Source organism: Sphingomonas kyeonggiensis (genome assembly GCF_014196745.1).
In the GTDB taxonomy this organism is placed as follows: domain Bacteria; phylum Pseudomonadota; class Alphaproteobacteria; order Sphingomonadales; family Sphingomonadaceae; genus Sphingomonas; species Sphingomonas kyeonggiensis.
Genome location: NZ_JACIEH010000001.1, coordinates 1,578,724 through 1,636,394, shown reverse-complemented (window position 1 = coordinate 1,636,394; position 57,671 = coordinate 1,578,724). Strand labels below are relative to the sequence as shown.

Sequence of the window (57,671 nt, the reverse complement as noted above, 5' to 3'; positions counted from 1 at the left end):
GTTGCCGGCTGCTGCGCTTCGAGGCGCTGAGCGACGGTGACGTGACGGAGGTCCTGCACGCGCAACTGCCCGACGCCAGCGGGAGCGAGATCGCCGCGCTGGTCAAGGCGGGCGAGGGCTCGCCGGGGCGGGCGCTGAGCTTTGCCGGGCTCGATATCGCCACGATCGAGGCGGAGATGGCAGTGCTGGCCGATACCGGCGACCCCTCCAACATGGTCCGGGCGCGCCTGGCCAAGCTGCTCGGCACCAAGGCCGCGCAGCCGCGCTACGAGGCGTTCCTCGAACGCGCGCCGAGCTTCATCGCCGAGCGGGCCAGGACGATGTCGGGCGACGGGCTGCGCACCGCGCTCGATGCCTATGCCGCGGCGCGCGAACTGGCCGGGGCGGCGGTGGGCCTGTCGCTCGATGCCTCGGCGACGGTGTTCGAGATGAGCGGTATCCTCGCGCGGCTGGGACGCGCTTAACGCGGTCTTAGCCATCCGCGGTTATTCCGGCCCCGAAACAGGGGATATCTTTCATGACCGCGATAACCGGCATTACCGGCACTGGCGCCAGCTCGGCTACACAGGCTGCTGCGACCAACGGCGCCAGCGACCTGAACTTCGACGCGATCCTGGAGGCCTTCAAGAAGGCCGCCAGCGAAACGCCCGAGCAACGCGCCCGCGACGCAGTGCTCAAGAAGCACAATCTCTCCGAGGACGATTACAAGAAGTTGCCGCCCAAGGAGAAGGAAGCGATCGACAAGGAGATCACCGAGGCGGTGCGCAAGGTCCATGAGCGCAAGACCGGCGTGGCAATGCCGGACTCGCCGCTGCCGACCGAGAAGCTGTTCGGCTGATCGCCAGCCTCAAATCGTCATCCCGGTAACCCCGGACCTGATCCGGGGGTGCCGGGTGACGGTTATGGCTAAGGTTACCCACCACCCCAGCCCAGAAGCTCGTCGGGATCGGGCGTGTCCTCCATGAAGAGCGGTTTGCTCGGCTTCTTGCTCTTCTTCTCGATGATCCGGTCATAGGCGGCATCGCCCTTGCCGCTTTTGTTGAGCTTCATCTCGCGGGTGATGTAGTCGCCGGTCAGCAGGTTCCAGCTGATCTCCAAACCGTCATGCGCATAGGTGCGGCTGTAGAGCGTCGCATCCAGCCCGATCAGCCGCATGCGGGGCTTGCGGCCCGGAACCAGGCGATAGCGATAGACGGTGTTCACGGCCGTGGTGCCGCCGACCAGGTCGGTGATCTTCAGCACGCCCTTGGCGATGCTCACATCGGCGGCGCCGAGCGGATAGCTGTCGAGCTTGAGCAGTCCGACCGGGGCCAGGTCGATATCGAACTCGCCCTTGGTGAGCAGCATCGCCTTCACGGTGCGGGTTTCCTCGCCGCGCCCGATCAGCACAGTGTCGGCCTCACCATCTCCGTTCAGGTCGCCATCGGTGCGGCTTTCGACTTCTTCGCCCTTTTCGAGCCAGGCCTTGATGGAGTCGTCGCTGATCGGTGAGGCGTGCTGCGCTATCGCCGGGCTGGCGATCAGCAATGCCGCGATTGCCCAGATCCGCATGGGTTGGTCTCCCCCAAATCGTCATCCCGGCGAAAGCAGGGATCTCGTGCCATGGCGCGTCTCCGCCGCCTGCCATCTCGGCTTTCGTCGGGATGACGGAAGGTAACATGCCTTCACTGTCGTGCATATTGCCACGCAGGCGTTGCCGCTGTGGCGCCCAGCCTCTAGATGCGCCGAATGGCCGACCCCTTCTACATCACCACCGCGATCCACTATCCCAATGGCCGCCCGCATATCGGGCACGCCTATGAGATGATCGCCGCCGACGCGATCGCCCGCTTCCAGCGCCAGCAGGGCCGCGACGTCTTCTTCCAGACCGGCACCGACGAGCATGGCCTCAAGATGGTCAAGACGGCGCGCGACCGCGACATGACCGCGCGCGAGCTGGCGGACGAGATGTCGAGCTATTTCAGTGAAATGGCTGATAAACTTGATATCTCGTGCGATCGCTTCATCCGCACGTCGGAGGCCGATCACTACAAGGCCAGCCAGGCGATCTGGCAGGCGATGGCCGATGCCGGCGACCTGTATCTCGATCGCTACGAGGGCTGGTATTCGGTGCGCGACGAAGCCTTTTACGAAGAGAAGGAGCTGGTCGAAGGCGAGGGGGGCGAGAAGCTCTCCCCCCAGGGTACCCCGGTCGAATGGACCGCCGAGGAGACCTGGTTCTTCAAGCTCTCCAAGTACGAAAAACCGCTGCTCGATTTCTACGCGGCGAACCCGGACTTCATCCGTCCGGAATCGCGCCGCAACGAGATCCTGCGTTTCGTCGAGGGCGGGCTCGCCGACCTCTCGGTCTCGCGCACCAGCTTCGACTGGGGCGTGCCGGTGCCGGGTTCGCCCGGCCACGTGATGTATGTCTGGGTCGATGCGCTGACCAACTACCTGACCGGCGCGGGCTATCCCGACGACCAGGAGCGGCTGGCGCGCTACTGGCCGGCGGATATCCATCTGATCGGCAAGGACATCGTCCGCTTCCACACCGTCTATTGGCCGGCCTTCCTGATGTCGGCGAAGATTGCGCTGCCGAAGCAGGTCTTCGGCCACGGCTTCCTGCTCAATCGTGGGGAGAAGATGTCCAAGTCGGTCGGCAACGTCGTCGATCCGATGGCGCTGGCCGATTATTACGGCGTCGACGCGCTGCGCTATTTCCTGCTGCGCGACGTGAGCTTCGGCAATGATGGGACGTTCAGCGACGAGGCGATTGTCACCCGGGCGAATGCAGATCTGTCGAACAGCTTCGGCAACCTCGCCCAGCGCACGCTCGCCTTCATCGCCAAGAATTGCGAAGGCAAGGTCGAGACCGGCCGGGTCGAGGACGCCGACGGCGTGCTCATCGCCGAGGTAGAGAACGCCTGTGGCGGGTTCATCCGCGCGTTCGAGGACCTGTCGCTCAGCCAGGGCGTCGAGCTGTGGATGGCCGGCGTGTTCGCCTGCAACGCCTATATCGATGCCCAGGCGCCCTGGGGTCTGCGCAAGACCGATCCCGAGCGGATGCATGCCGTGCTGAACACGCTGCTTCGCGCGATCCGGCGTCTTGCCGTCACCATTGCGCCGGTGGTGCCGGGTTCGGCCGAGAAGCTGCTCGCCCAGCTCGGGCCGCAGGGCGATGCGGACTTCCGTATCGCGCCGCCGACCCCCATCTTCCCCCGGCTGGAGCTCAAGGAAGAAGCGTGAACCTCGCCGACAGTCATTGCCACCTGATCTACAAGGGCCTGGGCGAGCAGCAGCCCGAGGTGCTGGCGCGTGCCCGCGAGGCCGGCGTGGTCGCGATGCTCAACATCTCGACGCGCGAGCGCGAATGGGACGAGGTTATCGCGGTCGCCGAGCGCGAGCCCGATGTCTGGGCTTCGGTCGGCATCCATCCGCACGAGGCGGACGAGCATCCCGATATCGGGGCGGCAAAGCTGATCGAGAAGGCGCGACACCCGCGCGTCGTCGGGATCGGCGAGACCGGGCTCGATTATTATTACGATCATAGCGACCGCGACCGCCAGCGGGCGAGCTTCCGCGCGCACATCGCCGCATGCCGCGAGACGCAGCTGCCGCTGATCGTCCATACCCGCGATGCCGAGGCGGATACCGCCGAGATCCTGCGCGACGAGATGGGGAAGGGGGCCTTCCCCGGCGTGATCCACTGCTTCACCGCGAGCCGGGAGTTCTCGGAGATCGCGCTGGAGCTGGGCTTCTACATCTCGATCTCGGGCATCGTGACCTTCAAGAATGCCAAGGACCTGCAGGACACCGCGGCACAGCTGCCGCTGGATCGCCTGCTGATCGAGACCGACGCGCCCTTCCTCGCGCCGGTGCCGCATCGGGGCAAGACGGGCGAGCCGGCGTTCGTGGCGGATACCTGCCGCTTCCTGGCCCAGCTGCGCGGCGAGGACCCCGACGCGCTCGCCGAGGCGACCCGGGCGAACTTCCACAAGCTGTTCGCCAAGACTCTGGCATGAAGCTGCGGATCCTCGGCTCCGGGACTTCCTCCGGCGTGCCGCGGATCGGGAATGACTGGGGCACCTGCGATCCCGCCGAGCCCCGGAACCGCCGTACCCGCGCCTCGGCGCTGGTCTGGACGGACACCACGCGCATCCTGATCGACACCAGCCCGGATTTCCGGGAACAGGCGCTGGCGGCGGGCATCACCGACGTCGACGCGGTGATCTGGACGCATGACCATGCCGATCACTGCCACGGCATCGACGACCTCCGGCAGATCATGCACGCGCGGGCAGGGGAGCCGGTGCGCGGCCTGGCCCGGCCTTTCACCCTCGAGCAGCTCGACCGGCGCTTCGGCTATGTCTTCAAGGGCAGCAAGCTCTATCGGCCGACCGTGGCGATCGAGCCGCTGCCCGATGCAATCATGATCGGCGATATCCATATCCGTGTCGTGGATCAGCCGCACGGGGGGATAACCTCCGCGGGGCTGCGCTTCGAAAACAACGCAAAATCCATAGCTTATGCTATAGATTTCAATGAGATGGCGCAGAATATGCGTAACTTGTATCAGGATTTGGATCTCTGGGTGGTCGATTGCCTGCGGCGCACCCCGCATCCCACCCACGCGCATCTCGACGCGGTGCTAGGCTGGGTACGGGATCTCGCGCCGCGGCGTGCGCTGCTCGCGCATATGGACAATTCGATGGACTATGCGACCCTCATCGCCACGCTGCCCGCCGGAGTCGAGCCGGGTTATGACGGCATGGAGGTCGCGCTGTGAGCGATGATCGCATCATTCAGCTGCTGCTGTTGCTCGGCGCGCTGATGCTCGCGTTCCGGGCCCTGTCGGCACACCGCGTCACGCTGCGTGGTCTCGTCCAGATTCTCCTGCTCTGGGGCATTGTCGGCGTGACGATGGTCATCGTGATGTACCACCGCCAGGAACTGGGCGGGCTGCTGGCGCGCGCGTCCGAGAAGCTCGGCTATGAGCAGCAGGTCGTCCAGGGCGACACGGTGCGCATCAAGATGAGCCCGGACGGGCATTTCTGGGCCCGCGTGCAGATCAACGGCGTCGAGCGACGCATGCTGGTCGATAGCGGCGCGACGGTCACGGCCATCTCGCGCGACACCGCCGAGGCGGCCAACGTCAAGCCGACCCTGGCGCCGCCGGTGCTGATCGAGACGGCCAATGGCACGGTCCAGGCCCAGCAGGCGCGGGCGGACGATCTGGATATCGGGCCGCTATCGACGCACGACCTGCCGCTGGTGGTGAGCGACAGCTTTGGCGACCTCGACGTGCTGGGGATGAATTTCCTATCGCGACTCAAGTCGTGGCGCGTCGAGGATCGCACGCTCATCCTCGAGCCGAGCAAGGGGAGCGAGGCGAGGGTGATGATCCCGCGTTCGCGCGACGAGAATGGAAGCGATTGAGGCTCAGTCGTCCAGTACAACGTTGTCAGCGTGGCGCGGCTCGAATCCCCGCGCGCGGCGCTCATACTCATGCGCCATGCCCATATGCGCCCGGAAGCTCGCCATGCCCTTCGCCCGCATTGCGGCACCACGTGCTTCATCGGCACGTTGCGCGTAATATTTGCTCTCCGTCATGGCAGTTCCCGTAATCATCGGTGGTTGAGGTAAGCGGTCCGCCTGATCCCGGCACTCCGTAAAACCGCGTAGTCAGGGATGGACCGAGTGCTTTGCGAGCCAGAATCCTGGGGATAACGAAACCAATATCGAAGCATCAGCCTGCGCGTCAGCGCGCGCAGTACGTTTGAGCCTGACGCCCACAGACAGGGCCGCATTGCCGCTGGCAGATCGCCGGAAAGGAATAGCGATCCCGCCTAGAAGGCGAGGCTGAGCACCATTCTTGCCGTTCTTCCGAACTCGGGTCTGGCAAAGAAATAGCGCGAGCCCGTCCCCCCCGTATCGAAAGCTCCCAAGCGCGGATTCCCTTCGGTCAGCCCCAACGTATTCGTCAGGTTGGTGATATGGAGGGCAAGCGTAGAATGTCCGGTGAGCTTCGCATTCGCGTTGACGTTGATCAGCGAGAAGGCCGGCAGACGCTGGGTGTTGGCGATATCCGCAAAGCGCTCCGAGTGATGCACCAGCTCCATGTCCAGGCGCAACCGGCCGGCAAATAGCTTGAGGCTTGGGGTGGCGCTGAGCGAGAGGCGCGGGACCCGGATCAGCCGATTGCCGGTCGCGTCGCGAGAGACAGGTTGTCCGCTGACCAGCTCGGTGTAGCTGAAGTTGCGGTAGCGCGGATCCTGCAGCGTTGCCTGCATGTCCAGGGCCAAGGGCCCGGCAAGCTCGACATGACCGGCCAGTTCCAGCCCAAGCGTTGCGGTATCGGCGATCGAGGTGCGGTTGAGATAGGCGTTGGTTTGCGGATCGAAGCGATAATCGGTGAAGGGCAGGCGCTTGAACCGGGTGCGGAAGGCCACGGCCGAGAGATTCCAGCTTCGATGGTGCAGGATCAGGCCGGCTTCGGCCATGACGATCGGGACGATGGCTTCGTCGGTCCGGTTGGGGGTGCTGGTGAATTCGGTGGCGCTGGGCAGGCGGGCGATGCGGGTCAAGCGCGCAAAGAGGCCGGCGTGGCGCGAGGGCGTGAAGTTGACGCCGGCCGTGCCGCTCCATCCCGAAAAACGGCGACGAATGGGCGTGAACGTGCCGGTGCCGGTGAGGACGGCATTGTCGGCCAGCGTCGCGCTGTCGCCCAGATCGATTGGTGCTGCGGGCTCCATACGACCGCCGATGCCGACATGCTCCCAGCGCATGCCGAGATCGACCCGCCAGTGCGGGGCGATCTTCCATTCGTCCGCCAGATAGAAGGCGAGGTTGGACGAACGCAGCACCGCATTGTCAAACAGCGAGCCATAGCGGGTGAAGCCATTGTCGGTCAGCGCGCCGATCTGGTTGCCGTTGCCGTCCAGTGCGATCACGTCCAGCCGCCGGGCCTGGCCGCGGATATCGAGCAGCACCGTGCCCATCGCCCGATCGAAATCGAGCCGGGCGTCGTCATGAGTGGCGCCCGCTGCGAATTCGTGATGGCCCCAGCGATCGAAGCTGTGGGTCAGGCGCGCGTCGATCACGAACTCGCGCATCGGCATCGCGACCGAAAGCAGATTGGCGCTGGCGACCAGGCCGTTGCCGTTGCTTGCCGGCTGGAAAGCTTCGCCGCCATCGGCATAGCGTATTCGCACCACGGCCAGGGCGGGATAGGCAGCTGCCAGCTGGCTGCGGACGCTGGCGAGATAGTCGTCGCCGCCCATCGGCCGGCCGACCGGGAACAGGCCGTTGCGCAGCGTGCTGCCAGTGCGGAGCCTGGCCTTCACTTCCAGCGCGGTAGCGGCATCGAAGGCGTATCTTCCGGACAGGGTGTAGAAGGTGATCCGGCTGCGCGTGCCCTGCGACAGGTCGAACAGGCGAGGGCCGCTGGGGGTCTCGAACGCGACCGCGACATTGTCCGGGCCGGCGAGCGTGTTGCGCAGCGGATCGAAGCCGGGAATGCCGCGCACCGTGCCGCGATCGTCGAGGCGCAGGGGGACGGGCAGATAGAGGACCACGCGGTCGTCGAGCCGTTTGACATTGAACGACAGGCGAGCACGGCCATCGTCATAGTCGATGCCGGCGCGGATCTGGCCGCCGCGATCGCCGGTATAGCCCGGATCGCGCAGGCCGTCGGCCCGGCGATAAAGGCCGCCCAGCGACACGCCGAGCTCCGGCGTGAGCCGTATCCCGGCGAAGCCGTCGATCCGCGCATAGCCGAAGCTGCCGCTGGTGGCCGACAGCGTGTAGCCCGGGTCTGCAAGCCCGGTGCGGGTAACGAAGTTGATACTGCCGCCCGGCGCATTGGGGGTGAAGATCGCGGACGGGCCGCCGCGTACCGCCTCGACGCGTGCCACCGTGGCGTCGAGGCGGTGGATCTGATCGGTGTTCAGATAGCCGAGACCCCCATCATATTGGATCGGCAGGCCGTCTTCCAGCAATGCGACCGACGAATAGCCGTCGGTGGGGATGCCGCGCGAGCGGACATTGTTGCTTGCCTCGCCGCCGGTCGATTCGACCCAGAAGCCTGGAATCTGCTTGAACAGATCGGCAGTGGAAAGCGGACCGCGCCGGGCGAGCGCATCGGCATCGATCCGGGTGACCGCATAGCTGAGCTCGGTATCGGCAAGCGGCGTGCTGGCGGCGCGGCCGGTTACCACGATCTCCTCCGCGACCGGGGCCTCGGGCGCAGCCGGCGGCGCTGCAGGCTTGCGCTGGGCGGGCGGCCTGGGGGCGGGAGCCGGCTTGGCTTTGCGGACCGGTGCTGCACGCAGGGTGACGGTGCGCTCGCCGAACCGCGCGACTTCCAGGCCGCTGCCATGCAGCAGCCGGTCCAGCGCCGCGCGCACCGGCATCTCGCCGCGCAGCGCGGCACTGCGGCGGGCGGCGGCGACGGGATAGGGATAGAGCAGCTGGACGTTCGCCTGCCGCGCGAAGCTGTCGAGCGCGGTCGCCAGGTTCTGGGCCGGGATGTCGAAACGGGCCGCGCGCTGGGCCGCTGCCGGAAGTGCCCACAGCATTGCGACGCCGCCCATCGAGGCGATGGCGGGGTGGGCGATGCGCAGGATGGCAGAGGCCCGGATCGGACGCATGGCGTCCCCATGCCGCCGCTGCGCGACAGCTTCATGTCAGGATCGGATCAGCGCTTTCGGCGGAACAGCAGGATGCGATTCCCGTCGCGCCGGGAGTCGATGTCGAACCCGTCGCGCAGGGACTGCAGGAAGCTGTCGGGATCGTCGATCAGGAATTCGCCGCCCAGTTGCGTGCGCGCCAGATCGGCCTGGGCCAGCACGATCTTCTCCGGCAGATAGCGGTTGAACTCGCCGATCGCGCGGTCGAGCGTCATGCCGCTGAACAGGATCCGGCCATTCTGCCAGGCGGTGGCGGCATGTAACGCTTCCGGTCCCAGCGCTCCGATGCGGGCAATGCCGCCCTGCACGGTCAGCACGTTGCCGGCGGAGAGCGGGCCGACGCGGGTGACGCCGTTTCCTTCCATCGCGAGCAACTGGCCGCCCTGATCGGACAAGCGCATATCGAAGCGGCCGTTGCCGAGCATGGCCTCGATCGGATCGCTGTAGATGCGCAGCGGCTTGTCCGCAGGCTGGATGCGAAGGGCGACCTCGCCGCGTTCCACCCAGAATTCGCGGGTCTCGGCGAAGCGCCATGCCACACGTGTATCAGTGTTGAGCGTGGCGTGGCTGCCATCGGGCAGGCGGAGCGTGCGCCGCTCGCCGACCGCGGTCGCGGCCATGGCGCGCTTCGGCCATGCCAGGAACGCACCGGCGCCGCCGACGCCCAGCGCCGCGACAACGGCGCTGGCGGCAAAAGCCCGGCGCGACCAGCGTTGCGGGACGGGTTCGGGCTCCGGCTCTGGTTGTACGGTTTCTTCGAGCAGCACGGGCAGGCGCGGATCGGCGGTGCGGCGCCAGGTGGCGGCAGCTTGGGCAAAGGCGGAAGCATGGCGCGGGTCCGCGTCGCGCCAGGTATGGAATGCCTGTTCGTCGGCAGTACCGCAGTCGAGCGCCACCAGCCAGGCGATGGCCTGGTCCCTCAGTTCCGTTCCTGCCGTTCCCCGCACTCCCATCGAACCGCTTGCTCCGTCCTCGCCTCTGTTTCCCCCGGCGGGGTGCGCTTGTGCATCAATAGGCGAAGCGCCTTGATCAGATGTGTCTCCACCGTGGAGACGGAAATATTCATTCTTTCCGCTACTTGGGCAGGCGGCAAGCCCTCAATTCTTCGCAGGACCATCGCCTCGCGCATGCGCGGCGGCATTTCCTGCAGCATCTTCACGACATGGTTCAACTCCGAACGGTCCATGGCGACGATATCGGGCGTGGGCTCCTGATCGGCGATCTCGAGCGAATGGAGCATCGCGCCATGATCGAGCCGCACCACGTCCGCGCGGCGGAAACGCTCTATCGCCAGGTTGCGGACGATGCGCAGCGTGAAGGCGTGGGGATGGGCGATGCCCGCCCAGTTCTCCAGCGCGAACAGGCGCGCATAGGCTTCCTGGACCAGCTCCTCCGCCTCTTCCGGGTTGCGGACCAGACGCAGGGCATAGCGGCGGGTCTGCTGATCATGGGCAAAGACATGATCGGCAAACCAGGTATCGATGTCGCGCAGCCAGGCCATGTTCCTCGCCCCATCGGATTGATCGAACCCCGCGCGGGCTAGGCGCGGCATGTGACAGAGGATTGACAATCGGCCCGCTACGACCGGCGGAATTTTTTTCGCGTTGCGATAGCGGAAAGCGGCGTGCCGCCCGTCTGCCCGGCGAAGCACAACCGAAAGCCTCTCACCGGCCGCACCCGCGTGCCGGGACGGTCTGCCGCACCCTGCGGCCGGCTGTCGCGGGCGGCTGTCCACTAAGGGGAATATCATGAAGTCGCTGCTGATGACGTCGTCGCTGCTCGCCATGCTGTGCGCCGCGGCCAGCCCGGTCTGGGCGCAGGACAACCAGGCCCCGGCAAAGACCGAGACTGCCGATGATGGCAACGACATCATCGTCACCGGCCGCGCCGGCGCGGGTGAGCGTCGCAAGAGCGAGATGAGCTATTCGGTCACCCGGATCGACGAGCAGGCGCTCCGCATGCAGGCACCGACGAGCGTCACCGAGGCGCTGAAGTCGGTCCCCGGCTTCTGGGTGGAGGCATCGGGCGGCGAAGCAAGCGGCAACGTCCGCGCGCGCGGCGTGCCGGTGGACGGCTATGGTTCGATCCAGCTGCTCGAGGACGGTATCCCCGTGCAGCATGATCCGGCGCTGGGCTATCTCAATGCCGACCAGGTGTTCCGCATCGACGAGACGATCGAGCGGATCGAAGTGGTGCGCGGCGGCCCGGCTTCGCTCTTCTATTCGAACGCGCCGGCGGGCGCGGTGAACTTCATCCCGCGCCAGGTTGGGGACCATGCCGAAGGGCTGGTGAAGGTGATGCTGGGCGCCGACAGTCTGTACCGCACCGATTTCTGGGTTGGCGCGCCCGTGGGCGACTGGAAGGTCGCGCTGGGCGGCTTCTACCGTTCCGAGGGCGGCGTGCGCGATCCGGGCTTCACGGCCAATCGCGGCGGCCAGCTGCGCGCGACGATCTCGCGCGAATGGGAGCGCGCCAAGGTGTCGCTGGACGTGAAGCGCGTGGACGACATCGTCGCCTTCTACACCGGCATCCCGATGCGCACCTATGCGGATGGGAAGATCCGCGCGGTGCCGGGTTTCGACGGGCACAAGGGCACGGTCGCCGGGCCGGAGACCGAGCGCGTCAAGATGGTGATGGGCGATGGCAGCATCTATGATTTCGACAACAGCGTCGGCACCCAGGTGAAGCGCACCCAGATCACCGGCAAGTTCGAGTTCGAGCCGTGGGACGGCTGGAAGATCGCCAACACCACGCGCTACAATGACAGCTGGACGCAGCGTAACGGCGTCTATCCGAACACGCTGCAGAGCGCATCGAGCCTGCTGACCAGCCAGGCGGCGCTGCTCGCCCAGGCGCCGGGTGCAACCGCGCTGCAGTTCCGCTACGTCACGTCACCGAACCAGGTGTTCGACACCGCGAACCAGAACGGCAACGGCCTGGTCATCGTCGGCGGCCTGCGCGGGCTGACCCTGCCGGTGAAGGAGTTCATGAGCGACACCCGCATCTCGCGCCAGTTCGAGATGGGCGGCACCCACGACCTGACCTTCGGCTATTATTTCGCCAATATCGACGAGGATTTCAGCCGCTACTCCTCGACCGCGCTGCTCGACGTGCAGGACAATGCGCGGCTGCTGAACCTCGTCGCGGTCGATGGCGCGGGCAGGGTGCTGAAGACGTTCACCGACAACGGCATCTACAAATATGGCTATGAATGGGAAGATGCGCGCGGCTCGCAGACCACCCATGCGCTCTATCTAGCCGATGAATGGCAGATCACGCCGAACCTGCGGATCGACGGCGGCCTGCGCTGGGAAACGATGCGTGCACGCGGCACGGTGGGGTTGAAGAAGACCGTCAGCCTGGGGACGCCGGCGACATCGTCGATCAGCACCGGCAGCGGCGTCTATGCCAATTACGACAGCAACTTCAATCGCGCGACCTGGACGCTGGGCGTGGATTATCAGTTCAATCGCCATGCCGGCCTGTTCGCCCGCTACACCTCGGCCAACCGCCTGCCGAGCCTGGGCAACTTCGTCACCAGCCCCACCGCCAAGCCGATCATCCAGACGATGGACCTGGGCGAAGTCGGCCTGAAATATGCCAGCCCGCTGCTCGATATCTATGCGACCGGCTTCTGGACCAAGTACAACAATGTCGGCTTCACCAACTATCGCTTCGACCTGAACGGCCCGGCGGTGAGCGAGGCGCGCTATGCCGACACCCAGACCTTCGGCCTGGAGCTGGAAGGCACGCTGCGCCCGGCGCGCTGGTTCGACCTGTCGGCCACCGCGACGCTGCAGGATCCGAAGTACAAGGGGCTCACCTATGTCGATGCGACCGGCAAGAGCTTCGACTTCGACGGCAACCGCCTGATCCGCATCCCGACGATGAGCGTGCGCTTCGTGCCGGGCATCAACCTGTTCGACGGGCGCTTCCGCCTGCAGGGCTCGTGGGAATATGAAGGCAAGCGCTATGTCGATACCGCCAATTCGGTGCGCCTGCCGGCCTATGCCACGGTCAATCTCAGCGCCCGGTTCGACGTGTCTAAGGGGCTGTCGCTCTATGGCTATGTCGACAATCTCAACAACTCGCTGGGCCTGACCGAGGGCAATCCGCGCGCGGGCGAGCTGATGAACGGGGACGCCGGTGCCAACACCTTCATCGCGCGTCCGTTGATCGGACGGAATTTCCGCGCCGCGCTGATGTATCGGTTCTGACGATGCGCACGCCGCTCGCCGCCTTTCTCGCCGCGTCGCTCCTCCTGGCCGCGCCTGCCCTTGCGCAGGCCGGTCCTGAGGAGGCGCCGTGGCAGGTGCTCAAGGGAGAACTCACCCGCGAGCATTTCGAGAAATACACCGAAGTGCCCTTTGACCTGCCCGAAGGCGTCAAGCGGATCACCATCCGTTTCAGCTATGCCGGCAAGGAGCAGAAATCGGTGATCGATCTGGCGCTGCGCGATCCGCAGCGTTTTCGCGGGGCGAGCGGCGGTACGCGCAACCGGCTGACGCTCAGCACCGAAGAGGCGACTCCCGGCTATCTGCCGGGGCCGCTGCCCGCCGGACGCTGGGCGCTGATCCTGGGGGTGCCCAATATACGTCCCGGCGCGCGGGCGCCCTTCGAAGCGCAGATCTTCCTCGAGCGCGCAGCGCAGGTGACCGAGTTCGCCGACACGCCGATCGTCGCCAAGGCCGGATGGTATCGCGGCGACCTGCACATGCACAGCGGCGACAGCGACGGGAGGTGCAAGGCGCAATCGGGCGTGAGCATCCCGTGCCCGGTCTATCGCACGGTCGAGGCGGCGGCGTCGCGCGGGCTCGATTTCATGGCGCTCACCGATCACAACACCACCGCGCATTACAATGCGATGCGCGAGCTGCAGGGCGCGTTCGACCGGATGCTGCTGGTGCCGGGCCGGGAGATCACCACCTTCTGGGGCCATAGCAACGTGTTCGGCCCCACCGACTTCCTCGACTACCGCATGACCGGTCCGAACTGGGACCAGGCGCGCAAATGGATCGATGCGGTGCATGCCGAGGGCGGTATCGTCTCGATCAACCATCCCGGCGCGCCTTCTGGCGAGATGTGCATGGGATGTGGCTGGCGGGTCGACGGGCTGCCGGATGGCGCGATCGATGCGGTGGAAGTCGTCAACGGCGGCACGATGCGTGAGACTCGTGCGGCGGACAGCGCGCTGCAGGGCTTCGCCTATTGGACCAGCCAGTTGAACGCCGGGCGGCATGTCACCGCGATCGGCGGCAGCGACAGCCATGAGGCGGACCGCCCGGCGAACGAACCGGGTGCGGTCGGCAGCCCGACCACGGTGATCTACATGCCGGAGCTGTCCGTGCGGGGAATGCTGGCCGGCATCCGATCCGGCCGGGTGTTCATCGATGTCGAGGGTGTGAAGGGCCGGTTCCTCGAATTGTCCGCCCTTGCCGGGGATCGGCGGGCAGTGATGGGTGAGACTCTGCCGGTACGACGGGGGACGTCGGTCCGCTTCACCGTCGATGTCCAAGGCGTGACGAACGGGACTGTCCAGCTGGTGATCGACGGCAAGGCGGAACCCGCGTATCGCGCAGCCATCGAGGCGGACCGAGCGCCGGTGCTTGCACCATGGCGGGGAGACGGGCGGGCGCACTGGGTTCGCGCCGAAGTGCGCGATGGCACAGGGCGGCTACTGCTGATCGGTAACCCCGTGTATTTCGTTCAGGCAGAATAGCCCGGCCCGCCAAGTGCCTATTTTGCGAGAATTGCAACGGTGCGAGGGGCCGTCGTGACTGGGCGGGGGAGATGGGACTGGTCGCCGGACGGCTTTGTGGGAATCTTCCGCCTACACTCCCATGAATGGCCCACGCTTAACATAATGTATATTATCAATCTGTCAGATTGTAAGTCCTCATGCGAAAGGGGCACGTTTTCCACAACTGAAATGGGACTCGCCTCTTTTCCTGCCGTCTGCACGGGCGGCCCGGCAATGGAGGCTTGCCATGAGTTCGAATTCTCCCGTCGATATCGAGATCGATGAAGAGTCATATGAAATCAAAGCAATAAAGGCTTATCTCACAAAAGAGATTTCGATCTCGGATCTTCGAACGTCGCTTGGTCTCAAACGCACTCAAACATACCGGCTGGTCGATCGATACAGGGAGCACGGGCCGGCTGGCCTCGACTCCAAGAAACTCGGAAATCGAAATGGCGCATATCCGGACTCGGAACGCGCAAAGGTTATCGAGATCGTGCGGGAATTCTACGCTGATTTCGGCCCCACGCTCGCGGCTGAAAAGCTTGAACAAGATCATAAGATTTTGATCGGTGCTGAAACGCTACGTAGATGGATGAAGGAGGATGGTCTTTGGGTTGATCGAGCTGGCCGGAAGCCGCGCGTCTTTTCGCCCCGCCCCCCACGCGACCGAGTAGGCGAACTCGTTCAGGTCGATGGATCCTACCATCGCTGGTTCGAAAAGCGCGGCGACGAATGCTGCCTGCTCGTCTTTATCGACGATGCCACAAGCGAGCTGAAGCTCCTGCGTTTCGTGGAACACGAAACCTCTTACAATTATATGGCATGTCTTAGATCGTACATTGAGAGTTTCGGTTGTCCCCTCGCCCTCTTTTCTGATCGGCACAGCATTTTCCGTGCAACCAACCCAACTGCGAATGGTGAGCGGGAGCCAACGCAGTTCGCACGATCATGTGGCCGGTTGGGTATCAAAGTTATCTGCGCCAAGACACCGCAAGCCAAAGGAAGGGTCGAACGGGCTAACCGGACCCTACAAGACCGGCTCGTAAAGGAACTGAGGCTGCGGAACATTTCAACGATGGATGCCGCAAATCGCTATCTCGAAGAGTACCGCATCGAGCACAATCAAAAGTTTGCCCGCGCCCCGGTCGATCCCGAGGATGCGCATCAGCCGAAACCAAATGAGAGCTTGGATAGCCTTCTCACCTATACGGTACTCCGAAAGGTTTTTCAGGATCTCTCCCTTTCTTTCAACAAGACCAAAATCATACTTGAGGATAGCTCGTTGAGCCGGCGCGCCATCGGGAAACAGGTGACTGTTGCGTTGGACCTCTGGGGGAGGCTGGAGATTCTTTTCGAGGAACACCCCCTTCCCCATCGCGTGTTCGACAAGCTTCGGCGCGTCGGGGACGCATCTGCGCCTGTTGTGGAACATAAGCGCCTTGGGGCCGCACTCAACTTGGCGAACGCGATCTGTGACGCAGAGCCGCATCATTTCAAGCGGAACAACCATGTCCTCGCTGGCTTTCGGAATCACTTCCGCGACCCCACCGACCCTGAAAGTCGGGAATTGCAAAATGCCCCTCCGGAAATACGGAGGCAGCACAATGGTCGCCCACGAGCTCCGCTCGGAAATCATCCGATCGTAATTCTCGAGGGGCGCCTGGAAAAACCGCAGGAACCAACGAGTCTAACCACAACGGGAGTTGCCGAGGCCGTCGCCAGCGATGCCCCAGACACCTCGCAGACGCCGGTACTTCCTCCAAACTTCGCCCTTCCCCCTTCGCGAGCGGAGTTCGGTGAGATCACCGTGGATCTTGTGGCGCAAACGATCCAGCGGCGTGGGGAGGCAATTCATCTGGCCCCGATCGAATTCCGTCTCCTGTTAGTGCTCATCCGGGGGCATGGCAGAGTTCTTAGTCATCGGGAACTGTTGATGGAGGTCTGGGGTCCCGATTATTTGGAACGGTCACACTACATCTATATCTACATGGGACGGCTTCGCAGGAAACTCGAAGACGATCCCTCAGTCCCCTGCCATCTTCTGACCGCCTCCCCTGTCGGCTACCAGCTCATGGGGCTTACGATGTTGGAATCGGATATCCTTGGATTATCCGACGGATTCCGACGTGCGAGGCGAGAATGGTCGACCAGGTCGATATCAATACGCGAGGTCTTACCACCTATCTAAGAAGGCCGCTCATCGATCTCGAGCCCGACCGCAGGGCCGGCGTCACCGGCAGCGAATATGTCGAGCTGTTCTAGCGTACTGCCGCGGCCTGTTCGCATTGAAGGGGCAGCTATTGGGCCGGTTTCGGACGGGCAGCTTTCGGAAAGCAATGACCACTAACTGAAATTGGTCCCGACGGAGAAGTGGTTACCAAAGCTGGCACCGTCAGCAGTCAGTCACCCGGGCCCTTGCGCGACCGTTGCCTCTGGCGAGAACCTTTGGCTAGATCGGCGCCAACCACTCGTCTGCAGCGAGAGCAAGCGAGAAGTTAATCACGGCGGCTAAGCTCGCATCACTCTGTGTGAAATCGAGCGGCGATAGGGTGGGAGCCGACCACGAGATGAGGTGACCAGACCTGCGGGGCCGCCCGGCATCGCGGCTCACACGCCGTAACGCTTGTTGCCGCCGCTCGTGATGCAGTATCGGCCTCCGCGCGGACCGACGCACACGCTGCCGCTTCCGCAGGGGCATGTCCCTCCGGACGACGGGCTGCGCGGACGGCTCGCCCTGGTGGCTGTGGAGCGGAATGACCGGGTCGCGCTGGAGGCGGCGCGGCGCGCGGAGCTGGAGGCGAACGGCAGCGCCGACGGCCCTGCCACCAAGCGCGATGACACCCAGCACGTGCGCGGCGTGGCCGTGCGCACCTTGGTCCAGCCGCTGCGCGTCTGCAGCGCGTCGACCTGGGAGTGCGCCGCCAGCCGCTCGACCACCGCGGCCTTCGTCGATGGCGTCGCGCGGCAGATCGCGGCCGATCCACCGATCTGCGCGGCGGACGCCGTCCCCGCCCACGCCATCATGGTCAGCGCTAGCGCCGCAGCCAGCATCGTCCTCATTGCACCCTCCCCCGTTTATTCCCTGATCCTACGGGGTTGGCGGGGTCGCGCAAGGCCGGGCGAGATTGACGGCGGGCGGCAGACCGATAGTCTGCGGGGACGAGTCACAGGTGGAGGATTCGCGGCGAACGGGGGGGATGAGGCGTGCACGACGGTGACCATCGGCCGCGCTGGGTGCGCGACCTCACGCGCTTCCTTCCGCTCAAGAGCCAGTTCGTCCTCACCGGCAACGTCCGCGACCTCCAGATCCGCCAGATCGCCGGCAAGGCGGTGGCGGCGCCGCTCGGCGACGTGCTGGCGGCCACGCTCGCCGACGCCGGCTACGCCGAGGCGGTGCGCTACGATCCGGTCGGCGGCTTCTCGGTCATGCCGCGTCCCGACGGGAGCGAGCCCGACGCCGACGCCGTGCTGACCCGGATCGGCCTCGCGCCCTCGGATGGACGCGCGCCGGGCGGTGGCGACCTGCTCGCCGCGACGCTCGAGCGCCTCGTCGCCCTCGACGGGCCGCCCGTGGCGCTGATCGCCGACTTCGCCTCACGGCTGATCGTGCGCAGCGACGCGCTGTCGCCGCCCGAGCAGGCGCTGTTCACGCGCGCGCTCGTGCTGAGCCAGCGCGCCGAGGCGCGGCCCGTCGGCCCCGACCGCGCGCCGCGCTTCAACACGGTGGTGTGGGTGGTCGAGAAGGAGGGCGACCTTCCCGACTGGCTGACCATCGACAACCCGCGCATCCGCCATGTGCCGATCGCCCCGCCCGACCGCGCGGCCAGGCTGGCGGTCGCGGGTTCTCTGATCCGCGGCATCCCCGGCGTGAGGGAGGCCTCAGCCGACGAGATCGCCGCGGCCGAGCGCGAGCTCGTCGACGCGACCGAGGGCATGCTCCTCGTCGACCTGAACGCCGTCGCGCAGCTGGCCAGGGCCGAGGGCGTCGGGATCGCCGACGTCGGCGAGGCGGTCCGACGCTACAAGGTCGGCGTGACGGACGACGCGTGGCGGGCGATCGAGCGCGACCGCATAATAGACGGGGCCGCCGCCATCGGTCGCCGGGTGGTCGGACAGGACCATGCGGTCGTGCACATGCTTGACATCGTCAAGCGTGCCGCGACCGGGATCGGCGGCGGTGGTCGCGGCGGCCGTCCCCGCGGGATCGCCTTCCTCGCGGGTCCCACGGGCGTGGGGAAGACCGAGCTCGCAAAGACCGTCACCGAGCTGCTGTTCGGCGACGAGAGCGCCTACATCCGCTTCGACATGTCCGAGTTCAGCGCCGAGCACGCCGACCAGCGGCTGATCGGCGCGCCGCCCGGCTACGTCGGCTACGACGTCGGCGGCGAACTGACCAACGCGGTGCGCGAGCGCCCCTTCAGCGTCGTGCTGTTCGACGAGATCGAGAAGGCGCACCCGCGCATCCTCGACAAGTTCCTGCAGATCCTGGACGACGGCGTGCTGACCTCGGGGCGGGGCGACCGCGTCTACTTCTCGGAGGCGCTGATCATCTTCACTTCCAACCTAGGCATCTACTCGACCGCCCCCGACGGCGGCCGCGTCGCCAACGTGACGCCCGACCAGCCGTTCGAGGAGGTCCGCTCGCGCGTCCGCGCCGAGATCGCCAACCACTTCAAGCTGGTGCTGAACCGCCCCGAGATCCTCAACCGCTTCGGCGAGAACGTCATTGTGTTCGACTTCATCCGCCCGGCGGTCGCGGAGGAGATCTTCGCGTCCATGGTCCGCTCCGTGCTCGCCGACGCCGCCGCGTCGGGACACCGGGTCGATCTGTCGCCAGAGGCGTCGGAGACGCTGCGCCACCTGTGCACCGCCGACCTGTCCAACGGGGGCCGCGGCATCCGCAACCAGATCGAGGCGCACCTGATCAACCCGCTCGCGCGCGCGCTGTTCGACCGCGGCGGCGAGGGGCCCGTGACGGTGGTCGCGGTCGAGCCCGGCACGGTCACCACCGTCGTCCTGGGGGACGCCGCGTGAGGGTCGCGGTGTCGCGCGTCCACTTCCCGGTGACGACGCTGGGCCCCGGAAGGCGCCTCGGCGTCTGGCTGCAGGGGTGCTCGATCCGCTGTCCCGGCTGCGTCTCGGTCGACACGTGGGACGCGCGGGTCGGCGGTGTCGCCATCGACCAGCTGCTCGCTGAGCTTGAGCGGCACGCCGGCGGGGCGGATGGGCTGACCGTGTCGGGGGGCGAACCCTTCGACCAGCCCGACGCGCTGGCCGCGCTGCTGCGCCGCTGGCGGGATTCGTCGGACCGCTCGACCCTGGTGTTCACGGGCCACGAGCTGGAGGACGTGGCGCCCTGGCTGGAGCGCAATCCGGATCTGGTGGACGCACTGATGACGGGGCCGTTCCGCTCCGACCTGCCGCAGACGCTTGCGCTGCGCGGCAGCGACAACCAGCGGCTCCACGCGCTGACGCCGCTGGGGACCGCGGTGCTGGCGTTCGACAGGCCGGCCGGCGCCGGCGACCGCCGGCTCGACGTAATGTTCGACGAGGACGGGGATGCGTGGATGGCGGGGATCCCGGCGCGTGGCGACGTCGGCCGCCTGCGTCGGTCGCTCGCCGCGGCCGGGCACCGCGCCTCGACGTCCGCCGAGCCGGGGGGGGCAGCCGCATGATGAGATTCTGCCTGAACTGCCGGACCGAGCGCCCGCTTGACGAGATGTTCTGCGAGGGCGACCTCGACGGCCGCCTGTGCGACTGGCCGCTCTCATCCATCCCGATCCGTCCCGAGGGCTGGCGACCGCCCGTCGCGGCCGGCCCGGCGACGGCCCCTCCCGCCCCCGCCGCGCCGGTGTGCGTGAACGGGCACGAGGTGGCCGAGGGCGATCTGCTCTGCGCCACGTGCGGCGGCGACATCGCGGACGGGGCGGCGTCCGCCGGCGCGGTGACGGCCACGGCGTCGGACGGAGAGGTGCCGGACGAGCCTGCCGCTGCGGAGACCACTGTCGCCGGCTGGCGGCTGCTGCGCCGCCTGGCGACGACCAGCGTGGTGCGCGAGCGCTACGAGACCGTGCGCAACGCCGATGGCCGCGAGGCCGTACTGACCCTCTACTCGAACGGAAGCGAGCCCGACCCCGAGGTCTACGACGCGCTGAGAACGCTCGACCGCGACCACGTGCCGGAGATCTTCGAGACAGGTCGGTGGGAGGACCGCGCTTACGAGGTGTCCGAGGACCTGCGCGGCGGCACGCTCGCCGACCTCGGCCTGCTCCCCGACGACACGGCGACCCTGTCCGCGATCCTGCGCGAGGTCGGCGGCGCACTCGCGGTCTTCGCCGAGTGCGGACTGCGCCACCGCGACCTGCGGCCCGGCGCGATCATGGTCCGCGCGCGCGAGCCGCTCGACCTGGTGGTGACGGGATTCGGCTCGGCCCGCCTGTCGGACTACGACCTCGACGTCGTCTCGCCGCTGGAGATCACTCGCTACACCGCGCCCGAGGCCGTCGCCGGCGGCGTCGCCGCCGCCAGCGACTGGTGGAGCCTGGGCATGCTGATCCTCGAGCAGGTCACGCGCGGCACCTGCTTCGGCGGCGCCGACGACCAGTCCTTCCTGATCAGCGTGCTCACCAACGGCGCGCCGGTCCCGGACGGTCTGCCGCCGGCGGTGGACGCCCTGCTTCGCGGCCTCCTGGCCCTCGACCGCCGCGAGCGCTGGGGGTGGCCGGAGGTCCGGCGCTGGCTGGATGGCGACATCCCCAACGCGCCGTCGTCCCCCCGGCAGACCGACGAGACCGGTGGCGGGCGCCCGATCACGCTGGGCGGCGTCCGTCACCGGACGACGGAGCGCTTCGCGCTCGCCGCCGCCGAGTCCGCCAACTGGGACGAGGCGCGCGGGCTGCTGCTGCGCGGCGAGCTCGCCACCTGGATGGAGGAGGCCGGACACCATCCCGAGCTGCGCGCGGAGCTCCGCGCGGTAGCGACGCTCGACGGCGCCTCGGAGGACCTGCGCCTCGCGCTCTCGCTGAAGGCGCTCAACCCGTCGATGCCGCTGGTCGTGCGCGGCGAAATTGTGACCCCCGGCTGGCTGCTCGACCACCCGGATGAGGGCTACGCGCTGATCACCGGCCCGGTGCCCGACCGCCTCGAGCGCGACGACGACGAGCTGTGGCTAGCCCGGCTCAAGCGCCGCGAGCAGCGGGTCCGCGACCGGGCCAAGCAACTGGACGTCGAGCTCGACGAGGCGCAGCTCCGGGTCGCAGCGCTGTCGACCTCGCGCAGCCAGCTGGCCGCTGTCTGGGAGGAGCGCCGCCGCGTCCTGCCCGACACCGACCATCCCGGCCTGCTCGCCATCGTGGAGCGCCGGGTCACCGAGGAGGAGGACCTTATCCTGCTGCTCGGCGCGGCGGCCGCGCAGTTCCGCGCCGCCGACGCGATCGTCGAGGAGGCGGCCGCGACGGCGTCGCGCGCCGGTCTCGCCGCCTTCGACCGCGACGCGGCGCTGGAGCGCCTGACCCGGCCGCGGCGCGAGCTGAACGCCGAGATCGAGATGCGCATCGAGAACTTCGCGCGGTGCGGCCTCGACCGTATCGACGAGTGGGCCGACCAGTTCAGGCTCGAGCGGCGCCTGCCTCTAGCCCGTGCGCTGACGTTGCTGGCAGTGCCGCCCGCCGACTGGCGGCAGCCGCCGCGCCAGTCTTACGTTGCGACGCTCCTCGACTTCTACGCGCGCCGCATCACCGCCTCCATCATGCGCGGTCCCCTCACCCGCATGGTGATCGGCAAGACGACCGCGCGCATCGACATGATGGAGCTGGACAGCGCGCGCCGGAGCGCCGCGTCGCTGGTCGAGCACCTGCTGCTGCGCAACGACCAGACCATCGACGTGGACCCGGCGGCCCTGACCGTCGATCCCCGCGTCGAGCGGCGCGTCCGGACGCTCCACTCGCACGCGACCCTATACCGCCGCGACACCGGCATCGACGGGCTCTACCTCGGCTTCCCGTTCCTCGTGATGCAGGAGGCGAAGCCCGGCGTGCGCCCGCGCATCGCGCCAGTCCTGCTGTGGCCCGTGAAGCTGCACCCCGAGGTCGGCTCGCGCGGGCGGGTGACGTTGGCGTTCGACCGCGGCCGCGAGGAGGTCCGCCTCAACCCGGCGTTCGAGAGCCTGCTCGGGATCGACGCGGCGGCGCGCTGGCAGCAGGCGGCGAACGACATGCTGGGGCGGGCAAGCGTGACGCCGGCCGAGGTGGTCGACGCCTTCCGCGACCTGGCGGCGGTCGAGGGCCGCGAGCTGGTCCCGCTTCCCTCGAAGGACCTGGGCGTCACGCCTGGCGAGGACCGGGTCTTCTGCTCCGCCGCGCTCTTCCACCTCGCGTTCCTCGGCCAGGCGGTGATGGAGGACCTCCGTCAGCTGAAGTCGGCGCCGCCCGCCGGGTCCAGCCTTGAGACCGCGTTCCGCGTCGGCGAGGACGTCGAGCGCGCGGAGCCGGTCCACGCGCCCGAGATCGAGCGCTACTTCACCGCCGACAGCGACCCGTCGCAGGAGGCGGCGGTGCTCGAGGCGCGCGCGGGGCGCGGGCTGCTGGTCGAGGGTCCGCCCGGAACCGGCAAGAGTCAGACCATCGTCAACATGGTGGCGGACGCCATCGGAACGGGCCGCAGCCTGCTCGTCGTCTGCCAGAAGCAGGCGGCGCTCGAGGTGGTGCACAAGCGCCTCGAGGCCGCCGGCCTCGGCGGTCGCGTCGTGATGGTCAACGACGTCAACAAGGACCGCCGGAGCGTGATCCAGTCGATCCGGGAGCAGCTCGAGGAGCTGTTCCTGCGTCCGGCCGGGGCCACGGGCTGGCGTCAGCAGCGTCAGCAGACGGCGTCGCGGATCGAGTCCCTCGAGCGCGACCTGGATGGCCAACACCGCGCCCTACACGCCGTCGACGGGCCGACGGGGCTGTCCTACCGCCTGGTGGTGGGCGACCTCATCGGCCTCTCGCGCGAGGGCGCGACCCCGCCGGTGCCGTCGCTGCGGCATCTGCTCGGCGCGCTGGATCCCGGCGCGCTGGCGGTGCTGCAGGAGACCTGCGCCCCGGTCGCCCGGCTGTGGCTCCCGGCGAGGTTCGAGGGCAGCGCGCTTGTCGACACGCGGCGCTTCGGCGTGGACGAGGGCACGGTGGAGGCGTTCTCCGCCGACGTGGCCGCCTTCGCCGGCCTCGAGCGCGAGCGGATGGGCGTGGTCGAGCGCACGCCGGACGCGATCCGCATCGACGATCCGGAGCCCTACCGGGCGTGGACCACCGCCAACGGCCGGGCGTTGCGGGACATCGGCGACGAGGACCGGACGCGGCTCGCGCGCTGGCTCGACATGCTGGCGGGGACGGCGGACCGCGGACCCGGCGGCACGCCGCTGCAGCGCGAGTTCGCGGACGTCGAGCGCGGACTGCTCGGCCTGCCCGCCGACGACGCGCCGGATGACGTGGTCGAGGTCGCGCGGGCGATGGACGACGCGGACCTGGAGGCGTGGACGGCGGTGTCGGATCGGCTGCTCAAGCGGCCGTCCTTCCTCCAGAAGTTGTCGCCCGGGCGCTGGATCGCGCTGTGGCGCCGCCGGTCGCTGATGCACGGGCACGGCCTGCGCGACGCGCGCGCGCTCGGCGCGGGCCTCCACCGCGAGGGTGGCTTGCGACCGCTGCGCGACCGGCTGGTGGCCGCGGCGGTCGACGCCGGCGAGCCCGCCGGCGCGCTGCCGCCGATGCGGGTGCCGTCGCTGCTCGAGGAGGCGCGCTCACACCTCGGCCGGCTGGCCGACGCGGAGGCGCTGGTCGTCAGGCTGGAGGGTTATCCCGATCCACCGGTTGCCTTCGCGATGGCGCGGGCCGCGAGCCGGCAGGCGGTCGAGGACATGGTGGAGGGCATCGACCAGGGGCTCGCGCGGCACGGCGCGCGCACCACCTGCCTCGCCGCCCTCTCCCGGCTGTCGCCCTGGATGGAGGACGACTGGACCACCGCGCGCCGCGAGGCGATCGCCGGCGACCTCTCGAACGCGTCCGCCGTCGACCCGGTCGCGGCGGAGACGCCGCGCGTCGCCGCCTACCAGCGCTTCCGCGCGCGCGTGCCCCAGCTGGGCGAGGCGGCCATAGCAGCCTTCGCCGAGCTGGCGCGGATCCGCGACCGCCTGGAGGCGCTCGACGAGCCGGGGCTAGAGGCGACCGTGCGGCGCGTGCTGGCCACGGAGGCCCGGCTCGCCTGGAAGTCGAGGATAGAGGGCGAGCACCCCGCGCTCATGCTCGAGGCCGGTGAGCTTGAGGCGAAGGCGGCGTCGCTGGCGGAAGCCGACCGCGAGATGCGCTCGCTCAACCGTCGGCTGCTCGTCGACGGGCTCGACGCGTCGCGCCTGCGCCCGATGCGCGAGTGGGAGGACATCACGCGCCTGACCGGCATCCGCGCGAAGCGCCTGCGCGAGTTCGTGGACATCGGCGCCGACCTCGGGCTGATGCGGCTGCGCCCGGTGTGGCTGGTCAACCCGGACGTCGCCAGCCGCCTCCTGCCGCTCAGGAAGTCGCTGTTCGACACGGTGATCTTCGACGAGGCGTCGCAGATGCCGATCGAGTATGCGCTGCCGACCCTGTACCGCAGCCGGACGATGGTCGTCAGCGGCGACGAGAAGCAGATGCCGCCGAGCGCGTTCTTCTCGGGCAAGGTCGAGAGCGACGAGACGGATGTGTTCGAGGGCTCGGACGCGGATGCCGGCCTCGACGAAGTGGAGCGCGAGGAGGCGGTCCAGACCTGGAACCGCCGCGAGATCAAGGACTGTCCCGACCTACTCCAGCTGGCGAAGACGGTTCTGCCGTCGACCACGCTACAGATCCACTACCGATCGGCCTACCGCGAGCTCATCCAGTTCTCGAACGCGTCGTTCTACGTCAACCGGCTGAGCGTGCCGGCGCGCCATCCCGCCGACGAGATCCGCCGCCAGCGGCCCATCGAGCTGGTGCGGGTCGATGGGACCTACGAGGACCAGACCAACCCCGCCGAGGCCGAGCGCGTCGCCGACGTCGTGCGCGACATATGGGCCGCGGGCGGCGCGGTCCCGCCGACCGTCGGCGTGGTCACCTTCAACCGCAAGCAGGCCGACCTGATCGAGGACGTGCTCGAGGACCGCGCCGAGGCGGACCCGGCGTTCCGCGCCGCGCTGACCCGCGAGCGCGACCGGGTCGAAGGCGGCGAGGATATGGGGTTCTTCGTGAAGAACGTGGAGAACGTGCAGGGTGACGAGCGCGACATTATCGTCTTCTCGTCGACCTTCGGCCGCAACGCGCAGGGCACCTTCCGGCGCTCGTTCGGCGTCCTCGGGCAGACCGGTGGCGAACGCCGGCTCAACGTCGCCGTCACCCGCGCGAAGCGCAAGGTCGTGCTGGTCACGTCGATGCCCATACCGCTCATCTCCGACATGCTGACCACACGCCGGCAGGCGGCCAGTCCGCGCGACTTCCTCCAGGCCTACTTCGAGTATGCGCGCGCATTGTCCGAGGGCGACCTCGACGCGGCGTCGGCGCTGCTCGGCAGGCTCACGCCCGAGCAGCGCCGGCCGGCCGGCGGCGCGCGCGACGTCGAGGACGGTCTCGAGCAGGCGGTCGCGGCCGAGCTCAGGTCGCTCGGCTGGGAGCCGTCGCCGGTCCGCGACGACGGCGCGTTCGGGCTCGACTTCGCGATCGAGGATCCGCGCACCGGCCTCTACGGGATCGGCATCGAGTGCGACGCGCCGCGCCACAGGCTGCTGGAGGGCGCGCGCGCGCGCGAGATGTGGCGGCCGTCGGTACTGCGGCGCTCGATCCCGGTGATCCACCGGGTCTCCTCGCACCGATGGTTCCACGAGCCGGAGCGCGAGCGCGAGCGGCTGCGCCGCGCGGTGGTGTCTGCGATGGGGGTCAGGGCATGAGCGGACCGAAGGTGGTGCGGATCGTCACGCGCGAGGAGATCCTCGACATCTGCCACGGCATGCTGGCGCGGGTGGACGCGGCGCTTGCCGAGTGGACCCGGATCGGCGAGCGCAACGACTGCATCGACGACGCGGCGCTGGCCGCGGCACGCGCCAGGCGCGCGGAGCTGGCGGAGCTGATCGCGGCTGACCGCTTCATGGATCTGCAGAAGCAGGCGCCGATCGAGGAGGCGTTCCTGCGCGACGACGTGCAGGTGCGTCTCGCCAAGGTCGCCGCCGAGCAGGCGGCGGCCCGGTCGCGGAACCGGCGCGAACGGGAGGCGGCGGCCAGCCTGCTGCGCGCGCTGCGCGCGGGCGGCGAGGCGCTGGATGCGAACCTCGAGCGCGGGCTGGAGCGCGGCGACGCAGCGGCGCTGGCAGAGGGGTTCCGGGTGCTGGCGGCGCGCACGGCCGCTCCCGCCGCCTCGCGGGCCCTTGCCGACCGGCTGCGGCTGGATGGGCCGCCGGCGTCGTTCGCGGACTGGCTGGCGTCGAGGCCGGCTGTCGACACCGATCCCGCCGTGGCGAGGATCGATGCGAGGATCGCCGAGCTGGCGCCGCTGGTGGACGGGCCGGCGGTCGCCGACTGGACCGCCCGGCTGGACGAGGCGGCCGACGCGGAGCCCGCGAGGCGCTCGCTGCTGCTCGACGGGCTCGACGTCGCCACGGGCCGCGCGCTGACGGAGGCCCGGGCACGCGCGGCCGCTGTCCTGGACCTGGGGCTGCTGGCGGCGGAGATGCGGGCGGCTGATCTGGACGCAGTTGCCCTGGCGGCCGGGGTGGAGGATCTCGGGACGGAGGCCATCGCGGCGCGCGTCGCGGAGGGGCGCGCGGCGCTCGACGCGCACAGGCGGGCGCTGTCGTCCGCGGCGCGCCGCACCGCGGTGCTCGAGGGTCTCGCCGGCCTCGGCTACGAGGTGACCGAGGGCATGCGGACGACATGGGTAGAGGAGGGCCGGCTGGTCGTGCGCAGCGCCACCCGACCCGACTACGGCGTCGAGGTGAGCGCCGCCGGCGAGCGGATGCAGATGCGCCCGGTGGCGTTCGACGCGGGCGGGGTCGGGCCAGATCCGTCGCGAGACCGGGACGCCGAGACGATCTGGTGCGGCGACGTATCGGCGCTGCAGGCGGGGCTCGGCGATGCCGGCGGCGGGCTGGTGATCGAGCGGGCCCTCTCGGTTGGCGCCACGCCCCTGAAGCGGATCGCCGTCGAGGCCCTACCGGATGCGGGAGCGGCGGTGGAGGTGCCTGCCCTGCGCGGACGGACCTTGCGTTGAGCTGGTCTTGCCCTGCTTGTGCGGCCAGCGCTGACCGCCAGCGCCGACGCAACTATGAGCACACCGGCCATGACACCGTGCGACCATGGCGCTACGGCTTTTTGGATACGGGGATGGACGGCCGGGGACGATGGTGACTTCGAGACAGTTCGTGAGGGACGTCGGACGGACGATGCGCGCAATGGACCGCGCCGCCAAGCAGGCGGAGCGGCAGCGCGTCGCACGGCAGCAGGCTTTGCACCGCCAGGCGCACCTCGACGCGTCGGCGGCGGCCGCCGCCGAATACGAGGCGATCGTCGAGGCCCTGACCGGTGCGCACCGCGTGCCGCTGTCGAGGATAGACTGGCTGACCACGGCGACCGCGTCCGAGCTCACCGTCCCAGAGCGGGGTTCGGTTTCGGAGGACGCAGCTTCGGAACGGCTCGCGTCCTACACGCCCGGCTGGTTCGCGCGGACATTCGGCGGCGAGCAGAAGACGCGCAACCGCCTGGCCGACAACGTCGTGTTAGCCCGCGCCGAAGACGACGCTGCGCACGCCGCCGTGATGGCCGTCGTCGAGGCGCGCAACGCCGAGATCGCCGCGGCCCGCCTCGTGGTGGACCGCGATCCCGACGCGATGGTCGCGGGGCTCGACGCCCATAGTTCGCTCGGAGACCTGCCCTTCTCGGTTGAGGGTGTCGACATACGGCTGCTTGACGGGCGAGTGATCGCCATCGTCGACGGGCTCGACCTAGAGGACATGCCGGAGGAGACGGTGACGCTGCTCAAGTCCGGTAAGGCGTCGATCAAGGATCTCGCCGTGGGCAAGCGGCTGGAGATGCACCGCGACGCGATCTGCTCGGCGGCGATCAGGGTGACGATGGAGTTTCTGGCGGTCCTGCCGATCGACGAGGTGGAGGTGCTGATGCTGACCGACATTCTCGACCGGGGAACCGGCCACATCCAGTCGCTGCCGGTCCTGCATCTGCGTGCCGCGGCGCAGGCGCTGGCCGCCCTGCACCTCCCGCGCACCCAGGCGGTAGCGGTGGTCGAACGGCTGGGCGCGCACATGGATTGGTCGAAGCGCGACGGCTTCCGCGCCATCAACCCCGCCGCGTTCGGGATCGATCTCTAGCCTGGGTCTAAGCGAGGTGAGAGAAAGCTGCTTAATCTATCGCCGGATCTTGCCATGAAACGCAGTACTGCCCCCGACACCGTGCCTCGCGCCCTGACGCCCGCGCTATTGCAGTTCTGCGCCTCGATTGCACCGGGAGAACCTACATTCATCCTGTCGATCCCGACCAAGCGTGCGGCAACTTCCTTTTGTTTCGAGAATGTCGCGCATCGGGTCCGCAAAAAGGGCGGGACAATCGCCTATGGTTGGGCAATCTGGCATATGCCCGGTCTCTATTTCGAGGCCGAGCATCATGCGGTGTGGCGTAATTCTCTAGGCAATCTCATCGATGTCAGCCCGCAATTGGGCGGCCGTAAGCGCATGTTGTTCTTGGCCGACAAGGATGCAGTTTATGACGCATTCGCGTTGCGAGCGAACATCATGGCCCCAGACGGTGATTCCGAGCGTGCACGTCGCATGGTTGAACTCGGCAGACGGCGGATTGACCTGCTGATCCATTGTCGGCGTCCCGGCACCTCCGAGATCAACCTCTATCAGACCGATCAATTGGAACTGGCCGCGCTCAACCAGCAAATAAGCGAGATCTTGGCCGGCTAGGGTAGCGGATCAGGCTGCGCTCCGCGAAGCATCGCAGAACTTGCTGAAGAGCGTGAATGGCAGCGGGAAATTGGCAACAACCGCGAAGCAGCTCATCGCTTGATGCAAGCGACTATTTTTATTCTGATGTCGGCTTTCGGGAAGTAGCGCACCAAACTCGAACGACCGATGTTGGGGCGCTTAGGCGACCGGCAGCCTATGTCGAAACCAGTCCGGCAGCTCGTGGGCCGATTCCGGATCATCAGCTGTTAGCACGGGATCGTTGAAAGCTGCCGTTGGACAGTTGCCACCTTGCCGGCGGCCAGAACTGAGCCGGAAGTTGACTGTCGGCTATTGCCGTTAAAATTTACAATATTCGCATTTACATCTTCGCGGTTCAAATCGAGAGTACATTTTAGTTTGCTCAGAGCGTCCTGCATTTTGTTCCATGTTATTGAACGCGATCAAATCTGAAGCGAACGGCAGGGCCTGATGCAATACCCCTCCTACAAAAAGCCAAAGCAGGCTTTTCGGCAGTCGAACTCGTCCTTCACACCAGATTGCCGGCGTGAACAGCTTGCCCCGGCCGCCGGAAAGCCACATCCAAAGTGAGGTGCGCGCGAAGCGCGCGGAACTAAGGAAGCATGCATTGGCCCAGATTCTCGACCCGGTGGTGTCGCTCGCCTTCTCCTTGCGTTCGAGCCCGGGCGTATATGCGATATTACTGGGTTCCGGCGTATCGCGCTCGGCGGGCATTCCAACGGGATGGGAAGTCGTGCTCGACCTCATCCGGCGCACCGCGGCAGCACAGGGAACCGACCCCGGCAAAGCGCCCGATCGATGGTATGTCGACAAATATGGCAAGGAGGCGGGCTATTCGGATCTTCTCGATGGCCTGTGTCGTACCCAGATCGAACGTCAGCAATTGCTGAAAGGCTATTTCGAGCCGAATACGGAAGAGCGCGAACAGGGCCTGAAACTGCCGACGGCCGCCCATCATGCCGTCGCGGAACTCATGGAGGCCGGGCTCGTCCGGGTCGTTGTCACAACGAATTTCGACCGCCTGCTCGAACAGGCGCTGGAACAGCGGGGCATCGTCCCCGTGGTGATCGGCAGTGCGGACCAGGCGATCGGCATGATCCCGCTGACCCACCAGAAGCATTGCATCATCAAGATCCATGGCGACTATCTCGACACGCGGATCCTCAACACCGAGGACGAACTGGCTGCCTATGATCCGGCGATGGCGACGCTCGTCGACCGGGTGTTCGACGAGTTCGGGCTGGTGGTCTGCGGCTGGTCCGCCACTTGGGACCATGCACTACGCGCTTCAATCGAGCGGGCGACCAACCGCCGCTACGCCTGTTTCTGGACGACGATGGGCGAGTTGTCCGGAGAGGCGGAAGCTGTCGTCACCAGCCGGCGGGCGGATGTAGTCCGCATCAAGTCGGCAGACAGCTTCTTCGACAGCCTGCTGGACCATGTGCGCGGACTAGAGGAGTTCGACCGCCCGCATCCGCTGAGCGTACAGGCTGCGGTCGGCGCAGCCAAACGCTACCTGGCCAATAGCGAGCAGCGCATTCGCCTGCACGACCTGTACCGCGACGCGATGGCTGAGGCGAAGGCGATATGGACCGGCCCGGCATTTCCGCCCCATGGCGATGGTCCAACACCTGAAACGATTTCAGCGCGGATCAAGGCCTATGACGCAGCGGGCGCGACGGTCATCGCGCTCAACGCCACGATCGGCGTCTGGTCACGCGGCGAACAGGACGACCTGCTTGTCGATGCGATCAGCGAGATCGGCCGCGAGCAGTTCGTCAACGGCTCGCAATATACGGTCTGGGGCAGTCTCAGGCCCTATCCCGGCACGGTGATGCTCTACGCCGCAGGAATGGCGAGCCTGATCGCCAAGCGTCCGGAGTTGCTCTCTCGGCTGCTGTCGGTGCGGACATCGACGATCGGCAACAAGGACAAGGCGGCCGTGTCGCACCTTGTTGCCTTGCGACTGGCCGAGCGCGATCACGTCGCCCCCTTGTTCGGCGGGTCGCGGCGCCATGTGCCGATGAGCGACTGGCTGCACGATACACTGCGCGAGACGTTTCGCCCGCTTGTCGCCGAGGACGAGGATTACGACCTGCTGTTCGACACGTTCGAATATTATTTCGCGCTCGCCTATGTTGGGCTGGCTGTTTCGAACAGCGGTTGGGTGCCGGTCGGTGCGTGGGCAGCCTATCGGCATGAGAACCATGCGATCATTCTCGCCGGTCTCAAGGGGACGGAGGTTCGCTATGGTGGGAAGGCGTTCGCGGACAGTTGCGAGGCATTCACCCGCAACGGCCAATCGCTCGATGTTAATGTCGCGACCGTAGAAAGCTACGGCGGCAGGGTCAGCTTCTACTAATGCGGGGTCGGCGACTCATTACGATCCGCCCCATCCAGTGATGCCCGAATGCCATAGAAATCCGGTTCAAAGTCAGGCTTCCAGACGAGTTCGCCAGCCTCGCGCACCCAGGTTCCGAGCAACCGATCACGCTGCTCGAAAGGCGACAGGAGCCCGCCAAGCGGGTTGTCCAGTTTGATAGTAACCGCATCCCAGCCACCGAGATGCGCAGCACAAAGTGCGCTTCGGCCATAGGCGATCGCGGCGTCATCCATTGGAAAGCTGCGTTGATCGCTCGTTCTGTAGCTGGACTCTCCCTGCCAATTGCGGCTGAAGTCGAAATGATACCGCACTGCATCAGTCTCATGCTCCATCGGATCTGCGGCCAGAAGGCGAGGATCGTCCTGCGATGCCATGCAGGTCAGACACATGCCATCATGGAGTACATCCGCCGGGCACACACCGTTTGTGCAGGAGGTGCGTTCGACCTCAGTCGTCTCCTCGCACACGACGCAGTGCAGGCTGGTCGAACCGGGCGTCTTTTCCGGAAACTGGGCCAATGCCGGCCAGTTGTCCTGCCAGTCGCGATTGGCGCGGTAATAGCAGACGGGACAGACATAAGCGCGGCGCTTCGTGTCGAACCTGAAGAACCGGCGGCTCTCCGCTGGCTCCAGATGCCGGATCGCCGTGTCGATCTGCCGCATCACGGCGTTTTGTGAGCTTTCATCCAAGCCGTAGGCTGCCGACGCGCCATCCAACTCCATCTCCAGCAGCCGCTGCGGCCACCGCATATCGGCGAAGAGCGTCTCCGCTGCGGTCAGGATCGTGCGCACCAAAGTCGCCGGATCGAATGATTTGAGCGCGACCGAATGCATGATCGTATTACGGTCGCGACGCGCACCATCCCAGAAATCGCGAAACGCCTGATCGAATGGCGGTGCAAGTACGCTGTTGTGTACCTTGATCAGGTCCGCTGCATCGAGCGTGCGGAACTCGCTGAAGGGCACGGGTTGCGTATCGATCCCCTTCGGCCAGTCTTTCGGGTCGCGAGAGATCAGCAGGTAAGGAGACACCGCAACGATCCGCCCCTTGAGCGCCATTTCCATCGCTTGCTGCGTCAGCCCAAATGCGTTGGCGAGCGCTGGTTGTGACTTGCGCCAATACTCCGCGGCTGCGGCCTCGGCCTCTTCGCCATCGACTTCGGAATAATCGGTAATCTGTTCGTGATCGTGCACTACCTGCATGGCGATCTGCCAGGCAAGATAGAGCTGGTTCATGCCGGCGGTACTGAACGCGTCGGCGGTGGGCATGTCCGTGATCATTCTGGTCACTGTATCCAAGCTAAAGCCATTGGCGATACCGCACACAACGCTAGGGCAAGCGGTCACGCAATCAATTGACTAGTGGCGTTCGCATTGCTCGGCCCGAATGCTTTGCGTAGCCTCCAGCCCCAGCAATTTTGGGAACATACATGGGCGCCGCCAAATCCAATCCGCTTGCAATCACGGCCAAGGGGCCAGGCCGGTTCGACTCCGCCTATCAGGCCGAGGTCGAGGCGGATCTTGGCCTGCACCATTCGGTGGCATTCGAGCGGGTCACTGGATGGCCCGTCCACGGCACCTATGTTGGCGATGAAGCCATCCGCTTTCATAACGAAGACGGGCATGTCTCGGTCTTCGATGTGCGCGGGATCATGACCGCCGCGCAGCATGGCGACTCCGTCATCCAACCACTGGTCATGCGCGGGAACTGGCCGCGATCGGCGGTCAGCCCCGACGGGCACCTCGCGATCGGCTGCACCTGCATGGGGGAAGAGGGAATCGCAGAGGCTCGGATCGCGCTTGATGAAGACCGCCTCGCCAGGGCACAAGCCGCCATTCGCGCGAACAAGGTCTACCTCAATCTGACACCGACCCGCGCGGAGCCCCGGTTTTCCGCCAGTGCACTTCGTCGTTACGCCTTTGGCCAATGCGTTGTCTTTGCGGAAGCCCTAGCCAGGGTTCGTGATCTAACGCCGGTTGCAATGCTGCCAACCGGCATCGCCGACTGGGCTCACATCGAACCGGACCAGATGCAGCACTCGGCGGTCCTACATCCGGACGGCGAATTGGAGGATGTCTGGGGCAAGGCGCCCGCAGCACGCATCGCCGCACGCTATGGCATCACGCAATGGAATCTGAGCGAGGACGCACACCGTGCGATGATCGACGACGGCATTGCGCATCGGCCCGAAGTGATCGACGAAATCAATGCCGCTGAATTGGTGATACGTGCCCAGGCAGGTGCGATGGCAGATTGAATGCCCCACTGTTTCTGCGCCCAGCCGACTGCAGTAGGCGCCAGCAACTAGGCTTGCTCAGAGCACGATAATCGCCTGCACAACTTCTTTGAGGCGGGCCAAATCGATTCTGGATGATCGCGATCGGCCCGGCTCTAGTGAAATGCATTCGACGCTCTGCGATCCGACCATCCATTTGAACTTCGAGCCGTGCGTCAATTTGTTCCTCATATCGTGGAGATATAGAGGCTAACTTATTCCATTCCCTTGGATAACCGCCCCAACCTCGCCCCAACCATGCTGCTTCAATGTTGCGGCGAGGGCCTCCGACTCGTCCAGCTTACGAATTAGCCCGCCCAATTCATTGGGCGCGCGATCGGCCACAATCTCATCGGTTATCTTTCCGGCGTCGAAATCTAGAACCGCGCTAACGTTCTTCTGCATAAGTCGCAGCATTTCGCCTTCCTGATGTATCTAATCGTATTCCAATCCTGCCGTGTCCCCCTTGACTGCGTAAGAAGCATGAACAAACATAGAACTGGGAGGGGTAGATGTTTCTATTCGATAACGAGACCAAGGTCGACCTGCTCAACAACGAGCCGATCGCAGCTTCAATCGTCGCCCTTCTTCGTGATAACCCCTCGAAACCGATGACGATCGGCGTCCACGGTGATTGGGGCGCTGGGAAGTCGAGCATCCTTGAGATGATTGAGAATCAATTCTCGACCTACGAGGACACCGTCTGTCTGAAGTTCAATGGCTGGCGGTTTCAGGGTTTCGAAGACGCCAAGATCGCGCTGATCGAAGGCATCGTCACGGCTCTCGTCGAGAAGCGCCCGGCGCTGACGAAGGCCGGGGACGCCGTAAAGGACATCTTCGGACGTATAGACTGGCTGAAACTCGCGAAGCACGCGGGTGGTCTCGCCCTCACCGCGACGACGGGGATCCCCTCACCCGACATGATCGGCGTGCTGTTCGGCAAACTCAAGGATCTCGCCGCCGATCCCGCTAGGCTAGCGACAAAGGAGAATCTCGACGCGGCAGCGGAAGGCGCGAAGGATTTGATCAAGCCTTTCTCGAAGCGCGTCCCCGAAGAAATCGAGGCGTTCCGAAGAGAATTCGACGCGCTCCTGAAAAAAGCCGGAATCAACCAACTCGTTATCCTCATCGACGATCTCGACCGCTGCCTCCCCGATACCGCGATCGAGACGTTGGAGGCGGTCAGGCTGTTCCTGTTCACGTCCAACACCGCCTTTGTCGTCGCAGCCGATGAGGCGATGATCGAATATTCGGTCCGTAAGCACTTCCCCGATCTCCCAGATAGTACCGGTCCCCGCGACTATGCGCGCAACTACCTCGAGAAACTGATCCAGGTCCCGTTCCGGATCCCGGCGCTCGGCGACGTGGAGACTCGCTCGTACGTGACTCTCCTGCTCGTCGGCGCCGAGCTCGGAGAAGGCCATCCTGGCTTCCAGACGCTAATCGAGAAGGCTCGCGAAGCACTGAGAGAACCTTGGAAAGGCGGCGGCGTGGACGCCGCGCTCCTGAACACGGCGCTGGGCGATCTGGGGGACAAGGGAGCGGAGGTCGTCTCCGCGCTCACGCTCAGCGACCAGATCGGCCCTTTGCTTGGTCGCGGCACGTTCGGCAATCCGCGACAGATCAAGCGCTTTCTCAACGCACTGCTGCTGCGCGAACACACAGCGCATAACAGAAAGTTCGGCGAGGATTTCAAGCGGACCATCCTCGCCAAGCTGATGTTGGCCGAACGCTTCATCCCGCGTCTGTTCGAGCGGGTGGCCACCGACGCAGCTCGGGATGAAGGCGGTGTGTGCCGCCGGCTGGCGAAGCTTGAGGCCGGGCCGGGTGCTTCGCCGGCGGCGGCGGATGACACCGAGCCAAAGACGGGCGATGGTGCCGCTAAGCGGAAAGCGGGTACCGAGGCCGCAGCCGCGCGGCCCGCGGCTGCCGATCAGATCCTCGACGAATGGCAGGTCGATGAACGCGTCACGGAATGGGCGAAGCTGGAGCCGAAGCTCGCCGGTGTCGATCTGCGACCGTACCTGTTCATCGCACGCGACAGGAAGGACTTCTTCGGTGCGGCCTCCACGCTCGGCCACCTCGAAGGCGTGGTCGACATGCTGATGCTCCCGAAGATCGCGATACAATCAACCGGGCTCAAAGAGCTCGCGCCAGCCGAGGCCAGCAGGGTCTTCGAAGGCATCCGGCAGCGGATCATGTCCAGTGACGATTTCAGGATGAAGCCGAAGGGCGTTGACGGGTTGGTGATATTGGTCACCGCGCAGCCTCCCCTCCAGCCCAACCTCCTGGACTTCATCGAGCAGTTGCCGGCCGACAGGTGCGGCGCGTGGCTGGCGACGGGGTGGAACGCCGCCCTGACCTCGCCGCCATCGAAGGAACGCTTCGCGCTGATTCAGGATGGCTGGGCGAAGCAGGACGGGAATACCGCGCTCAAGGCGGCAGCAGGAGCCGGTATGGCAATCAAGACCAAGGCGAAAAACTGATGGGAACGTCCACGCCCTTCGGCGGACCAAAGGGGAAGGATCCTCTCGTTCCCGACTTCGTCAACGATGGCGACGCGGCACCACCGGCACCTCCCCCGCAGGATGGCGACGGGACTGAGCCGGTCCCGCCGGCTCCGCCTCCACGCCCGGCTCCGGCACCGCCTCCACCTCCCGACCGGTTCAGGAATGCCCGCCGGAACTTCACCAAATTCGCCAGCTCGGGCGGTGACGACCGACGCGCTCTCGGCCGTGCGGTCTCTCAATATGTGTCCCAGGCGTCTGGAGGGTCCGGCCCAGCGGCCCGCAGGATGGGGTCTTCTCGCGGAGTCGCAGCCCGCATTGCCGGCTTCCTCGGTGACGTCAGCGCCCGCGGCCTCCAAGCAGCACTCGTAACATTCAACCTTGCCGGTATGGCGGGAAGTTCACCGGCTGAGATCTTCTCGGCGCTGGTCGAACAGTTCTGTCCCGAGGGCGGATCGGTCGACGAGGGCATCGCTCGCGACGCTTTCATGGAGACGGTTGTCGAGCTCGCGGACGCGGGGATCGCCGACATGTCGAGCCTCACGCCAGAGCAGATGCAGACGGTGCTCGAACTCTATGTCGCGCACACCATTGAGGATCGAATTTACAACGATATCGGCATCAAGGGCGTCGAGATTCCGGCGGATGCCGGTGCAGCGCAAGCGGTCCAAGATCAATTGCACGAGTTCATTCTCGGCGGCGTCTCCGACGCCTTCAGTGAGGCCGCGATCGACTTCGCCGCGATCGATCCGAATACGATCGGCCAGACCATGGAACGCATCTATGGGGCCGCCTTCGACATCCTCGAGGCGCTCGGCGAAGAGGAGGCAGCGAAGTGACTCGCCATCTCATTGTGGGCCGGCTCGGCGCTAGCGACAGGGCCGCAATCCCCAAGGCCGCCGATGAACAGATGACCCAGTTGCGGTTCGGCGCGCCCGATAGTCTTGCATTCGGGCTCGGCCATGCACTGGACGATCTCCGGAAGCTTGGGCTCCATCCGAGCGAGACCGGAGCGGATCTCCTCGTGCTCGCCGCGCATGTCCACGCGGCCGACACGCGCATCTCACGCGCCTCCGAGTCTCAAGACGGCTGGACGAGAGAGATACGCCTCGTCGTCCCCGTCAGCGACCCGAACCTCTGGCAGACGACCCGACAGACGCTCAAGCGCACACTCGATTTCCTTACCGGCGACCGCTGGCAGATTGGATTCCGAGCACGCCCGCGCACGCATCATGCTCTGGTCGCCGCGCCCGACGAGCAGCTCGGAGGGATACCGTATGACGGTATCAGCCTCTTCTCGGGCGGCTTGGACAGCCTGATCGGCGCGATAGACAAGCTCGACGCGGGCCACTCACCCCTGTTCGTGAGCCATGCGGGCGAGAGCGCCGTCAGCACTTCGCAGGAGACCTGCTTCGATGGCTTGCGGCAGCATTTCCAACGCAACGATCTCGATCGGCTGCGGGTCTGGATGACCTTCCCGAACGGTCTCGTCGAGGGCGTCGAGTCCGAGAGCACGACGCGCGGGAGATCGTTCCTTTTCTTCGCACTCGCCGCGGCGGCGGGAACCGGGCTCGGGCGCCCTTTCGAGGTCCAGGTGCCGGAAAACGGCCTCATCGCGCTCAACGTACCCCTCGATCCGCTACGCTTGGGCGCTCCGAGCACGCGCACCACACATCCATTTTACATCGCCCGATGGAACGACCTGCTAGGGCTACTCGGGGTACGAGGGTCGCTCGTGAATCCCTATTGGGACATGACCAAGGGAGAGATGGCGGCGGGATGCGCGGATCAGGCACTGTTGATGAGCCTCGCCGCCGGCTCGCTTTCTTGCTCGTCACCGGCGAAGGCGCGGTGGCAGGGGCTTCCGCAAGGTCATTGCGGCCATTGCCTCCCTTGTCTGATCCGGCGCGCGTCGCTGCTCGGGCGAGACCCGACGCCTTATATCCTCGGTGACCTGACAGCCGCGAAGCTCGACACGCGCAAGGCGGAGGGTGTACAGGTCAGGGCATTCCAGCTTGCGATCGAACGGCTACGGCGGAATCCGGACCTCGCCGTGACGCTCGTGCATAAACCGGGAAGTCTCGCCGACGTGCCTCACCAGACCGCCGCTCTCGCAGACGTCTATCGACGCGGACTGGTGGAGGTGGGCCTATTGCTCAGGGGTGTCAGGGCTGGCCCAGCGTGATCGACCGCGACAAGATCGAGCGAGCCGCGCTCGTCGATTTCCACTGCCACCTCGATCTCTACCCCGACCATCAGGCCGCGATCGCGCGATGTGAGCGCGACGCGGTGTACACGCTGGCCGTCACGACCACGCCGAAGGCTTGGGCGCGGAATCATGAGCTTGCCTCCTCGACGAAGTTCGTGAGGGCGGCACTTGGCCTTCACCCACAGCTGGTCCAGTCCCGCGCGGACGAGCTGGCGCTCTGGAAGGAGCTGGTCGGTGAGACGCGATACGTGGGCGAGGTGGGCCTCGATTCAGGCCCGCGATACTACCGCTCGCTGGATGCGCAGAAGCATGTCTTCGGGGAGATCTTGGACCGTTGTGGGGAACTCCGCGATCGCATATTGACGGTCCATAGCGTGCGTTCCGTCACGCCGGTCATAGACATGATCGAAGCCAGGTTACCAAGGTCGCGCGGCAAGATCGTCATGCATTGGTTCACCGGCTCCGCTGCGGAGATGCGGCGTGCGATCGACCTCGGCTTCTACTTTTCGGTCAACCACATGATGCTCGACGGGGAGAAGCGTCGCGCTTTCGTAGCAGCTATACCGCTAGACCGCCTGCTTACCGAAACCGATGGGCCATTCACGCAGATTTCGGAGAGGCCTTCCCAGCCCGCCGACGTATCATTGGCGGTCGTCGCACTCGCGCGTCTTCATGGGATCGAGGCTCCAGCGATGGCACGGCGCATCACCACAAACCTGAGATCCCTGATCGGATGAAGTGCGGAAGCGGCATCACAGTGCGGCACCATATATTAGATACTAGTGAGAACGAGCGGCTGCTCTCGGGATTCCCAACATCTCCCTCGAATGTCCGAAATTGGGGCGCTGAGCTGCCGGCCTCCTACGCGATGTCGACGACACTGAGGACCAACTGCGGCACTGGGCGTCCCGCCTTCATCAATCGGAGCCTATGCAATCCAGCAGGGAGGTTATGGCAATACGGAGATCTGCCTTGGCCTTCTCTAGAACCGCCCCCCGTTGAAGTTCCTGTCGATCAGCTAAAGTCAGGACCGCCGACGTGACCGCATCCGAATGGCGCATCAGGACGACGAGCCCGGCGCCGCTTGGTCCGTTCCGCGCATAAAGCCAGTTCTGCACCGTCCTCGGATTTGAGCCGGTCAACCGGGCGATGTGTTTCACTTTTGCTGGAGACGTACCGAAGTCGGCCCTGAGGGCATCAGCAATGATGCCCGCGAAGCTGGCGAGCGTGTTGGCGGAGGGATCGATGGGAAATCCGTTTCCACTATCGGCGCGAAGATTTCGGTGTTCCCACGAAAACGACATTCCGACCTCCTTCCAATAGAAGATCGATTGTTTATCACGCCGCTATTAAAGTATGGCGGCAGAGTTCGGGGATCGAAGTGCGCGTGGATCCAGAACAGTCAGCACCGACGCGTGCCGCGCAATATGTGCGGATGTCGACGGATCATCAGCGTTACTCGACCGAGAACCAAGCCGAGGTCATCGCCAGCTACGCCGCGCGCCGGAACTTCGAGATCGTCCGCAGCTACGCAGACGAGGGGCGCAGCGGTCTCAACATCGCAGGGCGGGACTCGCTCCGGCGTCTAATATCGGACGTGCAGAGCGGCGAGGCGGACTACGAGGCTGTGCTCGTATACGATATCAGCCGGTGGGGCCGCTTTCAGGACGCCGACGAGAGCGCCTACTACGAGTTCATCTGTCGCGAGCGTGGCATCAATATACACTATTGCGCCGAGCAGTTCGATAACGACGGCAGCCTGCCCTCCAACGTCATGAAGAGCATCAAGCGCGTCATGGCTGGCGAATACAGCCGGGAGCTTTCTAGCAAGGTCTTTGCCGGACAGTGCCGCCTCATCACGCTCGGCTACAGGCAGGGCGGCTCCGCCGGTTACGGCCTGCGCCGCCACCTGGTGAACGAACACAACGAGCCCAAGGCACCCCTTGCCCGCGGTGAGCACAAGAGCCTCCAGACCGACCGCGTCATCCTGGTACCTGGCCCGGACGACGAGGTCGAGACGGTTCGCCGCATCTACCGGCTGTTCGTCCTGGAACTGCGGTCCGAGCGGGAGATCGCCACCATCCTCAATCGGGAGGGAAAGGTCACCGACCTCGGCCAACCATGGAGTCGTTCGATCGTCCGGCAGATCCTCAGCAACGAGAAGTATATCGGCAACAACGTCTACAATCGCGTATCTTTCAAGCTGAAGAAAAAGCGGGTCGTCAACACCCCGGACATGTGGGTGCGCGGCGATGGCGTCTTCGAGGCGATCGTCGACCCGATGTTGTTCCAAGCCGCGCAGACCATCCTCGCGGACCGTGCGAGGCGGTTCTCCGACGAGGAGCTACTGAAGCTCTTGTCGGCGCTCTTGGGCGCGCGCGGCGCCCTGTCGGGGATGATCATCGACGAGGTCGAGTCGATGCCCTCGAGCGCTGCCTACCGGCATCGCTTCGGCAGTCTCCTCCGCGCCTACGAACTCATCGGCTACACCCCTGCCCGAGACTATAGGTATCTTGAGACCAACCGTCAGCTGCGGTTGATGCATCCGGATGTCGTCGCCGACACGGTCGTCAACATCGAACGCATCGGTGGAACTGTGACTGTCGATGAGGAGACTGACCTACTGGTCGTGAACCAGGAGGTGACGCTGGCGCTGGTGATCGTGCGCTGCCAGCCGACGCCCGCGGGGTCCCTCCGCTGGCGCGTCCGCCTCGACGCTGGCCTGCGCCCCGACATCACGGTCGCCGTCCGCATGGAGCCCGACAACAGGCGCGTGCGTGACTACTATCTCCTTCCCTGGCTGGACGTTGGTTCTAATCCCCACTTTGGCATGGCCGAGGAGAACGGAATCCATCTCGACGCCTATCGGGCCGAGGACTTGTCGCCACTCTACCATCTGCTTCGCCGACATCCTGTGGAGCGCGCATTATGATGCCTGAGATCACCATGATTCCGATCGGCTCGATTGAGATCCTCAATCCCCGAGCGCGCAACCGCAAGATCTTCGACGAACTGGTAGAAAGTATAGCTGCGGTGGGCCTCAAGCGACCAATCACGGTTCGCCACTCGCCCAAAGGGGACGGCTACGAACTTGTATGCGGCCAGGGTCGAATGGAGGCCTTCAAGAAGCTCGGTCAAAGCGAAATCCCCGCGATGATAATCGAGGTGACCCGCGAGGAATGCTTCGTGATGAGCCTCGTGGAGAACATGGCGCGGCGAAACCTCAGTCCCTTGGAGCTGATCCGTGAAGTCGGGGCCCTTCGCGACCGGGGATACAACCATTCCGAGATCGCCCGGAAAATTGGCTGTAGCGCCGAATACGTGTGGACAATAAACTTGCTGCTGGAAAAGGGTGAAGACCGCCTCCTAGACGCGGTCGAACGCGGCATCATCCCACACACCATCGCGACGGAGATCGCCCGCGCCGATGACGCTGACGTCCAACGTGCCCTGACCGAGGCCTATGAGACCGGCTCGCTGCCGGGTGACCAGATCCTCGCCATCCGCCGCATCGTCGATGACCGCAACCTAATCGGAAAAGGTCTACGCACGATCCGCACCGGGCAGGCGCGCGCACAACCGACGACTGCGGCAGCACTCGTGCGTGCTTATCAGAAAGAGGTGGAGCGGCAGAGGCTGCTGGTGAAGAAGGCGACGCTCACCCAGAGCCGCCTGACCTTCATCGTTGGCGCGATGGCCAAGCTGCTCACCGAGGATCACTTCGTGACTCTCTTGCGGGCGGAGGGCATGGCCTCACTGCCGCAGCCGATCGCCGAGCGCCTGGGAATGGTCGGCGAAGCGCTATGAGCCCTCCAGTTCATATCTCATTCGCCCAGGAGGTGCTCGAGGTTCCGCTCGCAATGATCCTGCCCCTTCGCCCCATGACGACGCGCATCAGCGGCTCGCGCCGCTACGCAAGGATCGCCACCTCCATCAAGGAGATCGGCGTCATCGAGCCGCTCGCCGTGACCACGCCCAACGGACGCGGACAGCGCATGCTGCTCGATGGCCATCTCCGCCTACACGCACTCAAAGAGCAGTCGGCGGAAACCGCGCCCTGCATCGTGGCGGACGACGACGAGGCCTTCACCTACAACAAGCGCGTGAATCGGCTCGCGACGGTCCAAGAGCATTACATGATTGCCCGCGCGCTAGACCGCGGCGTGCCGGCCAAGATGATTGCAGCCGCACTGGGCATCGACGAAAAGCTGGTCCTGCGGCGTCGCAACCTGCTCGACAGGATCGCCCCTGAGGTCGTCGAAATCCTGAAGGAGAAGCCCGTCAATCCCCAAATATTCGACATCTTACGCAAGCTGAAGCCGCACAAGCAGTTCGCCGCGGTCGAGATGATGGCCTCGATGAACAACTTCACTGCCAGCTACGCTAGGGCGATCATGGCGGCCGCCCGGCAGGATGACCTTGCGAAGCCAGATAGGGCCAAGAAGGTCGCGGGCGTGACTCCGGAGCAGATGGCACGGATGGAACGCGAGCTGGAATCGCTCAATCACGACTTCCGCGCACGCGAGGCGACCTTCGGTGACGATGTCCTTCAGCTCGTCCTCGCCTCGCGATACCTGCAGCGTCTGATCGAGAACGGGAATGTCGCGGCTTACCTCGAGACTAGGCATGCCGACATCATTGCGGAATTCCGAACCATAGTGTCCGCAAGCACTTTAGATTCGGCTGCGTAATGAGGACGGGGCTTCCGGCGTTCTAACGATTGCGTCATCACACTACCCACGTCGGAATGGCGCAGAGGGCATCGAAACTCTGGAGTGCAATGGATCGTGGGCGCATTTGATGGGGTATTACTACCAATCGGCTGCGTACAGCAGCTTTTGTTGTCGCCAGTCTCCGGGCCAAACGATCGATATGAATGCGGTAAGCCGTCATTGCCGAAGCGGGCCGAAAGTTGTGCTGGGAGACGGTGTGGCCTAAGTCACCCAGATATGGAAAAGCCCGAGACCAAAGATCGCCGTCGACGCATATCGCTTCTAGAGTTTGAGCGAGATCTCGCCCGTCGCCGCGAGGGGGCGGGGCCAATTGATATTCCGCGAAATTCCGGCACGCGCCGCACTGAGAGCAAGCAAATGCTACTCGACGTGCTCGCGAAGCTCGGCGCCAATTGGTAGTACGCATCCGAGATTACGTGAACGCGCGCAACAAATTCCGAGTGTGCGCGACGACGGCTTCCCCTTCCCCGCTCTCCACCAATCGCTGTACCGTGCGTCCGCCGAGCACCGGTGTTGGAGCTGAACGATAAGCGGGGCGATGTAATACGGTTCTCGCTAGAGGCATCAGTCTAGTGTGGTGGCCGGCTTTTGACCCGGCGCATCTGCAAGCGCTGCGGATAGTATCTGATGAAGCAAGTGCCAGATGCTCTGCTCACGATCACAGCCCGAGATTTCCACGATCTGCTCGAGCGCAGGAATCTGAAGACTTATCTCGGCCGTCTGATGCAATTCAGCCAAATAGCGATAGCTGATCCCGCTTTCATCAAGGCCTCGGTTCTCGATGACCGCTGCCGCGATGATTTTACGCCCCTCCACGCTACCGAGGGGCCAGAGCTCGATTTGAACTGCAATCACCGGCTCCTCCGGGACTTGGCCTAGCGAGGGACGTCGGCATCGCCCGCGCTGCGTCATTGTATCCGCTCCCCGTCAATCATCGTGATCGAAGAGCGCTCCTAGAGAACTGTATGGCTTCCCGGGAGGCCGAAGGTGAAAGTCACCATGCGGTGTTGCGACCCAGAAGCCTGGCCTCGCCTCCCATATATCCAGTTGGGTTAGCAGGTTCCCATCTTTGACCTGCAGGCGGTGGTCCTCGACCCAAAGGTGCGCGTGGATCCACAAGTCGCTTATCGATGTGACACCAAGGTCGCTGAAGACACTCAACATGTGCGAAAACGCAAATGAAGCTTTCGACAACTCGACAGGGTGGGGAAAATGAGTTCGCATACCGGTCCTCCTATTTGCATGGGGCGGACCGGCGGAAGCCGGGTGTTCAGAACCTGAGCTCACGCCAAGGCGCCGCCGCCTTTAGGCGAAGCCTTGGACATGCGCGACGGCCACCCGGCCACACGATGTGTGACCGGCCGTGAGCTCTGGGGTTCTGAAGCCCCGCCGCCGGGATTGACCGGTGGCGTCAAAACCGTCGCAGAACGAAATCGGGAGCGCAAGGGACTTGCAGTTTCTCCTGAAAATCCCCGCAGACCGTCGCCTCGAAGCATGCCGGAACATGCCGAATTTATCCTGGCATCTGGATGAACCAGGAGAAAATATGAGCCTTGTGGGTCGCCAGCTCTTGAGACCCAACTCTGCCAGATCATCGGTCCCGAGCAAAACGTCGAAAGAGTGCATGTCAGGATGATGCATCCTGACCCTTGAAGTAAAATCGGTCAGCCTTGCGGATAAATAGCAATTAGTCCGTAGTGAAACGTAGGTGGAATTGAATCTCGTAGATATTGATCCAGATAAATCCTGAATTTATCCACATTTTCTTCAAAATTTATCGCCCAATATTTGGCGTGAAGCTTCGGCTATAACTTAACATCATTGAATATTGACTCTATAGATGCATTGGTACCATCATCAGTGCCGAGTTTTGTAGGCTGGCATTCGACATGTGTTGGGGTCTCAAAGGCAGATGATCGACGATAGGCAGCACGCTCGCATCAAAGGTGCGTTGGCGCTGAGGGGGCTGACGCTCTCAAGCATCGCACGGGATTTGGGTGTGGCGCCGGGCACGGTGTCGATTGTCAGTCGGGGGTTTCGCCGTAGTCGTCGAATCGAATCAGCGATTGCCGTGGCGCTAGGGTGCAGCCCTGCTGACCTATGGCCGGAACGCTATTCTACGCTTCACAGCGAAGGAGGCGCGAAATGAGCTAGCTCTTTGATAATCACACCGGCGCATTTGCGGCAAAAGAAAAGGCCCGCTCGGTAAAGCAGGCCTCTTCCGGACATTGGTCCTAAGCAACCCTTGTCTGCCAAAATACGAGCAAACAGTCAAGCGATGGCATCGCCTCGCTGCCGTTTGCTGCGCCTCGTCAATAGCGATCAGATAAGGAATCGGACATGGATCACATTCCGATGCAGGACCCGTCTGCCCGGTTGTCCGGCGGCTCCATGCGAGCTCGGACGAAACATCCAATAACTCGAAAAACGGAGCAATCAGGTACGGTTTCGAGCAATCGCCCACTGGTAACCCTCAGCCAAGAGGAACTCGCTCGTGTCGAAATCCTGGTACTGCTGGATAAGCACCTGATTACCTGGGTTGAGGCATCATCGCTTCTGAAGGTTAAAAAGAGCCAGGTTTACAGGCTGTTGCAACGGTATCGCCTCGCCGGGCCGAACGGTTTGATCTCAAAGTCCCGCGGAGTTCAGAGCAATCGTGCGTTTCCTTCATCGGTGAAAACGCTAGTTCTCGCGCTTATACGGGAAAATTATAGCGACTACGGTCCTACCCTCATCGCGGAAATCCTGCCGGAGAAACACGGTATCAAGGTGTCTGCCGAAACGGTGCGCCGGTGGATGATCTCCGCTGGCCTTTGGGCAACCGACCGAGCCACGCGGCGCGCACTCCACCAGCCGCGGAGACGGATGACCAATTACGGGGACCTGGTACAGATGGACGGCTCCGACCACGACTGGTTCGAAGGGCGCGGCCCTCGCTGTACCGCGATGGTGATGGTCGATGACGCCACGGGGAGACTGCAGACATTGCGGTTCTTCCCGCGAGAAAATCGCAATGCCTACTTTCGAACGGTGAAATGCTATATTTCAGAGCATGGCCGCCCTTTGCGTATTCAGACCGATAAGCATGGAGCCATATGGTCTAAGGAAAAACGTACGGACTTCACAGTTGCGCTAGATGAACGGTTGAAGATCATTCATTCGATAGCCCACTCGCCACAATCAAAGGGTCGCGTCGAACGGATGAATCGAACGCTGCAAGATCGATTGGTAAAGGCTTTTCGGCGCGAGGGTATATCAAGCATCGAAGCAGCGAATGAATTTGTCCCGGGCTTCATGGAAGCCCACAACTCTCGCTTCGGACGGAATCCACGGCGTTCCGGCGATAGTCATCGTCCGATTCATCCTGATGCGTTGGAAAGCGCCCTCGCCCTTCGCAAAGAGTGCCGGGTCACGAAGGACTTGACGTTTTCCTTTCAGGGTCACGAATATCTTATCGAGGGAACGAATAAAGATCGTTCCCGGATCGCTCCGAGGGTCAGGGTAGAGCTTCAACTCGACGGCACAATGGTTGTGTTCGCCAACGGGCGCAGGCTCACCGTGCACCGCAAACAGCAGTAGCTCATTTGTAACGGGGCCCGCTGCTTTCGCAGCGGGTCCAAGTCCGCTATTCGTCTGCTGGTGGGGCCCAGCCTCCATGCCACCACCGCCGCCAGCGCTTTGGATCCGCGCGGCGGTGGTGGCATGGAGGCCCTTGAGAGCCGCCCTTGGGGACAGCATCGCCGGGGTGGGGTCCCATTCCTAAGCTGGCGAAATTGGCCCTTTTCGAATGCGGTTTAACACAGATTGTAAGTGCGTCGTCCGGAAAGACGCCAACTCTCGCCTCAGCGGCCGGATCTTCATCGTTTTACGAGGTCCGCTGCAGAAGACCCTGAAACGAAAACGGCCTGGGCGGCCCGGGATACAAATCGGCCACCCAGGCTTTTTCTTTGCCGGCTTATTGCAGTCGGATCAGCTCAGGTGAATGTTGTCGAGGTCGATTGACACGGTCATCTGTTCGAAATTGGCGATGTCGTTGGCGTCACGGGTGTAGATGCGCCGCCGGGTCGGGAACTTGATGCCCTGAACCTCGACATATTCCGACGGATAATGGGCGCCGGTGACGTTGTCGGAGATCTCGACGTTATAGTCATGCCGATAGATCAGGCCGTCGCTGCCGATGTAGAGGGTCTGCACCTTGCTCGTCGTCGCGATGCTGTCCGGATAGGTGATGCGCAGGCGACGCCAGGTCTCGCCATTCTCTTCCCATTCGCCGATTTCCTCACTCTGCACGTCGGGCCATGCAAGCAGGAACGGAGTGTTGAGATAGGTGAACATGGCGTGGCCCGCAAAATAGGCCAGCTGCAGTTCGGTCCACTGCGTCTCCAGCTTGTGCCCGACGAACGACGCCCGCGGATCGACCAGTTCCTCAAGGACCTCACCGGTAGCGGTGGAAAGCAGCGCTACTCGTCCCGGCGTGAAAAGCGACTTGCGCGACGCATCGCCGAACGGCTCGTGCGAAGCGCGTTCGGCTGTCAGGTCCACTGTCACGCTGGTGTCTGCGAGGATGCCACCGACGCCCTTGAGATCCCAGAGACCGCCGCCCTGGATGAGATGCGCCTTGACCGTCTTGAACGTGCGCCACCTGTCGAGACCACCATGCGCCTCGATCGTCTCTGCTGCCAACTTGTTCATAACAACTCTCGCTTGGGTCGAAGAAGCCCGCGATTTCGCCTGCGACGGCCGCCATCTGAAGGACTACGATGGTATGGGCTGGTCAGACGACCGTGTGGCACCGCGAAGCGGAAGGCTCTCCGGACGAGAAATTTCCGCGGGTTCGCCGCGCAGCAGGCCTGACCCGTACCAAGGTACATATTGCTTCTCACTGTCCCGATGCGATCTGGAGGGGGGTATTCCGCCGATGCTCGTTTCAGCCGGCGCGGGGGACGGATGGATGATGACGCAGGATGTAGATCGGGTTCCGGGAAGCGCTGGTTTGACGGGCACCGACTGGGATTCGCTCGCGGGACATGTCTGCGGAATCTTCCAGGATCTGGACGAGCAATATCGGGTCATGATGCCCTTTTTCCGCGGAGGCATCGAGCGCGGGGAGCGAGCGTTCCACACAGTGGACCCGTCCCGCACCCAGGACCATGCGGAGCGCCTCGCGGCAGGCGGCATCGATGTGGCTGGCGCGATCGCATCGGGTCAGCTGACGATCAACAATTGGGACCAGACCTTCTTCGACCTCGGTCCGTGGGACAATATGCAGACCGTGAAGCTGTTTCGGGGCCTGTGCGCCGACGGACGTGCCACCGGTTATCCGCGCACCAGGTTCTTCTGCGAATATGAGTATGCGAAGATCATCCATACTGCGGATGAGATGCTCGAATATGAAGCGACCATGCAGCTTCACGGGTTCGACAGCATGAATGCCGATGATGCGTCGATTTGCGCGTATCGCATCCCGGAATGGACCGGCGAAATTCTGGTGAACGCCCTTCGCACCCATCCCACGGTGATCCTGAACGGGCATATCCACGAGAACCCGTTCTTCGACCGGCCACAGACGGTCCTTTCCGGCCTCGAACGCAAACAACGGAACCGACATTGCTGCTAGAAGGGGCGCACCATTTGGGCGGAAACGGACGATCCGATTCCGACGAGTGCGACGACCTCCGGGCCTGCATCAACGATCTGGTCGGCCTCCTGGCGCTTCGTTCCCTGTGGGACGGGGCTGACTTGGCGCGCCTGGGGGAATTGCTCGCCGATGTGCTGACCCAGATGCTCGGCCCGGATTTCATCACCGTGCGCCTGTTCGACGCCGACGGAGGCGCGATCGACTGCCAACGTTGCGGGAGCATGAGCGAGAGCGCGGTGGAGAAGGGTCTGCGGGCTTTCGCACACGACTGGCTTCAAGGCGTGCCCCGCATCGGCATTTGCACTTTTCGAAACGAGATCGAAGGCAAGCCGCTCAATCTCGCGGCCCTGGACCTCGGCACCCGTTCGGAATTCGGGCTTGTGCTGGTCGGCAGCGTCCGGGAGAACTTTCCGACCGCCACCGAAAGACTCCTGCTGAATGTCGCGGCGAGCCAGGCGCTCATCGCGCTGCAGCAACGCCGTCTTCTCGACGAGCAGGCGGACTATGCGTCGCAGCTCGACGGTCTTGTCGCCAGGCGCACCCATGAGCTCGAGCTCGCCAGCGAGGCACTCAGGCGCAGCGAAGCGCTGATGGCACAGGCGCAGCGCGTCAGCCTTACGGGCAGCTTCGCCTGGTGCCCGAGCAGTGATTTCCTGCAATGGTCAGCGCAAACCCACAGATTGTTCGGGGTGGCTGCCGACGAGCCCGTAAGCACCGAGCTCTTCTATAGCCGCGTGCATCCGGACGACCATGAGATGTTGCGCGGTCTCGGTGCTGTCGCCAGGGCCGGCACGACCGATCTGGATTGCATGTTCCGGGTGGTAGCTTCGGAAGGAGATACCCGGATCATCCATCTCGTGGCCCATCCCGTTCACAATGCATCAGAGGCAGTCGAGTATATCGGGGCGCTTCAGGACGTCACCGCGCGTGTGCGGGCGGAGGAAGAAGGCCGCTCCGCCGAGATACGGATGCGTGAACTCCGGGATGACCTGTCGCGTGCGAACAGGCTGGCTACGCTCGGACAATTGTCCGCGACCATCTCCCATGACGTGCGGCAGCCCCTCTCCAGTGTCGTCGCGACAGCCATGGCCGGCCTCAACTGGCTCAATCGCCCCTCCCCTGACGTGCCGGCGGCGCGCCGATCCCTGGAGCGGGCAATGGCCGGGGCCCAGCGCGCCGCGGACATCCTCGAACGGATGAAGTCCTTCAGCCGGCACAACGGCCAGAAGGGCCATGTCGACCTGAACAAGCTGATCGACGACACCGTCGCTCTCGTTGGGTCGGACGCCCGTCGCCGCGGGGTCGAGCTGGTGGCCAGCCTCGCTCCCGATCTCCCGACCGTCAATGCGGACAGGGTGCAGATTCAGCAGGTCGTGATGAACCTGATCGTCAATGCGGTCGAGGCCGTTGAGACCAGCTCGGCGAACCGGCGTGAGATTGCTGTAGGGACCTGGTCCGCAGGGGGAGAGGTCGGCGTCGAGGTCCGGGATACCGGAGCGGGCATTTCCGAGACAATTCGCCCCCGGCTGTTCCAGGCCTTCAACACCACCAAACCATCCGGCCTGGGCATCGGTCTTTCCATTTGCAGGGAGATACTCGAGGACCATTCTGGCCATATCTGGGCGACTGAGAACGAACCCGTGGGCGCGGTCTTCCGGTTCACGCTTCCCGCAGAACCCGCTGACGCCCTCACCCAAACTAGCCCGGTTCCGACGCCAATTGCCAGCGGTCCGCCCCCTTCCCCCATGCCATACCTTGGGATGCATGCCCCATAACTTCGCCTGATTGGGCGGGACGGGAGCCAATGTCATGGACTGCTCAGGCCATTGGAAACCCGAGCATCATGCCCCAGACCATCAAATCCCTTTCGCTTCCCGAGGCGGACATCGTGATTGCCGCGGCGATCGCGGCGGCGGAGGCAACCCCCGTGAAATCGACCATCGTCGTGCTCGATGCTGGTGGGGAAATCATCGTTGCCACGAGGATGGACGGAGCCTGGGCGGGCGCCTTTGATCTCGCCCTGGCGAAAGCGCGCACATCCCGCGCCTTTGGCGCGCCGAGCGGCTATTTCACGGCGCTCGTGCAGCCCGGCGCCCCACTGTTCGGCGTGGGCAGCGCAGAGGGCGGCAAGTACCTCACCCTTCCCGGTGGTGTCCCTGTTATCCTGGGAGGGGCTGTTATCGGCGCGATCGGCGTGAGTGGCGGAACCCCGGACCAGGATGAAGCAGTCGCACAGGCGGCGCTTCGTCGCCTCCATTTGCCTGACGCCACCGTCGCGGCCTGAATCAATGAGTGCTCAGGGAATCGCAAACCGGCCCGCCCGGAACGAACCGCATGTTCGCGAGGGTCAGACGTTCGAGCGCGATCGATCAAGCGAGTGGCATCCGCAGTCGGCGAAGGCTCGGTGGTCGCGAGTGCGATCCACCAGTTCCTGACCCTCGACAGCTGAATCACGGCTCCCCGCCTCCCCCTCCCCGCTCAGTTCTCAGGAGATTCCAGATGAGCAATCATACGACAGCGACGGCTCCCACATTGTTCGTCGAAGCCGCCAACCAGGTGCGCTATGCCTATCGCCGCTTCGGCACGACCAAGGGCGTTCCGCTCGTGCTCTTGCCGCGCTTCCGCGGCGACCTCGAGACCTGGGACCCGGCGATCCTCGATGCCCTCGCTGCCGAGCGCGAAGTCATCCTGGTGAATAATCGCGGCGTGAGCTCAACCAATGGAACGACGCCTTCCACCATCGCCGAGATGGCACGCGATCTCATTGCGTTCCTGGACGCGCTGAACCTGCGCCAGATCGATCTTCTCGGCTTCTCCCTGGGCGGCTTCGTGGCACAGGAAATCGCGCTGATCCGCCCCGATATGGTCCGGCGCCTGATCCTCGCGGCGACGGCACCGCAGGGCGGTCCGAAGATGCATGGCTGGCGCAAGGATATCGCGGACGCCGTCCGCAAGGACGAGCCCGGCCCGGCAGAGCTTCTCTACACCTTCTTCAAGCCGACCGAGACAAGCCAGGCCGCCGGCGTGGAGTATCTCGGACGCTTCATGGAACGCGCCGAGGACCGTGACGTCGCGAGCTCGCTCCAGACCCGCGACGCGCATTATGACGCGGTGTGCGACTGGGGCATCCCCGATCATTCGAAGCTGCAGCGGCTCCAGGGGATCCTGCAGCCGACCTTCGTCTGCAACGGCGATGCGGATGCGATGATCCCGCCGAGCCTTTCGCACCTTCTCGGCGGCCTGATTCCCGATGCGATCGTGAAGATCTATCCGGATGCGGGACACGGCTTCCTTTTCCAGCATCATGCCGAATTCTCTGCTGATGTGAACGCATTCCTGGCCGGCTGATCGAAAGCGTAACGCCTGCCCCGGCCCGCCCGGGAGCAGGCGTTGCATCAAGGCGTGTCCAGCATCGGAAGCTGAAGCACAACTCGAGCGCAACCGTACTCGGGTTCAAAAAGCGCAAGGCGCCGGGGATTGCTCTCCGGCGCCTTGTTTTCATCCCACGACGTCCGATCAGGCCGACGCGTTCAGACTTTGCGCTTGGCCGGGAAACGACCGGGATCCCGATGGCCTCCCTGTACCCAATCGCGGATCAATGCCGCATATTCCTCGGGCGCATCCTCCCAGACATAATGACCGGCAGCGACGATCACATTGACCGCAGCCGGCAGGAATTCGGCCAGATAGTCGCCATTGGACGGAGGGACGATCGGATCGTCTCGCCCCGAAATCACCAGCACCGGTGCCTCGATCGACGGCAAAAGTTCACCCAGCCGTGCCAGGCCCCTGGGATAGGCCCGCACATATTCGGCGGCCTCGATCCAGCGCCGGCCCGCCGAGGAGGCCCGGAAATCCTCCATCGCCTCCTTCGGGGGCAGGTGCCGGGCATTGCGGGTGATGGTCGCCACGACCTGCGGGCCACCGTCCTCCTCCCCAAAGCTGCCAGGCGCCGCCTCGATCACGCCGCGCAGGCCCGCTCCAACCAAGTCCATGCGCGCGCCGCCGCTACCGATGGTGATGCTCTCGAAAAGATCCGGGGCAGAATGCGCAGCGAACAGTAGCGCCGAAGTTCCAACGTCCGGCCCCACGGCATGCACGCGCTGCAGGCTCAGGGCGCGTGCGAACCGGACCAGGAAATCGCCCATCGCCTGTGGCGACATGAGGTCCGGCCGCCCCTCGGATCGGCCAAAGCCCGGCAGATCCAGCGCGATCACCGGACCCAATGGCGTTATCTCGGACCAGATTCCGTGAAAGGCGTAGATGCTCTGCGGCCATGGCGCCGTCAGGAGGATCGGCGTCCCCTCCCCGTCCGTGCGAATAAAGCGAATGCGGAGTCCATCGACCGTGATGAACTCAGGGACTGCCGGCGAGAATATCGGATCGGCCATTAGCTGTTTTCCTTGCGCATAAGACACCGCCCGGAAGCAGGAGGCTTCCGGGTGGTGTGAGATCAGAAGAAGCGGTAGTTGGAGAGATCGATCGAGACGATCAGCGGGTCCGGTGCCGGCAGATTGTCCGGCCGGCGCGGCCAGATCCGCATCTTGGAGTAGAGGGTCAGGCCCTGAACGGTGACCGGCTCGGTCAGATAGCGCGCCGCAGGGTTGCTCCCCTGGATGTCGACTTCATAATCATGTCGGCGGAGCAGGCCCTTCTCGTCGAAATAATAGGTCTGCTCTTTGCTATGCGTGGCGATCGTGTCGGGGAACTCGGCACGCAAGCGGCGCCACGTCTCGCCATTCTCGGTCCAAGGCTCGACTTCCCGGGTCACGACGCCCGGCTGGCGAAGCAGAAAGGGCGAAGTGAGATACGTCCACATGGTGTAGCCGGCAAAGTAGCCGACCTGCGGATGGCTCCATGGCGTCTCCATTTCATATCCCGCAAACGACTGGCGCGGAGAAAGCAGCTCCTCCACAACGCCACCTTCCGGCGCCTCGATCGTCACGCGCTCCGGGGTGAAGTTCGAGTGATTTCGGGTCGGCGAAAAAGGCTAGTGCGAGACATGCTCTCGCTTCAGGTCGATCTGGACATGCGCATGCTCGAGCACGGTCGGCTGCCCCTTGAGCGCCCAGAGCACGCCGCCTTGCACGAGGTCGGCCTGCAGGGTCGAAAAGCTGTTGAAGCGGTCGAAGCCGCCATGGGCATCGATCACGAAGTCGACGAGATCGGTCATATGAATTCCATTGTCAGTGTCCCTTGAAGGACGGGATTTGAGATCAGGTCGCCCAGGCCCGGCGCTTGCTCAGCCGGCCAAGGGCAATCGATAGCGAGGTGCGACCGCGCTCTTCGAAAGGTTCGGCGCCATCGCCAGGCGTGCATTCTGCATCGCGGTGAACTGCACCTCGTCCGCAAGCGGCGGGATGGTGATCGTCTCCCCGCGGTCGAAACCGATAAGGGCCGCATCGACCATGTCCCCGACTTCCATCAGCATCCCCTCCGGGAAGCTGTTCACGTCGCGGCCTGCCTTTTCCCAAAGATCGGTCCGGGTCGCGCCCGGGAGGACCGCCTGGACATAGATGCCCTTGTCCTTGAGCTGCGCCGCCAGCGCCTGGCTCAGATTGAGCAGATAGGCCTTGGTGCCGCTGTAAATGCCCTCGAACATCTCCGGCGCGAGCGCCAGGACCGACGAGACATTGACGATCGCACCGCCCCCTCGCGCGACAAATGCCTTGCCGGCCGCTGCGGCGAGCCGGGTCGGCGCGGTCACGTTCAGCGCGATGATGCGGGAAAATGCGGCAGGCTCATTTTCAAGGATGCCACCCTTGAGCGACATGCCCGCATTGTTCACCAGCAGGCCGACATCGCCAGCGGCGAGCCGCTGCTCCACCACCGCGACATCGCTCTCCTTCGTGAGATCCGCCGGCAGTATCTCGACCCCGACATCCGCTTCGGAACGGAGCCTCGCAGCCAGCTGCTCGAGGCGCTCCGCATCGCGTGCAACGAGGACCAGCGAACGCCCACCTTTGCCAGCCGCTCGGCATAAACCGCTCCGATCCCCATGGAGGCGCCGGTGACCAGGGCCTTCCCACCCAGATTGCTCATTTCCATATTCCTTGATGTGCGAACCATTCTTTCGGCACTGCGTCGCCGGGACGGCCCGTCGGACCGCCCCGGCCTTGTCCATGGCGAGCGTCTCGTCTGCCTTGCTGCCCGTCAGAACGGTGGCGTCAAAGAACCCGGCTCCCATGAAGCAGGTGTCGCTCAGGCCTTGATGAAGGCCAGCAGGTCGGGATTCAGGACATCGGCATGGGTAGTGAGCATGCCGTGCGGGTAACCCTTGTAGACCTTGAGCTCGCCCTTCTTGAGCAGCTTGACCGACAACAAGCCGGCATCCGCGATCGGCACCACCTGATCGTCATCGCCATGCATGACCAGCGTCGGCACGGTGATCGCCTTGAGGTCGTCGGTGAAGTCCGTCTCCGAAAAGGCTGCGATGCAGTCGTAATGCGCCTTGGCCCCGCCGATCATGCCCTGGCGCCACCAGTTCTGGATCGTCCCCGGGATCACGGGAGTGCCCGGGCGATTGAAGTTGTAGAAGGGGCCGCTCGCCACATCGAGGTAGAATTGCGCGCGATTGGCAGCAAGCGCGGTGCGGAAGCCGTCAAAGACATCCTTGGGCGTGCCGCCCGGGTTCTTTGCCGACTTGATCATGATCGGCGGCACCGCGCTGACGAGCACTGCCTTGGCAACCCGTCCGGGCTTCGCGCGCGCGACATATCGCGCCACTTCGCCGCCGCCGGTCGAGTGGCCGATATGCACCGCGTTCTTCAGGTCCAGATGGTCGGTGAGCGCGATCACGTCGGCGACATAGGTGTCCATGTCATTGCCGGTGTCGGTCTGGGTCGACCGCCCATGCCCGCGCCGATCATGCGCGATGACGCGATAGCCCTGCTGCAGGAAGAACAGCATCTGCGCGTCCCAGTCGTCCGCGGAAAGCGGCCAGCCGTGATGAAACACGATCGGCTGCGCGCCCTTGGGCCCCCAGTCCTTGAAGAAAATCTCGGTACCGTCAGCGACTTTGATCGTACCCACGCCAGTAGTTCCTTTTGCAAAGGTGCCGGAGAATTCGGCGGCAAGGGCGGTGCCCGGCAGCATCGTGAGCGCCGTGGACGCGAGAGCGCCGCCGACCAGCTGCCGGCGCGTGATATCCATGAGATTGTCCATCGGGTGACCGCCGCTTTCCGTTTTTCCAGCATCGCGACGCCACAACCGGCGTCGCGTCGAAAGAAGGCTAACCACCGGCGAGCCCGCGGAGACAGCTGCACGTCGGTATGGGTTCGAGCGACCAAGGTCTGCACGGCACGTCGGGAGCGGAACGCCCGAAGTGGCATCTCAACGGGCGCGGCCGCCCACACGCAATCCCATACCGAGGTACAGGTAGCTCCCGATCGCTTCGGGTTCGAAATGATCCAGCCGACAACGGGAAATTGAGAGACGTGACCAACGCCGCTCCAGATGGAGCCGCCCATCGAGATCCGGCTTGCCCCGCGCGTTCCCTCGACAAGCTCCCGCGTTCGTACATATTGAAATCGGCTGTCAGGCGGAGCGATCGATATGCGAGTTGAGCCGAACCTCTCGGTCATGGTCCTGGCACTGGACGGAAAAGCTCGACGTGAAGGTAAGTAAGGCCCGGCTTGGCTGGCGGTGCGCTGCGATCGCCACCGCGGGCGCAGGGTTCGTGATCGGCATGGCGGCCGGGCTGGATGCTCCGGCCTGGCTCTTTTTCCTGGTATCCGTGACGGCAGCGTCGCGGACCGGAATTGCCCGAGACATCTGGATCTCAGCCGGTGGTGCCGCGATATTCGCAACGCTGTTGACGTTGGCGTCTCCTTCCGCCTTGCCGATGGCCGAACGGCTGGCAGGTCTGGCATTCGCGATCATCGCCATCGGCTTCGCCGGCTTCACTCTGGTAAGCCTGAGAACGCTCCTTGGCGAACTGGAGGAAAGCCGGAACGAGCTGCGAACCTTTACGGATTCGGTGCCCTATCTCATCTGGCGGGGCACGCCCGAAGGCGGCGTCGACTTCCTCAATCGTCGCTACACCGATCTGACCGGTCACGATCATGACGTGGCCATCGCGCAGAAGACCTGGCGCCAGTGTATCCACGAAGACGATCTCCCCGAATATTGGTCCCGTCGTTCGTACGCGCTGGAAACCGGGACCGAATTCCGCGCGGTCTTCCGCCTTCTGCACGCCAATGGCGAATATCGGTGGATGTCGCTGATCGGGCGCCCCGTGCGGGCGCCCGGGTCGGATGCGGTTATCCGCTGGTATGGCGGCATTTCCGACGCCCATGAGGAAGTGCTCGCCCAGCAGAAGGTCGCCGAGCTCATGGCCGTGCTCGAGAACCGGGTCGAAGAACGGACCGAAGCGCTCGCCAAGAGCCAGGAGCGTTTCTCGATCCTGTGGGAGATCAGCAACATCACCTTCGCGGAGCAGGATTTCAGTGAGGCGGTGGTGATACTCGATCGCCTGAAGGCAGAAGGCGTGAGCGATCTGGCCAGCTATTTCGCACAGCATCCCGAGGTCCTGCGCG

Annotated in this window: 48 protein-coding genes (2 of these 48 only partly in view); 32 read left to right on the top strand and 16 right to left on the bottom strand. The window is 64.7% G+C overall.

Going from position 1 to position 57,671, the window contains the following annotated elements; genetic code table 11:
* Both GGR46_RS07815 and GGR46_RS07810 read left to right on the top strand, forming a co-directional pair.
* Nucleotides 1–464, top strand: partial view of an AAA family ATPase gene (locus GGR46_RS07815; RefSeq protein ID WP_183996136.1) — the end only. The gene continues 526 nt to the left of window position 1, outside the view; only the last 464 of its 990 coding nucleotides appear in the window; its start codon lies off the left edge, out of view; its stop codon occupies nt 462–464.
* Nucleotides 465–517: 53 nt separating this feature from the next.
* Nucleotides 518–838 (top strand): hypothetical protein, encoded by a 321-nt coding sequence (locus GGR46_RS07810; RefSeq protein WP_183996134.1) that lies wholly within the window; start codon nt 518–520, stop codon nt 836–838.
* A 74-nt stretch (nt 839–912) separates the two neighbouring features.
* Here GGR46_RS07810 and GGR46_RS07805 read toward each other — a convergent pair whose 3' ends face one another.
* Entirely contained in the window at nt 913–1,551 is a 639-nt protein-coding gene (locus GGR46_RS07805; protein WP_183996132.1) for a hypothetical protein, read from the bottom strand.
* Nucleotides 1,552–1,728: 177 nt separating this feature from the next.
* Here GGR46_RS07805 and metG point away from each other — a divergent pair, with 177 nt between their 5' ends.
* Genes metG through GGR46_RS07785 form a run of 4 tightly spaced genes read left to right on the top strand, consistent with a single transcriptional unit; the run spans nt 1,729 to nt 5,418 of the window.
* On the top strand, nt 1,729–3,228 hold the full coding sequence (gene metG / locus GGR46_RS07800) for a methionine--tRNA ligase (RefSeq protein WP_183996130.1): 1,500 nt from the start codon (nt 1,729–1,731) through the stop codon (nt 3,226–3,228).
* Nucleotides 3,225–4,004 carry a TatD family hydrolase gene (locus GGR46_RS07795; RefSeq protein WP_183996128.1) on the top strand — a complete coding sequence of 260 codons (780 nt, stop codon included), beginning with the start codon at nt 3,225–3,227 and terminating at the stop codon, nt 4,002–4,004. The genes metG and GGR46_RS07795 overlap by 4 nt, the downstream gene beginning before the upstream one ends.
* Nucleotides 4,001–4,768, top strand: coding sequence for an MBL fold metallo-hydrolase (locus GGR46_RS07790; RefSeq protein ID WP_183996126.1), 768 nt, complete (start codon nt 4,001–4,003; stop codon nt 4,766–4,768). Before GGR46_RS07795 ends, GGR46_RS07790 begins: the two co-directional genes overlap by 4 nt.
* Nucleotides 4,765–5,418 carry a retropepsin-like aspartic protease family protein gene (locus tag GGR46_RS07785; RefSeq protein ID WP_343058074.1) on the top strand — a complete coding sequence of 218 codons (654 nt, stop codon included), beginning with the start codon at nt 4,765–4,767 and terminating at the stop codon, nt 5,416–5,418. The genes GGR46_RS07790 and GGR46_RS07785 overlap by 4 nt, the downstream gene beginning before the upstream one ends.
* A gap of 3 nt (nt 5,419–5,421) precedes the next feature.
* Here the strand turns inward: GGR46_RS07785 and GGR46_RS07780 are convergent, their stop codons facing one another.
* From GGR46_RS07780 to GGR46_RS07765, 4 genes are all read right to left on the bottom strand, one after another.
* On the bottom strand, nt 5,422–5,592 hold the full coding sequence (locus tag GGR46_RS07780) for a hypothetical protein (RefSeq protein ID WP_183996124.1): 171 nt from the start codon (nt 5,590–5,592) through the stop codon (nt 5,422–5,424).
* 236 nt (nt 5,593–5,828) lie between these two features.
* Nucleotides 5,829–8,630: a TonB-dependent receptor gene (locus tag GGR46_RS07775; protein ID WP_183996122.1), complete on the bottom strand. Its 2,802-nt coding sequence runs from the start codon at nt 8,628–8,630 to the stop codon at nt 5,829–5,831.
* 47 nt (nt 8,631–8,677) lie between these two features.
* Nucleotides 8,678–9,622, bottom strand: coding sequence for a FecR family protein (locus GGR46_RS07770; RefSeq protein WP_183996120.1), 945 nt, complete (start codon nt 9,620–9,622; stop codon nt 8,678–8,680).
* Nucleotides 9,589–10,170 (bottom strand): RNA polymerase sigma factor, encoded by a 582-nt coding sequence (locus GGR46_RS07765; protein ID WP_183996118.1) that lies wholly within the window; start codon nt 10,168–10,170, stop codon nt 9,589–9,591. Before GGR46_RS07765 ends, GGR46_RS07770 begins: the two co-directional genes overlap by 34 nt.
* A gap of 247 nt (nt 10,171–10,417) precedes the next feature.
* On the opposite strand from GGR46_RS07765, the gene GGR46_RS07760 reads away from it, so the two are divergent.
* The 3 genes from GGR46_RS07760 (at nt 10,418) to GGR46_RS07750 (ending at nt 16,600) form a co-directional block, all read left to right on the top strand.
* The gene (locus GGR46_RS07760) at nt 10,418–12,886 is read left to right on the top strand and encodes a TonB-dependent receptor (RefSeq protein ID WP_183996116.1); all 2,469 of its coding nucleotides are present in this window, start codon (nt 10,418–10,420) and stop codon (nt 12,884–12,886) included.
* Between the two features lie 2 nt (nt 12,887–12,888).
* Complete coding sequence (locus GGR46_RS07755; RefSeq protein ID WP_183996114.1) at nt 12,889–14,388, top strand: CehA/McbA family metallohydrolase; 1,500 nt, start codon at nt 12,889–12,891, stop codon at nt 14,386–14,388.
* 268 nt (nt 14,389–14,656) lie between these two features.
* The gene (locus GGR46_RS07750; RefSeq protein ID WP_183996112.1) at nt 14,657–16,600 is read left to right on the top strand and encodes an ISNCY family transposase; all 1,944 of its coding nucleotides are present in this window, start codon (nt 14,657–14,659) and stop codon (nt 16,598–16,600) included.
* 419 nt (nt 16,601–17,019) lie between these two features.
* Here the strand turns inward: GGR46_RS07750 and GGR46_RS07745 are convergent, their stop codons facing one another.
* Nucleotides 17,020–17,472 (bottom strand): SH3 domain-containing protein, encoded by a 453-nt coding sequence (locus tag GGR46_RS07745; RefSeq protein WP_183996109.1) that lies wholly within the window; start codon nt 17,470–17,472, stop codon nt 17,020–17,022.
* Nucleotides 17,473–17,616: 144 nt separating this feature from the next.
* Here GGR46_RS07745 and GGR46_RS25830 point away from each other — a divergent pair, with 144 nt between their 5' ends.
* The 7 genes from GGR46_RS25830 to GGR46_RS07710 all read left to right on the top strand — a co-directional run bounded on the left by GGR46_RS25830 (nt 17,617) and on the right by GGR46_RS07710 (nt 31,751).
* On the top strand, nt 17,617–19,446 hold the full coding sequence (locus GGR46_RS25830; protein WP_183996107.1) for an AAA family ATPase: 1,830 nt from the start codon (nt 17,617–17,619) through the stop codon (nt 19,444–19,446).
* The gene (locus tag GGR46_RS07735; protein WP_183996105.1) at nt 19,443–20,087 is read left to right on the top strand and encodes a 4Fe-4S cluster-binding domain-containing protein; all 645 of its coding nucleotides are present in this window, start codon (nt 19,443–19,445) and stop codon (nt 20,085–20,087) included. Before GGR46_RS25830 ends, GGR46_RS07735 begins: the two co-directional genes overlap by 4 nt.
* Entirely contained in the window at nt 20,087–26,341 is a 6,255-nt protein-coding gene (locus GGR46_RS07730) for an AAA domain-containing protein (protein WP_221262583.1), read from the top strand. The genes GGR46_RS07735 and GGR46_RS07730 overlap by 1 nt, the downstream gene beginning before the upstream one ends.
* Complete coding sequence (locus GGR46_RS07725; protein WP_183996101.1) at nt 26,338–27,657, top strand: hypothetical protein; 1,320 nt, start codon at nt 26,338–26,340, stop codon at nt 27,655–27,657. The genes GGR46_RS07730 and GGR46_RS07725 overlap by 4 nt, the downstream gene beginning before the upstream one ends.
* 181 nt (nt 27,658–27,838) lie before the next feature.
* Nucleotides 27,839–28,771, top strand: coding sequence for a hypothetical protein (locus tag GGR46_RS07720; RefSeq protein WP_183996099.1), 933 nt, complete (start codon nt 27,839–27,841; stop codon nt 28,769–28,771).
* Nucleotides 28,772–28,825: 54 nt separating this feature from the next.
* Complete coding sequence (locus GGR46_RS07715) at nt 28,826–29,368, top strand: hypothetical protein (RefSeq protein ID WP_183996097.1); 543 nt, start codon at nt 28,826–28,828, stop codon at nt 29,366–29,368.
* 628 nt (nt 29,369–29,996) lie between these two features.
* Complete coding sequence (locus GGR46_RS07710) at nt 29,997–31,751, top strand: SIR2 family protein (protein ID WP_183996095.1); 1,755 nt, start codon at nt 29,997–29,999, stop codon at nt 31,749–31,751.
* Here GGR46_RS07710 and GGR46_RS07705 read toward each other — a convergent pair.
* Entirely contained in the window at nt 31,748–33,052 is a 1,305-nt protein-coding gene (locus tag GGR46_RS07705) for a hypothetical protein (protein WP_183996093.1), read from the bottom strand. The two genes, GGR46_RS07710 and GGR46_RS07705, sit on opposite strands and share 4 nt — an antisense overlap.
* Before the next feature lie 149 nt (nt 33,053–33,201).
* On the opposite strand from GGR46_RS07705, the gene GGR46_RS07700 reads away from it, so the two are divergent.
* Nucleotides 33,202–34,029 carry a hypothetical protein gene (locus GGR46_RS07700; RefSeq protein WP_183996091.1) on the top strand — a complete coding sequence of 276 codons (828 nt, stop codon included), beginning with the start codon at nt 33,202–33,204 and terminating at the stop codon, nt 34,027–34,029.
* 228 nt (nt 34,030–34,257) lie between these two features.
* Here GGR46_RS07700 and GGR46_RS07695 read toward each other — a convergent pair whose 3' ends face one another.
* A complete protein-coding gene (locus tag GGR46_RS07695) occupies nt 34,258–34,464 on the bottom strand; it encodes a hypothetical protein (protein ID WP_183996089.1) in 207 nt (68 codons plus the stop codon).
* 95 nt (nt 34,465–34,559) lie between these two features.
* Here GGR46_RS07695 and qatA point away from each other — a divergent pair, with 95 nt between their 5' ends.
* The 4 genes from qatA to qatD are packed head-to-tail and all read left to right on the top strand — an operon-like array spanning nt 34,560 to nt 39,500.
* A complete protein-coding gene (qatA, locus tag GGR46_RS07690) occupies nt 34,560–36,533 on the top strand; it encodes a Qat anti-phage system ATPase QatA (protein WP_183996087.1) in 1,974 nt (657 codons plus the stop codon).
* The gene (qatB, locus tag GGR46_RS25825; protein WP_183996085.1) at nt 36,533–37,393 is read left to right on the top strand and encodes a Qat anti-phage system associated protein QatB; all 861 of its coding nucleotides are present in this window, start codon (nt 36,533–36,535) and stop codon (nt 37,391–37,393) included. The genes qatA and qatB overlap by 1 nt, the downstream gene beginning before the upstream one ends.
* Nucleotides 37,390–38,739, top strand: coding sequence for a Qat anti-phage system QueC-like protein QatC (qatC, locus tag GGR46_RS07680; RefSeq protein WP_183996083.1), 1,350 nt, complete (start codon nt 37,390–37,392; stop codon nt 38,737–38,739). Before qatB ends, qatC begins: the two co-directional genes overlap by 4 nt.
* A complete protein-coding gene (gene qatD / locus GGR46_RS07675; RefSeq protein WP_343058072.1) occupies nt 38,736–39,500 on the top strand; it encodes a Qat anti-phage system TatD family nuclease QatD in 765 nt (254 codons plus the stop codon). The genes qatC and qatD overlap by 4 nt, the downstream gene beginning before the upstream one ends.
* A 180-nt stretch (nt 39,501–39,680) precedes the next feature.
* On the opposite strand, the gene GGR46_RS07670 is transcribed toward qatD, so the two are convergent.
* Nucleotides 39,681–40,067: a hypothetical protein gene (locus GGR46_RS07670; protein WP_183996081.1), complete on the bottom strand. Its 387-nt coding sequence runs from the start codon at nt 40,065–40,067 to the stop codon at nt 39,681–39,683.
* Between the two features lie 83 nt (nt 40,068–40,150).
* Between GGR46_RS07670 and GGR46_RS07665 the strand changes: the two genes are divergently transcribed.
* The 4 genes from GGR46_RS07665 to GGR46_RS25165 all read left to right on the top strand — a co-directional run bounded on the left by GGR46_RS07665 (nt 40,151) and on the right by GGR46_RS25165 (nt 43,895).
* On the top strand, nt 40,151–41,695 hold the full coding sequence (locus tag GGR46_RS07665; protein ID WP_343058071.1) for a recombinase family protein: 1,545 nt from the start codon (nt 40,151–40,153) through the stop codon (nt 41,693–41,695).
* Nucleotides 41,695–42,570, top strand: coding sequence for a plasmid partitioning protein RepB C-terminal domain-containing protein (locus tag GGR46_RS07660; protein WP_183996850.1), 876 nt, complete (start codon nt 41,695–41,697; stop codon nt 42,568–42,570). Before GGR46_RS07665 ends, GGR46_RS07660 begins: the two co-directional genes overlap by 1 nt.
* Nucleotides 42,571–42,623: 53 nt before the next feature.
* Nucleotides 42,624–43,454 (top strand): plasmid partitioning protein RepB C-terminal domain-containing protein, encoded by an 831-nt coding sequence (locus GGR46_RS07655; RefSeq protein WP_183996079.1) that lies wholly within the window; start codon nt 42,624–42,626, stop codon nt 43,452–43,454.
* Nucleotides 43,455–43,712: 258 nt separating this feature from the next.
* Nucleotides 43,713–43,895, top strand: a complete 183-nt coding sequence (locus GGR46_RS25165) for a hypothetical protein (protein WP_221262581.1) — start codon at nt 43,713–43,715, stop codon at nt 43,893–43,895.
* 165 nt (nt 43,896–44,060) lie between these two features.
* Here the strand turns inward: GGR46_RS25165 and GGR46_RS07650 are convergent, their stop codons facing one another.
* Nucleotides 44,061–44,312, bottom strand: coding sequence for a hypothetical protein (locus GGR46_RS07650; RefSeq protein WP_183996077.1), 252 nt, complete (start codon nt 44,310–44,312; stop codon nt 44,061–44,063).
* A 1,096-nt stretch (nt 44,313–45,408) separates the two neighbouring features.
* Between GGR46_RS07650 and GGR46_RS25915 the strand changes: the two genes are divergently transcribed.
* Together GGR46_RS25915 and GGR46_RS07640 are read left to right on the top strand one after the other, a co-directional pair.
* Nucleotides 45,409–45,645 (top strand): helix-turn-helix domain-containing protein, encoded by a 237-nt coding sequence (locus GGR46_RS25915; protein WP_183996075.1) that lies wholly within the window; start codon nt 45,409–45,411, stop codon nt 45,643–45,645.
* A 191-nt stretch (nt 45,646–45,836) separates the two neighbouring features.
* Entirely contained in the window at nt 45,837–47,075 is a 1,239-nt protein-coding gene (locus GGR46_RS07640) for an ISNCY family transposase (protein ID WP_183996073.1), read from the top strand.
* Nucleotides 47,076–47,465: 390 nt separating this feature from the next.
* Here GGR46_RS07640 and GGR46_RS07635 read toward each other — a convergent pair whose 3' ends face one another.
* Nucleotides 47,466–48,188: a hypothetical protein gene (locus GGR46_RS07635; protein ID WP_183996071.1), complete on the bottom strand. Its 723-nt coding sequence runs from the start codon at nt 48,186–48,188 to the stop codon at nt 47,466–47,468.
* 226 nt (nt 48,189–48,414) lie between these two features.
* Between GGR46_RS07635 and GGR46_RS07630 the strand changes: the two genes are divergently transcribed.
* The 4 genes from GGR46_RS07630 (at nt 48,415) to GGR46_RS07615 (ending at nt 52,482) form a co-directional block, all read left to right on the top strand.
* Complete coding sequence (locus tag GGR46_RS07630; RefSeq protein WP_183996069.1) at nt 48,415–49,113, top strand: MEDS domain-containing protein; 699 nt, start codon at nt 48,415–48,417, stop codon at nt 49,111–49,113.
* On the top strand, nt 49,104–50,909 hold the full coding sequence (locus GGR46_RS07625; RefSeq protein WP_183996067.1) for a sensor histidine kinase: 1,806 nt from the start codon (nt 49,104–49,106) through the stop codon (nt 50,907–50,909). Before GGR46_RS07630 ends, GGR46_RS07625 begins: the two co-directional genes overlap by 10 nt.
* Nucleotides 50,910–50,977: 68 nt before the next feature.
* Complete coding sequence (locus GGR46_RS07620) at nt 50,978–51,418, top strand: GlcG/HbpS family heme-binding protein (RefSeq protein ID WP_183996065.1); 441 nt, start codon at nt 50,978–50,980, stop codon at nt 51,416–51,418.
* A 215-nt stretch (nt 51,419–51,633) separates the two neighbouring features.
* A complete protein-coding gene (locus tag GGR46_RS07615; RefSeq protein WP_183996063.1) occupies nt 51,634–52,482 on the top strand; it encodes an alpha/beta fold hydrolase in 849 nt (282 codons plus the stop codon).
* A 182-nt stretch (nt 52,483–52,664) separates the two neighbouring features.
* Here the strand turns inward: GGR46_RS07615 and GGR46_RS07610 are convergent, their stop codons facing one another.
* From GGR46_RS07610 to GGR46_RS07595, 5 genes are all read right to left on the bottom strand, one after another.
* Complete coding sequence (locus GGR46_RS07610) at nt 52,665–53,525, bottom strand: alpha/beta fold hydrolase (RefSeq protein ID WP_183996061.1); 861 nt, start codon at nt 53,523–53,525, stop codon at nt 52,665–52,667.
* Nucleotides 53,526–53,587: 62 nt separating this feature from the next.
* Entirely contained in the window at nt 53,588–54,004 is a 417-nt protein-coding gene (locus GGR46_RS25160) for a hypothetical protein (protein ID WP_221262580.1), read from the bottom strand.
* A 120-nt stretch (nt 54,005–54,124) separates the two neighbouring features.
* A complete protein-coding gene (locus tag GGR46_RS25155) occupies nt 54,125–54,307 on the bottom strand; it encodes a hypothetical protein (protein ID WP_221262579.1) in 183 nt (60 codons plus the stop codon).
* Nucleotides 54,308–54,376: 69 nt separating this feature from the next.
* The gene (locus GGR46_RS07600) at nt 54,377–55,258 is read right to left on the bottom strand and encodes an SDR family NAD(P)-dependent oxidoreductase (protein WP_343058095.1); all 882 of its coding nucleotides are present in this window, start codon (nt 55,256–55,258) and stop codon (nt 54,377–54,379) included.
* 77 nt (nt 55,259–55,335) lie between these two features.
* Nucleotides 55,336–56,166, bottom strand: coding sequence for an alpha/beta fold hydrolase (locus tag GGR46_RS07595; protein WP_343058094.1), 831 nt, complete (start codon nt 56,164–56,166; stop codon nt 55,336–55,338).
* A 580-nt stretch (nt 56,167–56,746) separates the two neighbouring features.
* Here GGR46_RS07595 and GGR46_RS07590 point away from each other — a divergent pair.
* A protein-coding gene (locus tag GGR46_RS07590) for a PAS domain-containing sensor histidine kinase (protein ID WP_221262578.1) crosses the window boundary here: on the top strand, nt 56,747–57,671 show its 5' portion. The gene runs 1,034 nt beyond the window's last position; the window shows 925 of its 1,959 coding nt (coding positions 1–925); it begins with the start codon at nt 56,747–56,749; its stop codon lies beyond the right edge, outside the window.

What these genes read in the sequence shown, in the direction of transcription:
- GGR46_RS07640 (WP_183996073.1), top strand. Translation starts at nt 45,837, where the DNA reads ATGGATCACATTCCGATGCAGGACCCGTCTGCCCGGTTGTCCGGCGGC.
- GGR46_RS07615 (WP_183996063.1), top strand. Translation starts at nt 51,634, where the DNA reads ATGAGCAATCATACGACAGCGACGGCTCCCACATTGTTCGTCGAAGCC.
- qatB (WP_183996085.1), top strand. Translation starts at nt 36,533, where the DNA reads ATGGGAACGTCCACGCCCTTCGGCGGACCAAAGGGGAAGGATCCTCTC.
- GGR46_RS07635 (WP_183996071.1), bottom strand. Translation starts at nt 48,188, where the DNA reads ATGAACAAGTTGGCAGCAGAGACGATCGAGGCGCATGGTGGTCTCGAC.
- GGR46_RS07660 (WP_183996850.1), top strand. Translation starts at nt 41,695, where the DNA reads ATGCCTGAGATCACCATGATTCCGATCGGCTCGATTGAGATCCTCAAT.
- GGR46_RS07655 (WP_183996079.1), top strand. Translation starts at nt 42,624, where the DNA reads ATGATCCTGCCCCTTCGCCCCATGACGACGCGCATCAGCGGCTCGCGC.
- GGR46_RS07670 (WP_183996081.1), bottom strand. Translation starts at nt 40,067, where the DNA reads ATGTCGTTTTCGTGGGAACACCGAAATCTTCGCGCCGATAGTGGAAAC.
- GGR46_RS07705 (WP_183996093.1), bottom strand. Translation starts at nt 33,052, where the DNA reads ATGATCACGGACATGCCCACCGCCGACGCGTTCAGTACCGCCGGCATG.
- metG (WP_183996130.1), top strand. Translation starts at nt 1,729, where the DNA reads ATGGCCGACCCCTTCTACATCACCACCGCGATCCACTATCCCAATGGC.
- GGR46_RS07700 (WP_183996091.1), top strand. Translation starts at nt 33,202, where the DNA reads ATGGGCGCCGCCAAATCCAATCCGCTTGCAATCACGGCCAAGGGGCCA.
- GGR46_RS07630 (WP_183996069.1), top strand. Translation starts at nt 48,415, where the DNA reads ATGCTCGTTTCAGCCGGCGCGGGGGACGGATGGATGATGACGCAGGAT.
- GGR46_RS07620 (WP_183996065.1), top strand. Translation starts at nt 50,978, where the DNA reads ATGCCCCAGACCATCAAATCCCTTTCGCTTCCCGAGGCGGACATCGTG.
- GGR46_RS07780 (WP_183996124.1), bottom strand. Translation starts at nt 5,592, where the DNA reads ATGACGGAGAGCAAATATTACGCGCAACGTGCCGATGAAGCACGTGGT.
- GGR46_RS07790 (WP_183996126.1), top strand. Translation starts at nt 4,001, where the DNA reads ATGAAGCTGCGGATCCTCGGCTCCGGGACTTCCTCCGGCGTGCCGCGG.
- GGR46_RS07730 (WP_221262583.1), top strand. Translation starts at nt 20,087, where the DNA reads ATGAGATTCTGCCTGAACTGCCGGACCGAGCGCCCGCTTGACGAGATG.
- GGR46_RS07745 (WP_183996109.1), bottom strand. Translation starts at nt 17,472, where the DNA reads ATGAGGACGATGCTGGCTGCGGCGCTAGCGCTGACCATGATGGCGTGG.
- qatA (WP_183996087.1), top strand. Translation starts at nt 34,560, where the DNA reads ATGTTTCTATTCGATAACGAGACCAAGGTCGACCTGCTCAACAACGAG.
- GGR46_RS07770 (WP_183996120.1), bottom strand. Translation starts at nt 9,622, where the DNA reads ATGGGAGTGCGGGGAACGGCAGGAACGGAACTGAGGGACCAGGCCATC.
- GGR46_RS25915 (WP_183996075.1), top strand. Translation starts at nt 45,409, where the DNA reads ATGATCGACGATAGGCAGCACGCTCGCATCAAAGGTGCGTTGGCGCTG.
- GGR46_RS07695 (WP_183996089.1), bottom strand. Translation starts at nt 34,464, where the DNA reads ATGCTGCGACTTATGCAGAAGAACGTTAGCGCGGTTCTAGATTTCGAC.
- GGR46_RS07600 (WP_343058095.1), bottom strand. Translation starts at nt 55,258, where the DNA reads ATGGACAAGGCCGGGGCGGTCCGACGGGCCGTCCCGGCGACGCAGTGC.
- GGR46_RS25155 (WP_221262579.1), bottom strand. Translation starts at nt 54,307, where the DNA reads ATGACCGATCTCGTCGACTTCGTGATCGATGCCCATGGCGGCTTCGAC.
- GGR46_RS07725 (WP_183996101.1), top strand. Translation starts at nt 26,338, where the DNA reads ATGAGCGGACCGAAGGTGGTGCGGATCGTCACGCGCGAGGAGATCCTC.
- GGR46_RS25160 (WP_221262580.1), bottom strand. Translation starts at nt 54,004, where the DNA reads ATGGAGACGCCATGGAGCCATCCGCAGGTCGGCTACTTTGCCGGCTAC.
- GGR46_RS07760 (WP_183996116.1), top strand. Translation starts at nt 10,418, where the DNA reads ATGAAGTCGCTGCTGATGACGTCGTCGCTGCTCGCCATGCTGTGCGCC.
- GGR46_RS07765 (WP_183996118.1), bottom strand. Translation starts at nt 10,170, where the DNA reads ATGGCCTGGCTGCGCGACATCGATACCTGGTTTGCCGATCATGTCTTT.
- GGR46_RS07750 (WP_183996112.1), top strand. Translation starts at nt 14,657, where the DNA reads ATGAGTTCGAATTCTCCCGTCGATATCGAGATCGATGAAGAGTCATAT.
- GGR46_RS07810 (WP_183996134.1), top strand. Translation starts at nt 518, where the DNA reads ATGACCGCGATAACCGGCATTACCGGCACTGGCGCCAGCTCGGCTACA.
- GGR46_RS07715 (WP_183996097.1), top strand. Translation starts at nt 28,826, where the DNA reads ATGAAACGCAGTACTGCCCCCGACACCGTGCCTCGCGCCCTGACGCCC.
- GGR46_RS07720 (WP_183996099.1), top strand. Translation starts at nt 27,839, where the DNA reads ATGGACCGCGCCGCCAAGCAGGCGGAGCGGCAGCGCGTCGCACGGCAG.
- GGR46_RS25165 (WP_221262581.1), top strand. Translation starts at nt 43,713, where the DNA reads ATGGAAAAGCCCGAGACCAAAGATCGCCGTCGACGCATATCGCTTCTA.
- GGR46_RS07775 (WP_183996122.1), bottom strand. Translation starts at nt 8,630, where the DNA reads ATGCGTCCGATCCGGGCCTCTGCCATCCTGCGCATCGCCCACCCCGCC.
- GGR46_RS07805 (WP_183996132.1), bottom strand. Translation starts at nt 1,551, where the DNA reads ATGCGGATCTGGGCAATCGCGGCATTGCTGATCGCCAGCCCGGCGATA.
- GGR46_RS07610 (WP_183996061.1), bottom strand. Translation starts at nt 53,525, where the DNA reads ATGGCCGATCCGATATTCTCGCCGGCAGTCCCTGAGTTCATCACGGTC.
- GGR46_RS07755 (WP_183996114.1), top strand. Translation starts at nt 12,889, where the DNA reads ATGCGCACGCCGCTCGCCGCCTTTCTCGCCGCGTCGCTCCTCCTGGCC.